46 protein-coding genes, 1 tRNA gene, 1 rRNA gene, 2 pseudogenes and 1 riboswitch (1 of these 51 only partly in view) are annotated in these 57,384 nt (G+C 67.2%); of the genes and pseudogenes, 29 read left to right on the forward strand and 21 right to left on the reverse strand.

All coding sequences use genetic code 11. The features are described from left to right. Positions 1 to 246 precede the first annotated feature (246 nt). The 4 genes from rrf to AC50YM_RS16540 all read left to right on the forward strand — a co-directional run bounded on the left by rrf (position 247) and on the right by AC50YM_RS16540 (position 5,228). A 5S ribosomal RNA gene (gene rrf, locus AC50YM_RS16525) occupies positions 247 to 363 on the forward strand. 342 nt (positions 364 to 705) lie between these two features. Continuing rightward, positions 706 to 993, forward strand: a complete 288-nt coding sequence (locus tag AC50YM_RS16530) for an HU family DNA-binding protein (protein ID WP_024367639.1) — start codon at positions 706 to 708, stop codon at positions 991 to 993. A 111-nt stretch (positions 994 to 1,104) separates the two neighbouring features. After that, positions 1,105 to 3,270, forward strand: a complete 2,166-nt coding sequence (locus AC50YM_RS16535; RefSeq protein WP_494958083.1) for a bifunctional copper resistance protein CopD/cytochrome c oxidase assembly protein — start codon at positions 1,105 to 1,107, stop codon at positions 3,268 to 3,270. Further along, positions 3,267 to 5,228, forward strand: a complete 1,962-nt coding sequence (locus tag AC50YM_RS16540; RefSeq protein WP_494958040.1) for an NHL domain-containing thioredoxin family protein — start codon at positions 3,267 to 3,269, stop codon at positions 5,226 to 5,228. Before AC50YM_RS16535 ends, AC50YM_RS16540 begins: the two co-directional genes overlap by 4 nt. 812 nt (positions 5,229 to 6,040) lie before the next feature. Here the strand turns inward: AC50YM_RS16540 and AC50YM_RS16545 are convergent. The 3 genes from AC50YM_RS16545 to AC50YM_RS16555 all read right to left on the reverse strand — a co-directional run bounded on the left by AC50YM_RS16545 (position 6,041) and on the right by AC50YM_RS16555 (position 9,625). After that, positions 6,041 to 7,033, reverse strand: a complete 993-nt coding sequence (locus AC50YM_RS16545) for a hypothetical protein (protein ID WP_494958041.1) — start codon at positions 7,031 to 7,033, stop codon at positions 6,041 to 6,043. A 138-nt stretch (positions 7,034 to 7,171) separates the two neighbouring features. Further along, positions 7,172 to 8,860: a helicase HerA-like domain-containing protein gene (locus tag AC50YM_RS16550; RefSeq protein ID WP_494958042.1), complete on the reverse strand. Its 1,689-nt coding sequence runs from the start codon at positions 8,858 to 8,860 to the stop codon at positions 7,172 to 7,174. Positions 8,861 to 8,923: 63 nt separating this feature from the next. Next, positions 8,924 to 9,625, reverse strand: a complete 702-nt coding sequence (locus AC50YM_RS16555) for a type 1 glutamine amidotransferase domain-containing protein (protein ID WP_494958043.1) — start codon at positions 9,623 to 9,625, stop codon at positions 8,924 to 8,926. A gap of 197 nt (positions 9,626 to 9,822) precedes the next feature. Between AC50YM_RS16555 and AC50YM_RS16560 the strand changes: the two genes are divergently transcribed. From AC50YM_RS16560 to AC50YM_RS16575, 4 genes are all read left to right on the forward strand, one after another. Beyond that, complete coding sequence (locus AC50YM_RS16560) at positions 9,823 to 10,629, forward strand: glycoside hydrolase family 25 domain-containing protein (RefSeq protein ID WP_494958044.1); 807 nt, start codon at positions 9,823 to 9,825, stop codon at positions 10,627 to 10,629. Between the two features lie 219 nt (positions 10,630 to 10,848). Further along, positions 10,849 to 13,185: a coiled-coil domain-containing protein gene (locus AC50YM_RS16565; protein ID WP_494958045.1), complete on the forward strand. Its 2,337-nt coding sequence runs from the start codon at positions 10,849 to 10,851 to the stop codon at positions 13,183 to 13,185. A gap of 247 nt (positions 13,186 to 13,432) precedes the next feature. Beyond that, a complete protein-coding gene (locus AC50YM_RS16570; protein ID WP_494958046.1) occupies positions 13,433 to 14,422 on the forward strand; it encodes an LLM class flavin-dependent oxidoreductase in 990 nt (329 codons plus the stop codon). A gap of 196 nt (positions 14,423 to 14,618) precedes the next feature. Continuing rightward, positions 14,619 to 17,246, forward strand: coding sequence for a trehalase-like domain-containing protein (locus AC50YM_RS16575; RefSeq protein WP_494958047.1), 2,628 nt, complete (start codon positions 14,619 to 14,621; stop codon positions 17,244 to 17,246). A gap of 84 nt (positions 17,247 to 17,330) precedes the next feature. Here AC50YM_RS16575 and AC50YM_RS16580 read toward each other — a convergent pair whose 3' ends face one another. The 5 genes from AC50YM_RS16580 to AC50YM_RS16600 form a co-directional block, all read right to left on the reverse strand. After that, positions 17,331 to 18,365, reverse strand: a complete 1,035-nt coding sequence (locus tag AC50YM_RS16580) for a GmrSD restriction endonuclease domain-containing protein (protein ID WP_494958048.1) — start codon at positions 18,363 to 18,365, stop codon at positions 17,331 to 17,333. 148 nt (positions 18,366 to 18,513) lie between these two features. Beyond that, positions 18,514 to 19,644, reverse strand: coding sequence for an FAD-dependent oxidoreductase (locus AC50YM_RS16585; RefSeq protein ID WP_494958049.1), 1,131 nt, complete (start codon positions 19,642 to 19,644; stop codon positions 18,514 to 18,516). Positions 19,645 to 19,703: 59 nt separating this feature from the next. Then, positions 19,704 to 20,630 carry an AEC family transporter gene (locus AC50YM_RS16590; RefSeq protein WP_494958050.1) on the reverse strand — a complete coding sequence of 309 codons (927 nt, stop codon included), beginning with the start codon at positions 20,628 to 20,630 and terminating at the stop codon, positions 19,704 to 19,706. 103 nt (positions 20,631 to 20,733) lie between these two features. Next, positions 20,734 to 21,162, reverse strand: a complete 429-nt coding sequence (panD, locus tag AC50YM_RS16595; protein WP_494958051.1) for an aspartate 1-decarboxylase — start codon at positions 21,160 to 21,162, stop codon at positions 20,734 to 20,736. A 117-nt stretch (positions 21,163 to 21,279) separates the two neighbouring features. Further along, complete coding sequence (locus AC50YM_RS16600) at positions 21,280 to 22,188, reverse strand: LysR substrate-binding domain-containing protein (protein WP_494958052.1); 909 nt, start codon at positions 22,186 to 22,188, stop codon at positions 21,280 to 21,282. A 142-nt stretch (positions 22,189 to 22,330) separates the two neighbouring features. Between AC50YM_RS16600 and AC50YM_RS16605 the strand changes: the two genes are divergently transcribed. Beyond that, positions 22,331 to 23,794 carry an amino acid permease gene (locus tag AC50YM_RS16605; RefSeq protein WP_494958053.1) on the forward strand — a complete coding sequence of 488 codons (1,464 nt, stop codon included), beginning with the start codon at positions 22,331 to 22,333 and terminating at the stop codon, positions 23,792 to 23,794. A gap of 207 nt (positions 23,795 to 24,001) precedes the next feature. Beyond that, positions 24,002 to 27,508 carry a bifunctional proline dehydrogenase/L-glutamate gamma-semialdehyde dehydrogenase gene (locus AC50YM_RS16610; RefSeq protein WP_494958054.1) on the forward strand — a complete coding sequence of 1,169 codons (3,507 nt, stop codon included), beginning with the start codon at positions 24,002 to 24,004 and terminating at the stop codon, positions 27,506 to 27,508. A gap of 97 nt (positions 27,509 to 27,605) precedes the next feature. Here the strand turns inward: AC50YM_RS16610 and AC50YM_RS16615 are convergent, their stop codons facing one another. Then, a complete protein-coding gene (locus AC50YM_RS16615) occupies positions 27,606 to 27,902 on the reverse strand; it encodes a hypothetical protein (RefSeq protein ID WP_494888792.1) in 297 nt (98 codons plus the stop codon). Positions 27,903 to 28,172: 270 nt separating this feature from the next. Beyond that, positions 28,173 to 28,833, reverse strand: a pseudogene (locus tag AC50YM_RS16620) (LysR family transcriptional regulator); the annotation flags it as partial. A gap of 206 nt (positions 28,834 to 29,039) precedes the next feature. On the opposite strand from AC50YM_RS16620, the gene AC50YM_RS16625 reads away from it, so the two are divergent. The 3 genes and pseudogenes from AC50YM_RS16625 to AC50YM_RS16635 all read left to right on the forward strand — a co-directional run. Further along, entirely contained in the window at positions 29,040 to 29,777 is a 738-nt protein-coding gene (locus AC50YM_RS16625) for an SDR family NAD(P)-dependent oxidoreductase (protein WP_494958055.1), read from the forward strand. Next, the gene (locus AC50YM_RS16630) at positions 29,770 to 30,585 is read left to right on the forward strand and encodes a hypothetical protein (protein ID WP_494958056.1); all 816 of its coding nucleotides are present in this window, start codon (positions 29,770 to 29,772) and stop codon (positions 30,583 to 30,585) included. The genes AC50YM_RS16625 and AC50YM_RS16630 overlap by 8 nt, the downstream gene beginning before the upstream one ends. Positions 30,586 to 30,639: 54 nt before the next feature. Beyond that, a pseudogene (locus AC50YM_RS16635) lies at positions 30,640 to 31,101 on the forward strand (MFS transporter); the annotation flags it as partial. Positions 31,102 to 31,290: 189 nt separating this feature from the next. On the opposite strand, the gene AC50YM_RS16640 reads toward AC50YM_RS16635, so the two are convergent. From AC50YM_RS16640 to AC50YM_RS16655, 4 genes are all read right to left on the reverse strand, one after another. Further along, on the reverse strand, positions 31,291 to 32,439 hold the full coding sequence (locus tag AC50YM_RS16640) for a N(5)-(carboxyethyl)ornithine synthase (protein WP_494958057.1): 1,149 nt from the start codon (positions 32,437 to 32,439) through the stop codon (positions 31,291 to 31,293). 8 nt (positions 32,440 to 32,447) lie between these two features. Further along, entirely contained in the window at positions 32,448 to 32,597 is a 150-nt protein-coding gene (locus AC50YM_RS16645; RefSeq protein WP_494958058.1) for a hypothetical protein, read from the reverse strand. 99 nt (positions 32,598 to 32,696) lie between these two features. Further along, a tRNA-Gly gene (locus AC50YM_RS16650) sits at positions 32,697 to 32,770 on the reverse strand. A gap of 101 nt (positions 32,771 to 32,871) precedes the next feature. Then, the gene (locus tag AC50YM_RS16655; RefSeq protein ID WP_494958059.1) at positions 32,872 to 34,518 is read right to left on the reverse strand and encodes an FAD-dependent oxidoreductase; all 1,647 of its coding nucleotides are present in this window, start codon (positions 34,516 to 34,518) and stop codon (positions 32,872 to 32,874) included. 115 nt (positions 34,519 to 34,633) lie between these two features. Between AC50YM_RS16655 and AC50YM_RS16660 the strand changes: the two genes are divergently transcribed. The 3 genes from AC50YM_RS16660 to dcd all read left to right on the forward strand — a co-directional run bounded on the left by AC50YM_RS16660 (position 34,634) and on the right by dcd (position 36,582). Continuing rightward, the gene (locus AC50YM_RS16660; RefSeq protein WP_494958060.1) at positions 34,634 to 35,215 is read left to right on the forward strand and encodes a TetR family transcriptional regulator; all 582 of its coding nucleotides are present in this window, start codon (positions 34,634 to 34,636) and stop codon (positions 35,213 to 35,215) included. Between the two features lie 286 nt (positions 35,216 to 35,501). Further along, positions 35,502 to 35,945: an SRPBCC family protein gene (locus AC50YM_RS16665; protein WP_494958061.1), complete on the forward strand. Its 444-nt coding sequence runs from the start codon at positions 35,502 to 35,504 to the stop codon at positions 35,943 to 35,945. A 61-nt stretch (positions 35,946 to 36,006) separates the two neighbouring features. Continuing rightward, complete coding sequence (gene dcd / locus AC50YM_RS16670; RefSeq protein WP_494958062.1) at positions 36,007 to 36,582, forward strand: dCTP deaminase; 576 nt, start codon at positions 36,007 to 36,009, stop codon at positions 36,580 to 36,582. On the opposite strand, the gene AC50YM_RS16675 is transcribed toward dcd, so the two are convergent. Genes AC50YM_RS16675 through AC50YM_RS16685 form a run of 3 tightly spaced genes read right to left on the reverse strand, consistent with a single transcriptional unit; the run spans position 36,579 to position 39,706 of the window. Continuing rightward, complete coding sequence (locus tag AC50YM_RS16675; protein ID WP_494958063.1) at positions 36,579 to 37,775, reverse strand: cation:proton antiporter; 1,197 nt, start codon at positions 37,773 to 37,775, stop codon at positions 36,579 to 36,581. The genes dcd and AC50YM_RS16675 overlap by 4 nt on opposite strands. Before the next feature lie 4 nt (positions 37,776 to 37,779). Further along, a complete protein-coding gene (locus AC50YM_RS16680) occupies positions 37,780 to 38,262 on the reverse strand; it encodes a cation:proton antiporter regulatory subunit (protein ID WP_494958064.1) in 483 nt (160 codons plus the stop codon). A 40-nt stretch (positions 38,263 to 38,302) separates the two neighbouring features. After that, a complete protein-coding gene (locus tag AC50YM_RS16685; RefSeq protein WP_494958065.1) occupies positions 38,303 to 39,706 on the reverse strand; it encodes an MFS transporter in 1,404 nt (467 codons plus the stop codon). 151 nt (positions 39,707 to 39,857) lie between these two features. On the opposite strand from AC50YM_RS16685, the gene AC50YM_RS16690 reads away from it, so the two are divergent. From AC50YM_RS16690 to mnhG, 6 genes are read left to right on the forward strand one after another with little or no spacing between them, the layout of a single operon-like run. After that, entirely contained in the window at positions 39,858 to 42,929 is a 3,072-nt protein-coding gene (locus AC50YM_RS16690; protein WP_494958066.1) for a Na+/H+ antiporter subunit A, read from the forward strand. After that, a complete protein-coding gene (locus AC50YM_RS16695) occupies positions 42,926 to 43,519 on the forward strand; it encodes a Na(+)/H(+) antiporter subunit C (RefSeq protein ID WP_494958067.1) in 594 nt (197 codons plus the stop codon). The genes AC50YM_RS16690 and AC50YM_RS16695 overlap by 4 nt, the downstream gene beginning before the upstream one ends. Further along, positions 43,516 to 45,156: a Na+/H+ antiporter subunit D gene (locus AC50YM_RS16700; RefSeq protein ID WP_494958068.1), complete on the forward strand. Its 1,641-nt coding sequence runs from the start codon at positions 43,516 to 43,518 to the stop codon at positions 45,154 to 45,156. The genes AC50YM_RS16695 and AC50YM_RS16700 overlap by 4 nt, the downstream gene beginning before the upstream one ends. Continuing rightward, positions 45,153 to 45,698, forward strand: a complete 546-nt coding sequence (locus AC50YM_RS16705; RefSeq protein ID WP_494958069.1) for a Na+/H+ antiporter subunit E — start codon at positions 45,153 to 45,155, stop codon at positions 45,696 to 45,698. Before AC50YM_RS16700 ends, AC50YM_RS16705 begins: the two co-directional genes overlap by 4 nt. Further along, entirely contained in the window at positions 45,695 to 45,967 is a 273-nt protein-coding gene (locus tag AC50YM_RS16710) for an MrpF/PhaF family protein (protein WP_494958070.1), read from the forward strand. The genes AC50YM_RS16705 and AC50YM_RS16710 overlap by 4 nt, the downstream gene beginning before the upstream one ends. Further along, positions 45,964 to 46,380 carry a monovalent cation/H(+) antiporter subunit G gene (mnhG, locus tag AC50YM_RS16715; RefSeq protein WP_494958071.1) on the forward strand — a complete coding sequence of 139 codons (417 nt, stop codon included), beginning with the start codon at positions 45,964 to 45,966 and terminating at the stop codon, positions 46,378 to 46,380. The genes AC50YM_RS16710 and mnhG overlap by 4 nt, the downstream gene beginning before the upstream one ends. A gap of 63 nt (positions 46,381 to 46,443) precedes the next feature. Here mnhG and AC50YM_RS16720 read toward each other — a convergent pair whose 3' ends face one another. The 3 genes from AC50YM_RS16720 to AC50YM_RS16730 form a co-directional block, all read right to left on the reverse strand. Further along, entirely contained in the window at positions 46,444 to 46,707 is a 264-nt protein-coding gene (locus AC50YM_RS16720; protein ID WP_069949902.1) for a DUF4235 domain-containing protein, read from the reverse strand. A gap of 73 nt (positions 46,708 to 46,780) precedes the next feature. Then, complete coding sequence (locus tag AC50YM_RS16725) at positions 46,781 to 47,329, reverse strand: heme-degrading domain-containing protein (protein WP_494958072.1); 549 nt, start codon at positions 47,327 to 47,329, stop codon at positions 46,781 to 46,783. A gap of 229 nt (positions 47,330 to 47,558) precedes the next feature. Continuing rightward, on the reverse strand, positions 47,559 to 48,743 hold the full coding sequence (locus AC50YM_RS16730) for an integrase catalytic domain-containing protein (RefSeq protein WP_494958073.1): 1,185 nt from the start codon (positions 48,741 to 48,743) through the stop codon (positions 47,559 to 47,561). 184 nt (positions 48,744 to 48,927) lie between these two features. Further along, positions 48,928 to 49,071: riboswitch (TPP riboswitch) on the forward strand. Positions 49,072 to 49,137: 66 nt separating this feature from the next. On the opposite strand from AC50YM_RS16730, the gene AC50YM_RS16735 reads away from it, so the two are divergent. From AC50YM_RS16735 to AC50YM_RS16755, 5 genes are all read left to right on the forward strand, one after another. Next, positions 49,138 to 49,770 (forward strand): ECF transporter S component, encoded by a 633-nt coding sequence (locus AC50YM_RS16735; RefSeq protein WP_494958074.1) that lies wholly within the window; start codon positions 49,138 to 49,140, stop codon positions 49,768 to 49,770. Continuing rightward, on the forward strand, positions 49,770 to 51,500 hold the full coding sequence (locus tag AC50YM_RS16740; RefSeq protein ID WP_494958075.1) for an ABC transporter ATP-binding protein: 1,731 nt from the start codon (positions 49,770 to 49,772) through the stop codon (positions 51,498 to 51,500). Before AC50YM_RS16735 ends, AC50YM_RS16740 begins: the two co-directional genes overlap by 1 nt. Then, positions 51,497 to 52,300: an energy-coupling factor transporter transmembrane component T family protein gene (locus AC50YM_RS16745; protein WP_494958076.1), complete on the forward strand. Its 804-nt coding sequence runs from the start codon at positions 51,497 to 51,499 to the stop codon at positions 52,298 to 52,300. The genes AC50YM_RS16740 and AC50YM_RS16745 overlap by 4 nt, the downstream gene beginning before the upstream one ends. A 96-nt stretch (positions 52,301 to 52,396) precedes the next feature. Then, positions 52,397 to 53,920: a UDP-N-acetylglucosamine 1-carboxyvinyltransferase gene (locus AC50YM_RS16750; RefSeq protein WP_494958077.1), complete on the forward strand. Its 1,524-nt coding sequence runs from the start codon at positions 52,397 to 52,399 to the stop codon at positions 53,918 to 53,920. 120 nt (positions 53,921 to 54,040) lie between these two features. Further along, positions 54,041 to 55,228 carry a glutamate--cysteine ligase 2 gene (locus AC50YM_RS16755; protein WP_494958078.1) on the forward strand — a complete coding sequence of 396 codons (1,188 nt, stop codon included), beginning with the start codon at positions 54,041 to 54,043 and terminating at the stop codon, positions 55,226 to 55,228. 37 nt (positions 55,229 to 55,265) lie between these two features. Here AC50YM_RS16755 and AC50YM_RS16760 read toward each other — a convergent pair whose 3' ends face one another. Then, positions 55,266 to 56,219 carry a LysR family transcriptional regulator gene (locus AC50YM_RS16760; RefSeq protein ID WP_494958079.1) on the reverse strand — a complete coding sequence of 318 codons (954 nt, stop codon included), beginning with the start codon at positions 56,217 to 56,219 and terminating at the stop codon, positions 55,266 to 55,268. Between the two features lie 229 nt (positions 56,220 to 56,448). Between AC50YM_RS16760 and AC50YM_RS16765 the strand changes: the two genes are divergently transcribed. Both AC50YM_RS16765 and AC50YM_RS16770 read left to right on the forward strand, forming a co-directional pair. Beyond that, positions 56,449 to 56,634 (forward strand): ferredoxin, encoded by a 186-nt coding sequence (locus tag AC50YM_RS16765; RefSeq protein WP_494958080.1) that lies wholly within the window; start codon positions 56,449 to 56,451, stop codon positions 56,632 to 56,634. A 2-nt stretch (positions 56,635 to 56,636) separates the two neighbouring features. Next, positions 56,637 to 57,384 carry the 5' portion of an NAD(P)/FAD-dependent oxidoreductase gene (locus AC50YM_RS16770; RefSeq protein ID WP_494958084.1) on the forward strand. The gene runs 419 nt beyond the window's last position, so only the first 748 of its 1,167 coding nucleotides appear in the window; it begins with the start codon at positions 56,637 to 56,639; its stop codon lies beyond the right edge, outside the window.

Raw genomic sequence — 57,384 nt, forward strand, 5'->3', positions numbered from 1 at the left:
TACACCACACACCACCCCGCGAACCCATTCAAAAGGGGTTCGCACCCCGGGGTGGTAAAAAGAAAACAAGACTGCTTGCGTCCACTATGTGGTTCCCAAACAACAAACCCGCCACTTGCGGCACGTTGTACCAGGGAACAAAACCACAACACAACACAAACAACACCACAGCTGCACTCACCTGCAGCATGTTGTAACCACAAATTTCCCACCCCCGGCCACGGCCAAAGGGTGCGGAGCAAGGGTTACGGCGGTCATAGCGTGGGGGAAACGCCCGGTCCCATTCCGAACCCGGAAGCTAAGACCCACAGCGCCGATGGTACTGCACCCGGGAGGGTGTGGGAGAGTAGGTCACCGCCGGAACATCATTACACGGTCGAGAGCCCCAACCACACAGGTCGGGGCTCTCCCGCATTTAACCCCCAAACACCGAACCCGGGGCCCAGCAAACCGCGGCAGGAGGCTGGCGCCGCCGTCGTGCACCTTGGGCGGCGGTGGGACAGGCCCCGCCGAAACTGAGGGAGCGTCCGCTGACGGCGAAATATGCGTCCTAAAGACGCCGTTTCCCGGGTTTTTCCTTGAAAAACGCCGAAAACACGGGGAATTTCCCATCTCGGCGGCGGCAAGCTGGTAAGTTTTCGAACAGTGGCTTGTGCGCATGCCGTGTGCAGGCTCCAGAGATCATGACCGTCCAGGAGGACATAAATGGCTAAGAACCGAAGTGAACTTGTTGCAGAGGTAGCAGGCAAGGCCGGCACCAGCCAGGCAGCCGTCAACTCCGTGCTGGATGCACTGTTCGAGGTCTTCGAGACCTCCGTCGCCGCGGGCGAAAAGATCACCATCCCGGGCTGGCTCGCAGTTGAGCGCACCGACCGTGCAGCTCGCACCGGCCGCAACCCGCAGACCGGCGAGACCATTCAGATCGCCGCAGGCCACAGCGTGAAGCTGACCGCCGGCTCCAAGCTGAAGGCTGCTGTCTCCAAGAAGAAGTAATCTTCTTGAACGCTTGAAAGGAGCGGGGAACCAACGGGTGGCCGCCCCTTTTTCGTTAGGGTGCGCAGCAGGCTCGATTCGGTGGGCAGGCGGGGCGTAGCGGACAATGGGATTGTGCCTTCCGCAGTAAATCCCCGTGCCACAACAGCCGCCCCCACCCCGTCCGGGGGAGAGCGAGGTTCTGTTGCCGGTTCCGGCGGGATCTCCCGTCCCTGGCTGGTCGCGGGTCTTGCGGTGCTCTTCCTGGCGCTTGTTGCAGCCCTGCTGTTCTCCGGGGCCGCAGCCGCCCGTGGGGTCTCTGACCCGGGCGGTCTGGTCCGCTGGGGACTGCCGGTCAGCAAGGCCGTCCACAACACCTCGCTCGCCACCGTGATCGGCGGGCTGCTTTTCGCCGTCGGAATTTTGCCCCGCTCACTTGCGGGGTCGCGGTCCAAGGCCAAGGATCTCCCGGAACATCCGGCGTTCACCCGGGCGCTGGCGGTCGCGGCCGCCGCGGGCGCTGTCTGGACACTCTCGGCGATTGCCGTGCTGGTGCTGAGCTATTCGGACATCGCCGGCCAGGAGGTCTCCGGGGACCCGGAATACACCCGGTCCCTCGTCTACTTCATGACCGACATCGACTCGGGCCGCGCCTGGCTGGCCGTCGTCATCATCGCCGCCGTGGTCACCACCGCACTCTTTGGCGTCCGCTCCCTGGGCGGCCTGGCGGCAACCCTGGTGCTTTCCCTCATCGGACTTGTACCAGCCGCGCTGATTGGCCACTCCGCCAGCTCAGCCGACCACGAGGGCGCCATCAACTCGCTCGGCCTGCACCTGGTCGGGATCTCGGCCTGGCTGGGCGGCATCATCATGCTCGCGCTGCTCTCCGGCTTGCTGGGCGGCGCGGCGCCCGGCGCCACGGCGGGTAGCCGCCCGGATATCACCGAGCCGACTCTCCGTCGCTTCTCGTCCCTGGCCGGCTTCGCCTTCGTCCTGGTCTTCGCGTCCGGGGTGATCAATTCCAGCATCCGCCTCACCTCCTGGGACGACCTCTTCGGCTCGACCTACGGGCAGCTGATCCTCGCCAAAGCAGCAGCCACCCTCGTTCTCGGCGGCATCGGCCTGATGCACCGCCGGTGGGTCATCCCGCAGCTGGGCAGTCAACGCGGCGGACTGTCCGCCCGCCGCGTGCTCTGGCAGCTCGTCATCGCGGAGCTGCTGGTCATGGGCGCGACGTCGGGGATCGCCGTCGCACTTGGCCGCTCAGCGCCGCCGCGAAGCGAGGCTCCGGTAACGGATGCCTCCCCGGCCTTTATCGTCTCCGGCTACGAGTTGCCGCCGGAACTCACCCCGGAGCGGTGGCTGACCGAATGGCGCCTCGACTGGCTCTGGGTCGCCGTCGCGGTCTTTGGCCTCGTGGCCTACGTCCTCGGCCTGCGGAAGGTGCTCCGGCGCGGGGACTCCTGGTCCTGGTTCCGGACCGTCAACTGGGTCATCGGTCTCGGGGTCCTGACGTATGTGACCTCCGGCCCGCCGGCAGTCTACGGCCGGGTGCTGTTCTCCGCGCACATGGTGGACCACATGGCCCTGACGATGGTGGCCCCGATCTTCCTGGTCCTCGGGGCTCCGGTGACGCTGGCCCTGCGGGCGCTCACGCCGCGGCGGGACAGCTCGCGCGGCCCCCGGGAATGGTTGCTGATCTTCATCCATTCGAAGTTCTCCCAGCTGGTGACGCATCCGCTGTTCGCGGCCGCGAATTTTGCTGGCTCGATCGTGCTGTTCTATTACTCGGAAGCGTTCGGCTACGCGATGCGTGACCACGTGGGCCACGAGCTGATGAACCTGCACTTCGCACTCACCGGCTACATCTTCGTGCTGACCATGCTCGGCACGGACCCGCTGCCCCGCCGCGCGCCGTACCCCATGCGGCTGCTGCTGCTCCTGGCCACGATGGGGTTCCACGCGTTCTTCGGCGTCGCCATCATGGGCGGAACCGGCCTGCTGGCCGCGGACTACTTCGGCAACCTGGGCCGGACCTGGGGCCCCTCAGCCCTGCTTGACCAGCAGATGGGCGGCGCGGTGGCCTGGGGCATCGGCGAGGTGCCCACCCTGCTGGTGGCGATCGGCGTCGCCGTTATGTGGTCCCGCTCCGATGCGCGCGAGTCCAAGCGCACCGACCGGGCGGCGGACAGGAATAACGACGCCGATCTCACTGCTTACAACGATATGTTTGCCAAGCTGGCCGAGCGCGATGCCAGGCTTGCCGAACGCAACTCAAAGCTGGAAGGACGCTCATGACCGAAACCGTACGCACCCACCTCCGGGTCCGGGCCTCCGAGCTGGTTGGCCGCAACTGGCTGAACACCGGCGGCAAGTCCCTGGACCTGGAATCACTGCGCGGCAAAATTGTGCTGCTGGATTTTTGGACCTTCTGCTGCATTAACTGCCTGCACGTGCTGGACGAACTCCGCCCGCTTGAGCAGCAGTACTCCGATGTCCTCGTCACTGTCGGCGTGCACTCGCCCAAGTTCGAGCACGAGGCTGATCCGGTAGCCCTCGCCGCCGCCGTCGAGCGCTACGAAATCCGCCACCCGGTGCTGGACGATCCCGAACTGGACACCTGGAAGGCCTACACGGCCCGCGCCTGGCCCACGCTCGTGGTCATCGACCCCGAGGGTTACATCGTGGCCCACCTCTCCGGCGAAGGCCACGCTGACGGCCTCGCCGTGCTCATCCCGGAGCTGATCGCCGAGCACGAAGCCAAGGGCACCCTGCACCGCGGCGACGGCCCCTATGTGGCGCCGGAGCCGACGTCGGGCACGCTGCGGTTCCCCGGCAAAGCCCTGTTCCTCCCCGACGGCCGCGGCGTCGGAAGCGCCCCGGACACGGGGTCCTGGCTGGTCACCGACACCGGGCACCACCGTCTCGTGGAACTCTCCACTGACTTCCAGACGGTGCTGGCCACCTACGGTTCCGGCGAGAAGGGCCACGCCGACGGCTTTGCCGCGACGGCACGCTTCAACGAACCCCAGGGCCTGGTCCTGCTCCCGGAGGAAGCCGCCGCCGAGGCCGGCTACGACGTCGTGATCGCCGACACCGTGAACCACCGCCTGCGCGGTCTGAATCTCGGAGACGGAACCACCAGAACGCTGGCCGGCAACGGTATCCAGCGGCTCCTGGAAACCGGACCGGCCCGGGTCGACGAGGAGGGCGCCGCCTACGGGGCCCGGCTGGAAGCGGACCCGCTGCAGGTCTCCCTCAGCTCGCCCTGGGACGTTGTCTGGTCGACCAAGCTGGACGCCGTCGTGGTCGCCATGGCCGGCGTGCACCAGATCTTCAGCTTCGACCCGCGAACCGGCGCCGTCTCCATCATCGCCGGCAACGGACTCGAGGGCCTGCTCGACGGACCGGCCGAGGGAGCCTGGTTCGCCCAGTCCTCCGGCCTCGCCGAGGACGCCGACGGCAATATCTGGGTGGCCGACTCCGAGACCTCGGCGCTGCGCAAGCTCGTGATCGGCGACGACGCCGGCATCACCGTGGAGTCCGCAGTCGGCAAGGGCCTGTTCGACTTCGGCTTCCGCGACGGGAAGGCCGCCAACGCCCGGCTGCAGCACCCGTTGGGCGTCACCGTGCTGCCGGACGGCTCCGTGGCGATCGCAGACACCTACAACGGTGCCGTCCGCCGCTACGACCCCGTCTCGGGCACCGTCTCCACCCTGGCGCGCGGGCTGTCCGAGCCGTCCGATGTCATTGTGGACCACACGCAGGTGGCCGGCACCGAACCCCTGCTGGTGGTGGTCGAGGCCAACAAGCACCAGCTGGTCTACGTGCCGATCCCCAAGGAAGCGCAGCAGGTGGACGAGGGCGCGGCCCAGACCCACCGGCCCAAGAGCCCCGTGGCGCCCGGGCTGCTGGAGCTGACCGTACGCTTCACCGCGCCCACCGGCCAGAAACTGGACGACCGCTGGGGCGACCCGACCCAGCTGAAGATTTCCTCGACCCCGCCGGAACTGCTGCTGGCCGGCGGCGGGACGTCGGTGGGCCTGCTCCGCACCCTGGAGCTCTCCGCCGATGTGCCGGAGGGCGTGCTGCACATTACCGCCCGCGCCGCTGCCTGCGACGGCCCGGAGGATGCGGACGGCGAGATCCCGGACCACGCGGCCTGCCACCTGTACCAGCAGGACTGGGGCATTCCGGTGCTGCTGCAGGCAGACGGCGACACGGAACTGGTACTGGACCTGCGCGGCATGGACTGACTTCCGCCGCGATGGCCGAATTGGGCTGCTGTTCGTGACCAGGCGTCACGGACAGCAGCCTTCTGGCTTTAAGGGGAGCCGGGATCCGCGCATTCCTCGGCCCGGCGGCTGAGGCCAGCCGCACCGCGCCGGGTGACGCGAGGATATCCACATAGCTGGTGGCGGGCGGTGCGGGCGGGCGTCCTCCAGCCGGTCCGTTCCACGTCCATCACGGCCGCGGTGAGAGCTTCGAAGGGCAGACCGGGCGCCACGGTCCGCTCCTAGAACCGCATCCCCACCGGCCGGTTGCTGCTCTGGGGGACGTGCTGACCCACGCGCTGAGGTGCCTGCCGTTCCGCGAGTCGCTGGTCATGGGGGACTGCGCGGTCGGCCGGCCCGCCAGGTCCTTGACTGGTGGACCGTGGTGCCGAGTCGATGCTTGAGACTTTCGCGATGACTTATTTCCGCCAGGCCGGCATCAGGGTGGAACCGCAGGTCCACATACGGGGTCGGATACGTGGACCTTCTGCTGGAAGCGTGGCTGATCGTCGAACTGGACGGGCGCCATCACGGAGAGTCGTCCCAGCTCAAAAAAAGACCAGCGCCGCAACAACGTATCCGTTGTCAGGGTCGAATCGTCCGGGGTGGGTGTTCCGGCGGGCAGGCTGTTGTCGGCCCGCAGCGGCAAACTCCGAGGAAAGGCGGCTTCACGATGGCAGATGAAGTCAAAGACTGTAAGGCGTGACGCGAGGCGGGAACCGGGGGCCGCTGACTGCCCGGCAGCTGGCGGGCTCCAGTGGCTCAGGCGCTGGCGGGTTCAGTGGTCCGCGGGCTCAGTAGCTCAGGAGCGGCGTGACCTTGACGGTGTCGGCGTCGACGTCCAGCCGGGTGGTGAAACTGAAATCGTGGACTGCGTTGACTTCCAACACCGCCCCGGTAAACAGGTCAACCTGCTGGGCCTTGATCCGCGCCTTGCCGTCCAGGGGGGCCACCAGCCAGCGTCCGCCGAAGGGCTCGATGCTGACGGTGGGGTATTCGGTGATGCTCCAGTCGATGGTGCCGTCGATGACGCGGTTGTTGGTGGTGTGGTAGAACGGGCAGTCCGGCTGGAGCTTTTGCTCCTTGTCAGCCGTGTCGGCGCAGCTGTCCAGGAACTCCTTGACCTTGCCGCTCACGGCGGCCTTCAGCCCGTCGGTGACCTCGGTCATCAGGTTCAGCGGGGCCACGGGAACGTCCCGGCCGGACAGCGTCGCCTTGGTGGGCGGGGCCGAGAAGTACTCACCGGCCAGGGACGCCTCGTACTCGCCCGGATAAAACACGGCGAAGGTGTTGCGGCCGTTGGGCATGTTCACTGGAACGCCGTTGAGAGTGGCCTCGCTGGAGTTGACCACCGTGACGTCCAAGACCGGAAGGGCAGCCGGGACAAACGCCCACTTGTGGAAGAACAGCCATTCCACACCGGACTTTTCCAGCAGGAACTCCGTCCGCAACTGGCTGCCGTCGATCGTGTAGTCGATCGGGACCATGACCTGGTTTCCGCCGCGGTCCTCGGCCTCGCCGTACTTTACGCCGCTGATCCGCGCGGCCGCTGTCTGCAGCGCCGTGCCGTCCAGCATCGCGGGGTTGCCTTGGGGCACCGAGGCGCGTAACAGGCCCAGGGCCTTCTCGCCCTCGCCCTTCTGCAACGCATCGAGGTATTCGCGCACTGGCTGCTGCGGGCTCGCGATTGAGTCGTTCACGATGTTGACCGCGACGATTGCCCCGGCCACGGCGAGCATCAGGCCCATCAGCCACCCGGCTGCGATCCTGACCAACGCCTGACTCATTTGCACGTACCTTACGTTACCTGCACCCCAGCGGATTCTTCTTGTCACAGGCGGTCCACCCGGGCAGGGCACTCCGGATCACCGCCCCGGCGGGCGGCAGGGGCACGCCCGGAGGGCGCCTATCGCTTCCGGGGGCTCCTAACGGCGGCGGCGCTTGGGGGCCGTGCCGAAGACTCCGCGCAACAGTTCGCGTCCGATCTGGGTTCCCAGCGACCGCGCCATGCTCTTGAGGCCCCCGCCGAGGGCGCCACCCAGGGCTCCGGCGAACCCGCCGCCGTCGGACGGCGGCCGTTCGGACTGCCGTGGCGCTGGGCGCGCAGGTGCCTGGCGCTCGGGATCTGCGCGCTCGGGCGCCGGAGCGGGCCGGCTGCTGGGGCGGCCCAGGATTTCCTCCTCGATCCGCCGCGCGTCGGCGTCGACGTCGGCGGTGCCACCGCCGCCAGCGCCCGGAGCCGCCTCGGCGTCGTCGGACAAAGCGTTCCCGGAGATCTTTTCGTAGGCGGACACGTTGTCGACAGCCGTGCCGTACTTGGGCAGCAGCGCCGATGCTGCCACGGTGCTGGAGATCAGCGCGTCGTCGCTGGGGCCCATCACGGATTCCGGTGCACGCAGGCGTGTGAGTGCCACCGGAGTCGGAGCGCCCTTCTCGTTCATGACGGTGATGACCGCTTCGCCGATTCCGGCGGACGTGAGCGTTTCCTCCAGGTCGTAGTCGCTCATCGGGAAGGTGGAGACCGTGGCCTTGAGCGCCTTGGCGTCCTCCGGGGTGTAGGCACGGAGGGCGTGCTGCACGCGGTTGGCCAGCTGGCCCAGGACCTCAGCGGGGACATCCTTGGGGGTCTGGGTGACGAAGAAGATGCCGACGCCCTTGGACCGGATCAGCCGCACTGTGGTGGTGATGGCGTCCAGGAAGGCCTTCGAGGCGCCGTTGAACAGCAGATGTGCCTCGTCCAGGAAGAACACCAGCTTCGGCTTGGCCAGGTCGCCGGCTTCGGGAAGCTCTTCGAAGAGGTCGGCGAGGAGCCACATCAGGAAGGTGGAGAACAGCATGGGCTTGGTCTGCAGGGTGGGCAGCTCCAGACACGTGATGACGCCGCGCCCGTCCGGGGCGGTGCGCATCAATTCGGCGGTGTCGAACTCGGGTTCGCCGAAGAACTTCTCCATCCCCTGGGCCTCAAGCGTGATCAGTTCACGCAGGATGACACCGGCGGTCGCCTTGGACAGCCCACCGAGTTCCTCGAGGTCGTCCTTGCCTTCCTTGGAAGTGAGGAACTGGATGACGGCGCGCAGGTCCTTGAGATCGATCAGCTCGAGATCGTTCTTGTCCGCGAAATGGAAAACCAGCTGCAGGCTCGACTCCTGCGTGTCGTTGAGCTCCATGACGCGGGAGAGCAGGATGGGGCCGAAGGACGTGACAGTGGCGCGGACCGGGATGCCGTTGCCGTCGCCGCCCAGGGCAAGGAACTCCACCGGGAACGTCTTGCCGGACCAGGCCTGACCGATGCCGTCCGTGCGGGCCAGCAGTTTCTCGCTGCCAGCGGCGGCCGTGGCGAGGCCGGAGAGGTCGCCCTTGATATCGGCGAGGAACACCGCGACCCCAGCGGTGGAGAGCTGTTCGGCCATCATGTGCAGGGTCACTGTCTTGCCCGTGCCGGTTGCGCCGGCCACCAGCCCGTGGCGGTTCATCATGGCGAGCGGCAGCCGGACGGGGGCATCCTTGTGGACCTCGCCGTCGATGATCGCGGCGCCCAGTTCGATCGTGGGTCCCGCCAGGGTGTAACCCTTCTGGATGGTGGCGACTTTGTCTGCAGTGGATTTGATGGCCATGCCGACAGCTTAGCCGGGTCCGGCGCCGCTGGACCCGGCTAAGCAGGTGTTGCCGTGGCAGTGTTATTCGGCGAGGGCCTTCAGGACTTCCTTGGCCACGGCCTCGCTGGACTGCGGGTTCTGGCCGCTGATCAGGTTGGTGTCGCGCACCACGTGGGAGGTCCAGGCGGCGGCGTTCTCGACGATTGCGCCTTTGGCCTTCAGCTCGTCCACCACGAACCACGGCGTGTTGGGGCCGGTACCGCCGCCCAGTTCCTCTTCGTTGGTGAAAACGGTGAGGCGCCGCCCCGCGAACGCGAACGCCCCGGCGTCGTCCGTGGCGCTGAGCAGGCCGGCCGGGCCGTGGCAGAACGGGGCGATGACCTTGCCAGCCGTGTTCGCCGCAACCAGGAGCTTACCGAGGTCGGCGTCCCGGTAGAGGTCGGCCATCGGGCCGTGGCCGCCGGGCAGGACGATGGCGGCGTAATCGGAGAGGTCGACGTCGGCCAGGGCCAGCGGCGCGGACAGCTCGGCGTCGAGCCCGGCGAGGTACTTCCGGAAACCGTCGGCGCGGTCCTGGCCGCCGGCGGACTCGGCGGCGAGGCTGACCTCGTCGACCGTGGGCTTCGCACCGCCGGGGGTCGCCAGCTGGACCGTGTGCCCGGCCTCGAGCAGGAGCCGGTGGGAAACCACCAGCTCCTCGGCCCAGAAACCGGTGGCGTGTTCGCTGCCGTCCCGCATGGTGAGGGAATCGGCGGCCGATACGACCATCAGGATGTTAGCCATCTGAGGCTCCTGTTCTGCCGGCAACGAGGCCGGCGTCGAAAACGTGAGAGGGCTCGGTGCGCGGCTTCGCGTCCCGACCGGGTGGCGTTGCCAAACCCATAGGGGCGGCAACTCCGTAAGTACGCTGGGTATTCCGTTCGCCGACTCGCCCGGCCGCTTTCCCGGACCCGGCCGTGGCCCGGAAGTAAACTGGGGGCATGGCTACCCGGGTACTGACCAAGCTTGCTGCCGCCGCCATCACTCTTGGCCTCATCCTGCTGGGCGGAGGGCCGGCCGCCGCGGGCCCGCCGCCGTCCGGCCCGGTCGGCATCGACGTTTCGTGGCCCCAGTGCGGAAAGACCCTCCCCAAGAAGCCTGCATTCGCCATCGTCGGGGTGAACAACGGCCTCGCCAACACCACCAACCCGTGCCTTGCGGACCAGCTCGCGTGGGCAAACACCGCCCCGGATCCGGCGCTTACGCCCCAACCGCGGGTGGCGCTCTATGTCAACACGGCAAATCCGGGCCGGCAGGGTTCATGGTGGCCAAGCTCGAACCACTACGGCGGCGTTGATGTGCGCAATCCATACGGTGTGTGCGGCAGCGAACCGGACAGTTTCAGAGCCTGCTCCTATATGTACGGCTACGCCAAGGCGTACGACGACGCCAGGATCCGCGGAGTCGCCGATCCTGACGACTACTTGTGGTGGCTGGATGTCGAGACCGGAAACAGCTGGCAGCCGGTTAAGGCCGATAATGTCGCCGACCTGGAGGGAATGGTCGCCTTCTTCAAGAGCATCGGCGCGGACGTAGGCCTCTACTCCACCGGCTACCAGTGGGGACAGATCGCCGGAACGGTCCCGTCCAGCAGCCCGCTTGCAGGTTTGCCGAGCTGGCTTGCGGGTGCGCGGTCGCTGTCGGGGGCCAAGTCCAACTGCTCTTTGCCGGCGCTCACTCCGGGCAGCCGCGTTGCCCTGACACAGTACGTTTCCGGCGGGCTGGACTACAACTATTCCTGCCCCTGACCCTGATTTTTCGCTGGTCCCACCGCTGGATTCCTGAGCTTGAAAACCGGACCAAGTAGTCGCCGCCCAAAAAGCGAGTACACCCCGGCCAAAGACACGTAGAACACCGAAATATTCGAGTGGAGATGGCCCGCCGCACGGCGTATTTCCTCGAATAGCATCGGGACTGTCAAATGCGGCCAGGGGGCCACATTCACCGTGTCTCGCCTAGGGGTCTCAATGCTCAAGCCTTCGCACCACTCTGTCTTCACGCGCCGCCTTGCCGCTGCCGTCGTCGTCCCCGGCGTGCTGACCAGCATGCTGCTGTTCGCGCCGCAGGCGACGGCGGGTACAAACTCCGGCGTCACCGGTATCTGCACCGGGGTGGTGAACCAGCAGGCCCACCGGGGCACCGTCCAGGAAAACCTGCTGAAAGCCGCCGCGAAGAAGAACGCCGACATCATCGCGCGGCTCCAGACCGAACGGTCCGCCTTGCAGGCCACCGAAGCTTCCTTGACCGCGCAGATCGATGCTGCAACTGCGTCCATCGCGAAGCTCGACGCGGCCCAGCTGGCTCTGGACACTGAGATCGCGGGTGTGGAGGCTGACCTCGTGGCTCTTGAGGCCGAACAGTCCAGCACCAAAGCGGCAATGGCCGAACTGCAGGATGCCCTGACTGGTCTTCAAGCAGAAGTGGTAACGGTCTCGAGCCAGCTGGCGCTCCTCCAGGAGGAAGAAGCCTTGGCTGTGGCCGCAGCTGCGCAGCTGAAGAGCCGTGCCGCCGACCTCGCCTCCCAGATCGAGGCGAAAAAGGGCGAGGTCAGCGTGGCACTGGGTGAGAAGGAAACGCTGGAGACGGCGGCCGCTGCCGCTGCGGAAGCCCTTGCTGGCAAGAACGCTGACATTGCCGGCGCCGAATCCGAGCTCAAGGACCTGAATGTCTCGGCGGAGACTGCAGCCGGAGCCGTAGTTGGCGCGGAGAACGCCGTCAGCGATGCCGAATCAGCGCTAAAGGGCCTTGAATCGACGGGGACCGCCGCCCAGTCCGAGCTGGACGCCCAGATGGCCGCGATCGACGCCGCGAAAGTGACGCTCGCCGGTCTCCAGACTGCCGCCACCACGGCGGCCAGCGCGGTCACCGCCCAAAACACCGCGATCGCCTCGGCCCAGAGTGAAATCGCTTCGCTGCAAGAAGCAGCCCAGGCAGCAGCAGACGCGCTCGCCGCGAAGAATTCCGCGATTACGGCGGCCCAGAACGATCTCACGACCCTGCAAGCCGCCGCTCAAAGCGCCGCAGCCACACTCGCCGGTACCGCGAACAAAATCGCGGCGGTGAACGCCGAGATCACCGCCAAGCAGGCCCAGATCACGGCGAAGAACGCGGAGATCACCGCCAAGCAGGCCCAGATCACCACTGCGACGGCTGAGCTTGCCGCCCTGCAGGCCACCAAGGCCTTCTTGGACGACGAGATCGCAGCGCTCACCAAGAAGATGTCCGCCATGCAGGGCAACAGCGCTGAGAAGGACGCGCTGATGGCCTTGCGGAAGGTGAAGATGGATGAGCGGAACGCCGTCAATGGCCAGATCACCGCAAAGAACGCCACCATCGCCGGTTACCAAGGGGACCTGACAACCCTGCAAAATGCCGTCAATACCTTGAACGCCGATCTCCTCGCCAAGCAGAAGGAGAGCAGCGATCTGCAGAAGCAGGCTGCCCCGCTCCAGACCACGCTGACCGCCGCCAACGACGCCGTCGCCCTCAAGGTAGGCCAAATCGCGGCGCTGAAGGAGGAGATCCCGACGCTCCAGGCTGCTGTCACCCAAACCAACGGAGCGGTCGCCGCCAAACAGACCGAACTCGCGGCGCTCCAGAGCGGTCTCCCGGCTCTGGAGACTGCGGCGGCCACTGCAGCCGGCGCGGCCGCAGCGCAGGCCAAGGTCGTGGCCGACCTGGAAGCAACTGTGCCGACGCTGACCGACGACGTCACCAAGAGCCAGGAAGCGATCGCCGCGCAGAAAGTGGTGCTCGACGGCTTGAACATCAAGCTGGCGGACGCCAAATCCGCCCTCGCCGCTGCGAAGGACGCAGTTGCCACCAAGGCCTCCGAGCTGGCCCGACTGCAGGACCAGCTGCCGGCCCTGACTAATGCGCTGCAGGATGCCACGGGGGCGGTGGGCACGAAGCAGGCGGAAATCGTGGCCTTGAACGCCCAGATTGAAACCCTCGTCACGGACCTCACCAGCCTGAACGCGCAGATCTCCACCAAAGAAAGCGACATCCTCGCTGTCCAGGCCAAGGTCGCTCCGCTGCTGGCGCAGCTGGACGCGCTGAACGGCGAGATCAGTGCCACCGAAGCCCAGTTGAAGGACCTTCAGGCGCAGCTGACGGTCCTGGACGTCAAAGTCACTGATGCCACCAAGACGCTTGCGGACCTGCAGGCGAAGAAGGGTGCGAACAAGGACGCCATCGCCGCGCAGAAGAAAGTCGTGGCCGGCCTGCAGGACCAGCTTGGCGCTGTCCAGAACCAGATCCGGTCCATCGACGGACAGATCTTGCTGGGTGGTTGCGTCGCCTGACCTGTGATGACTGAGTACTGACGATCCGGCCCAGCCGGAGCAGGACGGGACCGGCCCCAGCGGCCGGTCCCGTCCTGCGTCCACAACGTCGAGTGGTGGCGGGCCCACGGCAGCGCACCCGGCCGCATGGGATGTGCAACAGCTAGTGCAGAAATATCCGGGAGCCCGGCGTCGTTGTCCACAGTGTGCGTGTGCCGGGATCCGGTGCGGCGCCTGAGACTTCCCGCTACGAAAGGCCGGCTTTTCCGTGACTGTTCCGCTTTCCATCCTTGACCTGGCAACCATCGGGAAGGGCCAGACGGCGGCAGAGAGCCTCGCGGGGAGCGTGGCCATGGCGCAGCTCGCCGAAAAGCTTGGTTACCGCCGCGTCTGGTACGCCGAGCACCACAACATGTCGGCTATCGCCTCCTCGGCCACCAGCGTCCTGATCGCCCACATCGCCGCCCAGACCGAGAGCATCCGGCTCGGTGCCGGCGGCGTGATGCTGCCCAACCACTCGCCGCTGACCATTGCCGAGCAGTTCGGCACCCTGGAAACTTTGCACCCGGGGCGGATCGACCTGGGACTGGGCCGCGCGCCGGGCAGCGACCAGAACACCCTGCGGGCCCTGCGCCGGGACCCGATGTCCGCGGACAGCTTCCCGCAGGACGTGCTGGAACTCCAGGGCTACCTGACCGGCCCCACCCGCATCCAGGGCGTGGAAGCCACCCCCGGCAAGGGCACCAACGTGCCGCTCTATATCCTCGGATCCTCGCTCTTCGGCGCCAAGCTCGCCGCACAACTGGGCCTGCCGTACGCCTTTGCCTCGCACTTCGCGCCGAACGCACTCCAGGACGCCGTCGCCGTCTACCGCCGCGAATTCCGGCCCTCCGCGCAGCTGGACGCCCCGCACGTGATCGCCGGCGTCAACGTGATCGCGGCCGATTCCGCGGCCGAGGCTCAGGAGATGTTCCACGCCACCAAACGTGCCCGCGTCGCGCTGTTCTTCGGCAACGGCCGCGAGTTCAGCGACGACGAGGCGGACATGATCCTGGACTCGCCGCAGGGCCAGCACGTTGCGCAGATGATGAAGTACTCCGCCGTCGGAACACCGGACGCCGTGCTGGAATACCTCGACGGATTCGCCGCCCATGCCGACGCCGACGAGCTCATCGTCGCGCACCAGAGCAACGGCACCGAGGCGCGGTTGCGGTCGGTGCAGCTGCTGGCCGACGTCGCCGGGCTGGTCCGGGTCTAGCTCCGGAGCTGCACCCAGATGGAGTCGCGGCCGTCCGGCAATTGCGGTTGCCCGGCGGCCGCGGGTTCGGCGCGCGGTTGTTACATAGCTGCAACAACCGGGACACCCGCGGGAAATGGGCCGGGAGGATACTGGAAGTACGCCCTTTACGGGCGGTCTCACGCAGGCATTGGGGACTAATCAAAGGACTCCGCGCATGCCCACTCCGCTCAACCAGTCCCTGGCTGACTCTGCCCTCCTGACAAAATCGCTGCCGCTGGGCCTGCTCCGCGCTTTTGTGCAGACCAACGCCGCCGACGACGGCCTGACGCCCCAGCTGCTGGCGGAACTCAAGATCCTGGCCCGCACGCCCGGGCTGCTCGTGGCCTGCAACTACGGCGGGACCCTGTGCACCGCGGAGGGCATTTCCACCGAGACCCTCCCGCTGGGCAGTGCGGCAATTGCGCTCCGGGCGCTGGCAGCCCTTCCGAACACCCACGCCGCCGTCATCTCGGGACGGTCGCTGCGGGATCTGGCCGCCGTCTCGCGGCTCCCGGCCGAGGTCCACCTGGTTGGCTCGCACGGCTCAGAATTCGACATGGGCTACGCCCACGGGCTGTCCCTGGCCACCGAATCGGTGCTGCAGCAGACCAGCCAGGCGCTCGCCGAAACCGTGGGCGCCTACCGCGGCATCACCATCGAGCGGAAGCCCGTCGCCGTGTCGGTGCACACCCGCCCCGCCGCCCCCGACGTCGTCGCGCTGGCCACCCAGCAGGCGGAAGAAATCGCCCGGGTGCACGGGCTGTCCTTCATTGTCGACGGCTCGGTCCTGGACCTGTCCGTAGTCGAGCCGGCCAAGGCTGACGCCCTGGAACACCTGCGCTCCATGCTCGGCGTCTCCGCTGCCCTGTACGCGGGCGACGCGGCCAGCGATGAGCTTGCGATGAAGACCCTGCGCGGACCGGACATGGCGCTGCGGGTAGGGGACGGCCCGACAGTGGCTGGGCATCGGCTCAGGGACCCGGAGTCCTTTTCCAGGGTCCTTGCCATCCTCTTTGAACTCCGCCGGGCCTGGCTGTTCGGGGAGGACGCCGTCGGGCTGGAAAGGCATTCCATGATCGGCAACGGGTCCTCCACGGCCCTCATCACCCCGGACGCCAGGATCTGCTGGATGAGCCACCCGCTGCCCGACTCGGGGTCCCTCTTCGCCCATCTTCTCGGCGGCGACGCGGCCGGTCATTTTTCGGTCGAGCCGGTGAAGGCCTCGCAAGTCCTGGGCCAGCGCTATGTGGACAGCACCATGATCGTGGAAACCCGCTGGGCGGATGTCACCGTCACTGACTACCTGGAACCGGCGCCGGAAGGCGTCACCAGCCTGGTTCGGGTCCTGTCGGGTACCGGAACGGCGCGGATCGTCTTCGCGCCCCGCCCGGACTACGCCAACGCGTCCTTCAACATGGAAGCCCGTGGCGAGGAGCTGCACGTCGTAGGCACCGCGGATCCCATCACCCTGCTGGCGCCCGGGGTGGACTTCTCCATCACCTCGGACGGGCGGCATGCCACCGCCACCGCCGAGGTGGATCTCCGGCACGGCCCGGTGGTGCTGAACCTGCGCTGCGGCGACACAGCACCCCAGCGCACCGAAGTTCCAGAGGAAAACTCGCGCCGCGCCGCCGTCGCGCATCATTCCCGGCGCTGGGTGCAGTCCCTGCAGCTGCCCGCCGTGAAACCCTCGCTGGTCCGCCGCTCCGCCCTGGTGCTCCGCGCCCTGGTCCACGAGCCCACCGGCGCGGTCCTGGCGGCGCCCACCACGTCACTGCCGGAGGGGATCGGCGGCACCCGGAACTGGGACTACCGGTACTGCTGGCTGCGCGACGGCTCCATGACGGTTAATGCTCTCGTGGATCTCGGCTCGACATCCGAGGCGGACGGTTTCCTGGCCTGGCTGGGGCGGATCCTGGCCCACGCCCCCGGGCCGGAATGGCTCCACCCGCTGTATTCGGTGACCGGGTCGCCGCTGTCCACCGAAGCCATCATCGAAAGCCTGCCCGGCTACGCTGGCTCCCGCCCGGTCCGGATCGGCAACGCCGCGGACCACCAGGTGCAGCTGGACGTCTTCGGACCGATCGCCGAACTGATCGATGCCCTGGCCGCCCGGCGCGGAAATCTGGCCGACGCCCACTGGGAGCTCATGGTGCAGATGGCCTCGGCCGTGCTGGCCCGCTGGCACGAGCCGGACCACGGGATCTGGGAGGCCCGACGGGCGCCGCGGCACCACGTCTACTCCAAGGTGATGTGCTGGGTGACGCTGGACCGGGCGCTGCGCACCGCCGCAAGGCACGGCCGGACACCGCTGCCCGCCTGGAAGCCCACCGCAGACGCCATCCGGGACGAAGTCCTGAACGAAGGCTGGGATGAAAGTTCGGAATCCTACACCGTCGCCTACGACAGCCCGGACCTTGATGCCGCGGTGCTGCACATTGGCCTTTCCGGGCTGCTCGACGTCAGCGACCAGCGTTTCCTGGACACCGTCACGGCGGTGGAACGGGAGCTGCGGGTGGGGCCCACGGTGTTCCGCTACCGGTACGACGACGGCCTGCCGGGCCTGGAGGGCGGCTTCCACATCTGTACCACCTGGCTGATCGAGGCCTATGTGGCGGTGGGCCGGATCGAGGAGGCGTGGGACCTGTTCGACCAGCTGGTCAACCTGTTCGGGCCGACCGGGCTGCTGCCGGAGGAGTACGACCCGGGGACCGAAACGCACCTGGGAAACCACCCTCAGGCTTACTCGCATCTCGGGTTTATCCGCTGCGCCAGGCTGCTGGACGCGCTCACCAAGAACTAGAGCCTCTGCCGGAGCCTCCACCCGGTGCCTGCTGTTACCCCTGGTCCGGCTGTTCCCGCTCTTCCGGTTGTTTGCGGTGTCCCGCTATTCGCAGGCGACACCGTCGCGGTCACCGTCCATCTGCACGCGGTAGCCCGGCTGGCCCGCCCGCAGCGGCGCGGCACCGGCGGCGCGGGCCGCGGCGCAATTGGCGTAATACGCCGCGGCCGGGTCCGGGGCAGGTGCAGCGGGTGCCGGTGCGGCCGGAGCCGGCGCTGGAGTGGCGGCCGGCATCGGGGGAGGCGGCGACTCCTGGCTGGTGGGGGTGGCCAGGTCCGGGCAGCCGCCGAGAACCCGGGTCATGGCATCGTGCTCGGCCTGGGTAACCCACAGTCCATAGCTGGACTTGACCGATATCTGGCGGGCCACGTAGTCGCAGCGGTAAGACTTGTTCGCCGGCAGCCAGGTGGCGGCGTCGCCGTCGCTCTTTTGCTGGTTCGCAGGGCCGTCCACCGCAAGCAGGTTCAGCGGGTCGTTGGCGAACGCAAGCCGCCGGGCCGCGGTGAGTTGCTGAGCCCCCTTTTGCCAGGCGTCGCTGAGCGCCACCACGTGGTCGATCTGCACCGCGTCGCTGGTGTTGCTGCCGCGGAGGAAGTTGATCAGCGTCGCCGTGTAGGGGTCGTTGAGGATGCCGGAGAGGACGACGCAGTCCCGCGTGCCGGGTTTCAGGGCCAGATCAGTCAGGTCCCGGCGGAGGATGTCATTGCGCGTGTCGCAGCCGTTGCGGTCGGTGTCTGCCCAGGCCTGGCCGAACTCGTCGCGCGAGTATCCCGTTTTGGGCGCCCGGCCCTTTACCGGGATGGTGGCCAGTACGTCCAGGGCCTTGGTGGCGGAAGCAGGCAATTGGGTCGCGGGAACCGCACCCTCGCTCGCGCCGGGCTTCGGATCCAGCGGGACGCCGGGTGTCGGCGAGGCGGCCACGGAGGTGCTGGCGCTGGGGCCCGCGGCGGGCGGCGCGGCGGCCGGAGCCGTCCCCGTGCTCGCGCAGGCCGTCGCGGAGACCAACAGCAACCCGGCCAGCCCGGCCGCGACCCAGTCGACAGCTCCGGACCTGGCGCCGCGTGTTCTGACCCTGTGCAATTCTCCCCATTTCGTGCTGTTGCGCGGGTATAACCGCGCAACGCCTTAAGACCGGTCCCAGCCTACCGGCGAACACCCCAACGCGGGGTCACCTCGCGCCGGTGCCGGGGCCCCGGATGGGCGCGGTGTGACCCCGCGTTGCTTCGGGTCAGCGGACTCCTGGCCGGGCGGCCGAGAAGATGGCCGGCGCCGGGCCTTCGCCGGTGGCGAGGTCCGCGAGGATGCGCCCGATGACAGGAGTGAACTTGAAGCCGTGGCCGGAGAAACCCGCCCCGATCACGAGCGGTCCGATGCGGTCAAGGATGAAGTTCTCGTCCACGGTGGTGGTGTAGGTGCAGCTGATGTCGGTGAGGGAGTCGGCATCCACTCCGGGCAACCACCTCCGCGCGTAGCGCTGCAGCGCCGCCAGCTGTGCAGGCTCCGGTGTGAAAGACCTCCGGTCCGGGTCCACGACCGGTCCCACACCGTGCCAGCCGGCCTTGATTCCCTCGCCCGGGGTCGGCATGCCGTAGACCGGTGAATACCAGTCGGCATAGTCCGCACCGGAGCCGGGGGCATGGTTGAAGCCGGGCCAGACAGCGACCGGGTCCGCGACAGCGAAGTGCGCCGGCTGTTCCTGGGTGACGGTCAGCCGGGGGAGGGACGCCTGCCTGCCGAGCAACTTCGCGGTCCAGGCACCGGCGGTGACCACGGCCTGCCGGGCGGCCAGCACCTCGGTGCGCCCGCCGGCATCGACCGTGAGCCGGACGCCGTCGTCGTCTACGGAGACGTCCAGCACCTTGACCCGGTGCCGGATGTCGGCCCCGCGGCCGGCGGCCAGACGCTGCAGCACCGGCAGGGCGGCGTCGGGATTCAACTGACCGCCGTCGGGCAGGTGCAGGACCTGCTGGTCGAACCGGATCCCGCGCCAGCGTTCGCCCGCGGCCCGGGCACTGAGGAACTCGGCACGCAGACCGGTCCCGTGCAGGGCGTTCCGCACGTCTTGCAGCCGCGGATCTGGCCCGTGGTTCACGACGCCGGTGCGCGCGAGCAGACGCTCGCCGCCGTCGGCCTCCAGCTCGTCCCACAAGCGGACGGCCTCGGCCAGCATCGCCACATAGTCCGGATCGGCGTAGCCGGGGTTGAAGTTCCGCGTGGCGCCGTGGGACGCGCCGTTGTGGTGACCGGGGCTGAACTGTTCCAGCAGCGTCACAGCCCGTCCTCGGCTGGCGAGGGCCCAGGCCGCTGCCGAGCCCATGGCCCCGGCTCCGATGATGACGGTGTCCAGGCTGGTTCTCATTGGTCCTCCGGGTGGTGTGTGGTGCGGGATGCGCGGGAGCGTCGCTGGAAGCCGGACGTTCAGGCCAGCAGCAGCGCGACGCCGATCATGGCCGGCACCGCGACGACGGTCGTGATCAGGATGGTGTCCTTGGCGACGGTGAGGCCGGTCCGGTAACGGTGGGCGATGACAAAAACATTCTGCGCGGTGGGCAGGGCGGAGGTGACCACCGCCGCGAACAGGGCGTGGTCGTCCAGGTGCAGGACAAAGCGGGCAAAAAGGTACGCGAGCAGGGGATGGACAATGAGCTTGAATCCGCTGGCCAGCAGGGTATCGGCACGGCGCCCGGCCGAGGCCTGCAGCGGGCGGGACCCGTTCAGGCTCATCCCGAAGGCGAGCAGCAGGGCCGGAATCGCTGCCCCGCCGATCAGGTGGATGGGCTCCATCACCAGCGGCGGCACCTGCCAGCCCGTGGCGGCCACCGCCAGGCCAAGGCCGGAACCAACGATCATGGGGTTCCGGAGGATCATCAGCAGGAAGCTCAGCGGGGTGGTCCGGTGCTTGCTGGTAGTGGCGTCCAGGAGCATCAGGAACAGGGGGGTGAAGAACGCCAGCTGGAAGATCAGCAGCGGCGCCACATAACTTGCATCGCCCAGGACGTACACGGCGATGGGGATACCAAGGTTCGCAGAGTTGGCCAGCGAAGCGCTCATCGAGGACAGCAGGGATTCCGGCAGGGAGCGCTTGAGCAGGAAACGGACGATGCAGAAGAAGAGTGCCGCGGTCGTGATGGCGCCGACCGCGGCGACCAGCAGCGGGGCGGCGAAAACGTCGTGGACTTTGGCCTTGCTCAGGGTGTCGAAGAGCAGGGCGGGGCTGGCGACGAAGAAAGTCAGTGCGCTGAGCACGGGGCGGGCGTTCTCGCCCAGGATTCCCCGCCGGCCAACGAACATGCCCACGAGGATGATGCACCAGACCACGAAAAATCCAGCGAGGACGCCTAGCATGCGGCGCTCCGCAGCATGGAAGGCCGGGGAAGGGTGGCAGTCACCCTTCCAGAGTAATCAGCTTTAATCGCACCGGGTGCCTGTTACGGCAGAAGTACGATTGTCAGTTGAGCGCGGCGTTGTTCAGCGCGTAGGGCGGCCGCATAGTCCCGGGGGTATGACCCTCCGCGGGGTCGCTGCCGATCTGGACAATCTTGTTGTCCTTGTCCACATGGACCACCTTGGGGCTGAAGGCCTTGGCTTCATCCGTGGTCATCTGGGCGTAGGTGATCAGAATGACGATGTCGTTTTCGTGCATGAGGTGCGCGGCGGCGCCGTTGATCCCGATGACCCCGGATCCGCGCTCGCCGGCAATCGTGTAGGTTTCCAGCCGGGCGCCGTTGGTGACGTCGACAATGGAGACCAGCTCGCCGGGCAGGATATCGGCAGCTTCCAGCAGGTCCAGGTCCACGGTGACCGAGCCGACATAGTGGAGGTCCGCGTGGGTGACTGTGGCGCGGTGGATTTTGGACTTGAATATTGTGCGATTCATAACGGGACAAGTCTAGCGCCGGGCGGCCGGGAACGCTGTGAGCCATCCAACACCGTCCACGGAGTTGCAGCGTGCTGGGTCACGGACTACGGGGGCACCGGGCCGGCGGTCCCGGGCCTATGCGGCGGCCGGGATCGACGCTGCCGTCTCGGCCAGGACCTCGCGGGTCGCCAGGATGGCCGGGCGTTTCGCGCTGGAGCGCCGGACCGAGGTGAAAATGGTCCGGTGCGGATCGCCCGGCAGGGTGATCAGTTGCGACGTCGTGCCTCTGCCCGTCCAGACGAGGTCCGGCATAAGGGCCACCGCGTTCCCGGACTCGATCAGCCGGATCTGCGCCTGCAGATCGGCCGTTTCGAAGCGGACGTCGGGCTCGAATCCGGCACTGCGGCAAGCCTGCTCGGCCCAGTGCCGCGACGCCGCCCCGCGGGGCTCCATCACCCAGGCCAGCCCGGCCGTATCCGTCAGGGACGTGATGGCCGCACCGCCGGGGGTGCGCGGCGGAACCGCGAGCCGGATCGCATCGCTGGTGAGGCGGAGCCGGTCAAGTTCGGCATAGCGGGGGGCCGCGTGGCCGGGGTAGTGCTCGGCGATCACCAGGTCGAAGTCCCGCGCCCAGGTCTCATGCAGGGCCGTTTCCGGTTCCCGCTGGGTCATTTCAATCCGCACCTCGGGATACCGCGTCGTCATCCGGGTGAGGGCGTCAGGCATCAGGGCCAGCGCCGCGGACTGGAAGACGGCGATGCGGACCGTTCCGGTCACGGTCGTCAGGGAGGCCGCCAGGTCCGCCTCGGCCTGTTCCAGAGTTTCCAGCAGTTGCGCCGTGTGGGCCACCAGGACTTCGGCCTGCGGAGTGAGCTGGACCCGGCGGCCGGTCTTGCGAAGCAACTGGACGCCCGCTTCCTTTTCCAGCAGGGCAAGCTGCTGCGAGACCGACGACGGGCTGTACTGCAGCGCCTCCGCGACTTCGGCCAGGGTGCCCCGGATCTTCAGCTCGCGCAGCAGACGCAACCGCCGGACATCCAGCATTCTAATTCCTTTGTGAATTCTAATGAATATTGATTAGGAGAATTCACTTTATCTAATGCAATTCGGATTGCATACTGTTGTGATCGAGTAACCCCCATCACAGGGCGGATTGATGGGTACCACACCTGAGCGGGAGACCCTGATGACTGCAAAAGATATAGACAGATCGATCATGCGGCGGAAGCCCATCGACGATATCGAGGAAGAAAACCTCCACAGCGGCTTGTTCAAGAGCCTCGGGCTGTGGCAACTGACCGCCATTGGCGTTGGCGGCATTATCGGCGTCGGCATTTTCTCGCTGGCGGGCCTCGTGGCCCACGGCAGCGAGTCCGAGCCCGGCGTCGGCCCGGCCGTGCTGTTCTCCTTTCTGATCGCGGGACTTGCCTCGGCGGCCGCGGCCTTGTCCTACGCGGAATTCGCGGGCATGATCCCGCGGGCCGGCTCGGCATACACCTACGGCTACGTGGCGCTCGGCGAAATCATCGGCTGGTTCATTGGCTGGGACCTGCTGCTGGAGTACATCGCGATTGTTGCGGTGGTGGCGATCGGCATTTCCGGCTACTTCGCGGCCTTCCTTTCCGGCATCGGCATCCAGATGCCTGTCTGGATGACCGCCACCCCGGATGAGGGCACCGGCGGCATCGTCAACATCCCGGCGATCGTTGTCTGCCTTATCGTCACCTGGATCCTGTCCCGAGGCACCAAGACCTTCGGCCGCTTCGAACTCGTGGCCGTCGCCATCAAGGTGGTCCTGATCCTGTTCATCATCGGACTAGGCATCTTCTACATCGACACCGGAAACTACAACCCGTTTATGCCCAGCGGGTTCGGCCCGGTCGTTGCGGGCGCCGCCACGGTCTTCTTCGCCGTGTTTGGCTACGACGCAATGAGCACCGCGGCGGAAGAGGCGACCGACGGCAAGAAGCACATGCCGAAGGCCATCATCATGTCCCTCATCATTGCGATGCTCCTGTACGTCGCCGCAACCCTGGTCCTCACCGGGATGCAGAACTTCAAGGACATCGACCCCAAGGCCGGCTTCGCCTCCGCATTCAACGGTGTGGGCCTGCCGGTGATCGCCACCATCATCTCGGTCTTTGCCGTGCTGTCCATCCTGACCGTGATGCTCACCTTCCTGCTCGGCGTCACCCGCGTCTGGTTCTCGATGAGCCGAGACGGTCTGCTCCCCGGCTGGTTCTCCAAAACTGACCGCCACGGCACCCCGCAGCGTGTCACCTGGATCGCGGGTGTCGCCTCCGCCCTGCTCGCCGGTGTATTCCCGATCAAGGCCGTTGCCGACCTGACCAACATCGGGATCCTGGCCGCATTCGTCGTCGTCTGCACCGCGGTCATCGTGTTCCGGTACAAGAAACCCGAAGCCCCGCGCACCTTCCGGCTGCCGTTCATGCCCCTGGTTCCGGCCTTCGGCGTGCTGGCGTCGGCGTTCCTGATGGTCCAGCTGCACTGGGAGACCTGGCTGCGGTTCGTTGTCTGGCTCATCATCGGCCTGGCCATCTACTTTGGCTACGGCCGCAAGCACTCGCTGATGAATCCGGACAGTCCGCGGCACGAGGAACTCGCGGAGATGCACCGCCACACCGGCTGACCGCCCCTCCTCCCCGGTTGCGCTATCACTTTTGGCTCCCATTTGCACCTCTTGGGGGCCAAAAGTGATGGCGCATCTGTGTGTGCGGGAGGGTGACTGTTCGATTTTTCTAACCAGTATTGCTCGGAAAACATCGCTTTATCTTATGAAAATCCGGTCCCATACTGAATTTAGAACGTCCCTCTTGAGAAAGAACGAGTACCAGCCATGACCAACATTTCAACGCAGCCGGGCGTTCACGCACCTGTCGCGGAAGGCTCTCCGGTCCTCGAGGCCGCAGCCCTCGCCGAGGAGGCCATCAGGCTGGTACGCCACTGGCTCACCGAGGCTGCCAAGGTCCCCGTCGATGCGTCCGCCGAGCAGCTCGCCGGGGTCCTGAAGGACCCCAACGGCCTGGACTTCACGGTCGGGTTCGTCGACGGCGTGGTCCGCCCCGAGGACCTGCAGGTCGCCGCCCGCAACCTCGCCGCGCTGGCCCCCAAGGTCCCGGCGTTCCTGCCCTGGTACATGCGCGGCGCCGTCCGGTTGGGCGGCACGATGGCTCCGGTCCTGCCGCAGGTGGTCATCCCGATTGCCCGCCGCGTGCTGCGGGAGATGGTCGGGCACCTGATCGTCGACGCCACCGACGCGAAGCTGGGTCCTGCCATCGCCAGGATCCGCAAGGACGGCATCAAGCTCAACGTCAACCTGCTGGGCGAGGCCGTGCTCGGCGAACACGAGGCCTCGCGCCGGCTCGAGGGTACGCACAAGCTGCTGGCCCGCCCCGACGTCGACTACGTCTCCATCAAGGTCTCCTCCACGGTGGCCCCGCACTCCGCCTGGGCGTTCGATGAGGCCGTGGAGCACGTCGTCGAAAAGCTCACACCGCTCTTCACCCGCGCCGCCTCCTTTGCCACCGGCGGACAGAAAGCCAAGTTCATCAACCTGGACATGGAGGAGTACAAGGACCTGGACATGACCATTGCGGTCTTCACCCGGATCCTGGACAAGCCTGAATTCAAGGACCTTGAGGCCGGCATCGTGCTCCAGGCCTACCTCCCGGATGCCCTCTCGGCCATGATCCGCCTGCAGGAGTGGGCCGCCGCGCGGCGTGCCGGCGGCGGCGCCGCAGTCAAGGTCCGCGTGGTCAAGGGCGCGAACCTGCCGATGGAACAGGTGGAGGCCTCGCTGCACGGCTGGCCGCTCGCCACCTGGCACACCAAGCAGGACTCGGACACGAACTACAAGCGCGTCATCAACTACGCGCTGCATCCGGACCGGATCCGCAATATCCGGATCGGCGTCGCCGGGCACAACCTCTTCGACATCGCCTTCGCCTGGCTGCTTGCCAAGCAGCGCGGCGTGGAATCCGGCGTAGAGTTCGAAATGCTGCTCGGCATGGCCCAGGGCCAGGCGGAAGCAGTCAAGCAGGACGTCGGCTCGCTGCTGCTCTACACGCCCGTGGTCCACCCGGCCGAGTTCGACGTCGCGATCGCCTACCTGATCCGCCGGCTCGAGGAAGGCGCCAGCCAGGACAACTTCATGTCCGCCGTCTTCGAACTCAGTGAGAACGAAACCCTCTTCGAACGCGAAAAGCAGCGCTTCCTCGCCTCGCTCACCAGGCTCGACGACGAGGTCCCGCCGCCCAACCGCCGGCAGAACCGTGCCCTTCCGGCCGGGCCGATGCCGCACGATTCCTTCGAGAACACCGCCGACACGGATCCCTCGCTGCCGGCCAACCGCGACTGGGGCCGCGCCATCCTGGAGCGGGTGCCGACCTCGGTGCTGGGCAACGCCGCCGTCGAGGCCGCCACGATCAATGACGAGGCCACCCTCAACACGGTCATTGAAACCGCTGTGGACAAGGGCAGGGCCTGGGGTGCGCTGTCCGGGGCCGAGCGCGCGGCGATCCTGCACCGCGCCGGCGACGTCCTCGAATCCCGCCGCGCCGACCTGCTGGAGGTCATGGCCAGCGAGACCGGCAAGACCATAGACCAGGGCGATCCGGAGGTCAGCGAAGCCGTTGACTTCGCGCACTATTACGCCGAATCGGCCCGCAGGCTTGACGACGTTGACGGAGCCACATTTGTCCCGGCGAAGCTCACCGTCGTCACGCCGCCCTGGAACTTCCCGGTGGCCATCCCGGCCGGTTCCACCCTGGCGGCCCTCGCCGCCGGCTCCGCCGTCGTGATCAAGCCCGCCAAGCAGGCCCGGCGCAGCGGCGCCGTGATGATCGAGGCGCTCTGGGAAGCCGGCGTCCCGCGGGACGTGCTGACCATGGTCCAGCTGGGCGAGCGGGAGCTTGGCCGGCAGCTGATCTCGCACCCCGCGGTGGACCGCGTGATCCTCACCGGCGGCTACGAGACCGCCGAACTCTTCCGCTCCTTCCGCAACGACTTGCCGCTGCTGGCCGAGACCAGCGGCAAGAACGCCATCATCGTCACCCCGAGTGCCGACCTGGACCTCGCCGCCAAGGACGTCGCCTACTCCGCATTCGGCCACGCCGGCCAGAAGTGCTCCGCCGCCTCGCTCGTCATCCTGGTCGGATCGGTGGCCAGGTCCAAGCGCTTCCACAACCAGCTGATCGACGCCGTCACCTCGCTGAAGGTCGGCTACCCGGAGGACCCGACGAGCCAGATGGGCCCGATCATCGAACCCGCGGGCGGCAAGCTGCTCAACGCCCTCACCGCGCTGGGCGAAGGCGAAAGCTGGGCCGTCGAGCCCCGGAAACTGGACGGAACGGGCCGGCTTTGGAGCCCGGGCGTCCGCTACGGCGTGCGCCGCGGATCCTACTTCCATCTGACCGAATTCTTCGGTCCGGTGCTGGGCGTGATGACGGCGGAGACCCTTGAGGACGCCATCGCCATCCAGAACCAGATCGACTATGGCCTCACCTCCGGACTGCATTCGCTGAACCCGGCGGAACTGGGGCTCTGGCTCGATACCGTCCAGGCCGGCAACCTCTACGTCAACCGCGGCATCACCGGCGCCATCGTTCAGCGCCAGCCGTTCGGCGGCTGGAAGAAGTCCGCTGTCGGCGCCGGCACTAAAGCCGGCGGTCCGAACTACCTCGTTGGCCTCGGCGAATGGGCCAGCAAGCCCAGCGCCGCGGCGGGGGACGCCGCGGCGCCTGCGCATCCCGGCGTCCGCCGGATCGAGCAGGCGGCTCAGGGCATCCTGTCCGCCGGCGAGCGGGAGGTCCTGCGCCGTGCCCTGGCCTCCGACGCCCTCGCCTGGGCCGAGGAATTCGGAACGGCCAGGGACGTTTCCGGACTCAGCGCCGAGCGGAACATCTTCCGCTACCGCGCGCTGCCGGTCACGGTCCGGCTCTCCGAAGGCGAACCGCTGGCCCGCCTGGTCCGGACGGTGGCAGCCGGCGTTCTGGCCGGTTCCGCGCTCACGGTGTCCACCGCCGTCGAACTTCCCGCCCCGCTGCGCACCGTGCTTACCGGGCTCGGGATCGACCTGACAGTGGAGGACGACGCCGGCTGGCTGGCCTCCGCCGCCCGGCTTGCCGGCGCGGCGAGGCTTGCCACCTCGCGGATCCGGCTCATCGGCGGGAACGCGACGGCGCTGGCCGAGGCCACCGGCGGACGTCCCGACCTGGCCAGCTACCACCATCCGGTCACCGAAGCCGGGCGCGTTGAACTGCTGCCGTTCCTGCACGAGCAGGCCATCAGCATCACGGCGCACCGGTTCGGGACGCCGAACCACCTGTCCGAGGGCCTGATCTAGGGACCGTCGCCTGCGGGCAGACACAAACGAGCCGGGGGGCCACCCTCCAACGGTGGGCCCCCGGCTCGTGGTTCAAAGGGGCCCGAGGCCCGCTGACTCAGCCGAAGTACCAGCCCGGCGGCACCCAGGTTGCCGGCACGGCGTGCGCAGAGAAATCGTCGCAACCGGAGCAGAAGTACGTCACTTCGCCCAGTCGGTTGATGGAGCCGTCCCGGTGGTGCGTGGCCGGAACAAACGTCTCAAGATAGATGAACTCGTCGGTTCCGCACCGTTCGCAGTAGGGGTTACCGACGTATTCGGCCTCAACCAGGGTCGTCTGGTGCGGGTCCAGGCGTCCGCGGCTCGGGTGGTGCGCGGACGCGCCGCGGTGCACTACCTGCGAGAGCGGGGCCACGGGTTTGAGACTCCGGGTTGCCGATGCGGTGGAGGTGTGTGGTCGGTTAATGGCTGGCGTCATTGTCGGCCTATCCCGAACGCCTCCGGCGGGTCGCCGCTCGGCAGACTCACCAGACAACGTCCGTAGTTCGAATCGTTGTCATAGGCCGCTGCTTGACCTTCAACACACTAAGGATAAGCCACGAATACGAGTGGATCAATGGTATGCGTAAGTACGCAACCCGAGTAGGTACATCGGCAGGTACGCAGTCCGGGTACGCAGGCACCTTAGTGAGGACGGCATCACCGCCACGCCGATGCCGGCCCGCACCGCGGCCAGCATTCCGCTGATCTGCGGGGTGCGCGTGATCCGCAAGGTCCGGCCCGCGGATTCAAGCGCGTCGATGGCCAGTTTCCGGCTTAGGCTCGGGGCTGGGTAGGCAATGAGCGGCACGGGCTCGGCCGGGTCCAGCGAGGTCTGCTCCAGTCTCACCCTGGCGAAGGAGTCCTGCTGCACCACCGTGCCGTCCCTGGCTCCGGCCACCGACTTGCCGAACACAAGGTCCAGTTGGCCGGCGTTGAGGCGCTTGTAGAGCTGGTCGCTTTGACCCACTGTGAGTTCCAGATAGACCTGCCGGACTCTCGCAGGATCCTTGGGAGGCCGGTGATCGCAAGGTCGTCCGCCGTGCCGAGGCGCAGCCGGCCGCGCATGGCCGGTCCGGAGAAGTAGAAGTAGCGGGAGGCGGCGTCGTGCGCTAAGAGATGCTGCGGGCGAAACCGGCCATGGCGTCCCCGTTGTCGGTCCGGCGCACGTCCCTGGCGTCGCGTGCCATCAGGACCAGTTGCGCCGCGGTCTCGAGCTTGCGGACGTGCGGGCTGGGGGTCGGCTGCGCGAGGCCCAGCCGTTCAGCGGCCTTGGTGAAGCTGAGTGTTTCGGCCACGGCCAAGATGGAGCGGAGGTGGGCGGGGTCGAACGTGCGGTCTCCCGGTTGGCATGCTGATCGCGCTGCGGCCTTGCAGTGCGTTCCATCATGTTTGGCTTGTTTGGCATATGGAGGATGATTTCCAAAATCGGCGAGTCAGCCTAGGTGGAAGATGGCTGACTCGCGGTTCCGAGAGAGCCGGAGCCGGCGGCTCGTAATGTAAGACTGTCAGCATGCCTTATGAAATCAACGAAGTTGCCCGTACAGCGTTGGTCACGGGGGTTGGCGGCTATATCGGCTCCGAGGTTGCGACCGCACTTCGGAAACGGGGCTTCGATGTATGGGGGATCGATCGAACTCCGCCCGCCAGTGCGGTGTGGCACGGACGATTCATCGAAGCGAACTTGGGCCACGGAGATTCCATCCCGAGTTTCGAATTGCCCATAGCTGCACTCGATTGCGTGATTCATGTCGCTGGCGGCGCCCTGGCACGCGAAGTCCTTCAAGAACACTTCCGTCCGGAGTTGGATCTAATCGACGAAACATTCAGGGACAATTTTCTCTCGGCAGTCGATGTCATTGAGGCAACACGGGGAGTTCTCCGGCAGGGTGGCTCGATACTGCTGACGTCGTCCATCAATGCGCTCGGGAACTATGGGTTGCCAATCTACTCAGCAAGCAAGGCTGCCCTGCACGGATTGACGAAGGGTTTAGCACCGGAACTGGCCGAAGCCGGGATCCGCCTAAACGTGGCAGTCCTTGGAACGGTCGATCATCCGGGGGTCCGTGAATTACATGAGGCGGATCCTGGCCATTTCGAAAGGCTGCAGCGGTCAATTCCCGGAAGTAAGTTGCTCAATGCGCCGGAAGTTGCTGAGCGACTGGTTAAGATGAGCTCCAATGAAGACCTGCAAGGCGAAATAATCGTCATCGACAACGGTCAACTGGCTGGGGGGCCAAGGAATGATTGATGAAATTTTCAGCGGGGTCTCCGGAGATCTATTCTCCGGAGGCCTTGCGTTTGTTTTTGGACTATTGGCTCGCCGGGTTTGGAGCCGGTGGACCAAGACGCGCCCTGCCGGGCGACTGTGGGGCGTCCTGCGCGAGAAGCGAGTGGAGCTGGTCCTTACGACTGCCCCGGAAAGTTCTGTCCGGGAAAATTCTTCACTTGTGTTTCCGAGCGAAGCGATCGCAGGAGGCGAGGTGTCTTCATATCTCACCAACATGCTGAAGGTGGAATGCCGCACAAGGCTGTCGGGTACTTTTCCCTCAACAAGCTGGAACCGAAATCTCATAGTGATTGGCGGTCCGGTCCACAACACCGTGACCCGAACGCTGTTGTCGCGCCTGGACGCGGGAGTTGAGTTTGACGGGCATGCCATCGTACTGGCTGACGGGCGCCGATTTGAGGCCAAAACGACCGTCGACGATGGGGGCGCCACCGCCCCGACCGCAGACTTCGGGCTGGTCATTAGGCTGCCAAACCCATTCTCCAGCGAACAACACGTCACATTGCTCATTGGTTCCAATACGCATGGATGCTTGATTGCGGCCCGGGCGATGCTTCACGAAAACGTGAAACCTAGCTCGCGCGCGATCGGCAGAAAAGAGTCTTTCTGCTTGCTGGCGACGGCGCACGTCGTCTCGGGCGAGGTCCAGCAGGTGCAAATAGTTGATTCCTGGGTTCCGGGTCAGGCTCTCCGAGCAGTGTCCGCTACGGCTGAGGGGCCAGCGGGTCTCCGTGAAGCGATTGGCACGGTCGAGAAGTCCGCGAAATAGCGGGCGCAGTAGCGGGGCGCTTCAACTAACCCTCCAATGCATTTCGTGATGCCGTTCGCTGCAAACGCCGTCGCCTGCTGCTCCACCGTCCCGATGCTGCTCGCGCTGCGGAAGGACCAGCTGTACATCAGCGCCCCGGTGCCCGGGCGGAAGGGGATGCTGCGTGAAGGGCTGAACTACGCGCTGAGCAAACCCACCGTCGACTGGCCGTGGCTCATGGCACCCTTCGTCGCGGTGTTCGCGATGAGCCTGCCGGTGCTGATGGCCGCGCTGGCGCCTTCCCTGGTGTGGTTCGGGGCGGCGAAGGTGCTGGCCGGGTTCTGGCGCCTGATGTTCCTGACCGCCGCCAACCAGCTGGTTCAGATCAGCTCCCACATGGCCATCCGCGGGCGCGTCATGAGCCTGCACATCATGGTGCTGATCGGCGGGCGGGCCGGTGATCGGCTGGCCGGCCGAGCATGCGATCCGCAAACGGCCGTCCTGGTTTCCGGCGGGGTGCCGGCGCTGGCCGCGGCCAGTTGATGCTCAAAGTGGACCTAAGGACCGGCGGCGGCTCGTGACGATTGTCCGCAAGGGTCCCGGCTGGGGGAAGTGCCCGGGCGGGCGGCCCGCAGCCGCCACACCCTAGCGTTCGGACAGCCGCTGCGTGGGTCCCCGCAGCGGCTGTCCGTTTTTCTCCTTTTGCCGCGAAAGCCTGCGGTGGGGCTAGCCTGCCAGCGGTAGGTGCGGGTACTCCGGTTTCCGCTGCTGGAATTGCAGCACCTCCGGGTTGAGGACGACGCCGTCGCGGATTTCGATCGCGCGTCGGATGGTCTCGTTCGACGTCCAGGCCTCGGGGCCGGTGATGACGGTTTCCAGGAACGGCAGCAGCGCTTCGCTGATTTCCCAGCTGGATGAATTCCACAGGTACGACGGGCTGTGGTCCACCGCGTAGTAGTCGATGTGGTCCCCGACCTTGAACATCGGTTCGGCGAAGGTGGTGGTTTTCGCCCAGCTGAAACCCATTCCCTCGTCGCAGGACACGTCCACGATCAGGCTGCCGGGCCGGAACGCGCCGAGGTCCTCGGTGCGCAGGTATGTCAGCGGCGCGTTTGGGTCCTGCAGGGTGCAGTTCACCACGATGTCGCTCCCGGCGAGGAACGGTGCGAGCGGAACCCGGCCACGCTCGGTGATGACCTCGCTGAGGAATGGCGCCTTGTCGTCATGGTCGAACTGGGCGATCCGCACCGAGTGGATGGGCGAGCCCACCGCGGCCACGCCCCGGCTGGTCAGCACCTGGACCTCATGGATGCCGTGGGCGTTGAGCGCCGTGACGGCGCCGCGGGCGGTCGCCCCGAAGCCGATGACGACGGCGCTCAGGCGGCGGCCGTAATCCCCGGTGGACCCGGTCAGGGCCAGGGCGTGCAGCACCGAGCAGTAGCCGGCCAGCTCGTTGTTCTTGTGGAAGACGTGGAGGCCGAAACCGCCGTCGCTGGCCCAGTGGTTCATCGCCTCAAAGGCGATCAGCGTGAGCTTCTTGTCGATGGCCAGCTGCGTGATCGCCTGGTCCTGGACGCAGTGCGGCCAGCCCCAGAGGACCTGCCCGTCCCGGAGTTCGGCCAGGTCTTCGGGCTGCGGCTTGGGCAGCAGAACGACGTCGGCCTCGGCCAGCAGCTGCGCCCGAGGAACGATGCGCCCCACCTGCGGGGCGAGGTGGGCGTCCGAGACGCCGAAACGCTCGCCATAGCCCTCCTCCAGGATGAGCTGCTGCCGGAGCTCCGGGGCAATGCGGCCCACGTGCAGGGGGTGGATCGGGAGGCGGCGCTCGTCCGGTTTCCGCGTGCTGGCAAGGACTCCGAGGGTCAGGGGGCTCACGGTTCCGCTCACTTCTTTTTGGGAGTCGCCGGCTTGGAGCTGGTGGCCTTGTCCAGGGAGCTGGGCGGCGCTGCGGCGGTCCTCTTGTCGGCCCGCTTTTCCTTGATGGATTTGACGGACTTCTTGGATGCTGCTTGACGGGGGGATTTGTCAGCCATGATCGCTCCTGTAGCGGAACCGAAGAGGTTCCTGACTCCGAACGATACAGGCAGCGGCCCGCGGCCGGGACGTCCGCTGAGCGGAGTTTGGCGAGGAATTGGAGCGGCTGACGGGAATCGAACCCGCGTATCAAGCTTGGGAAGCTAGCGCTCTACCATTGAGCTACAGCCGCACGGGGACTGTCCAAGAATCTGGACAACAATCCCGGTGAAAACAACGAGATTCACATTACCCCAGTCGGCAGCCTTCTCAGAACACCCGGCGTCTGTGCCGTCAGCCGCCTTGGCGTGCCATGTGGCGCGCAGCGCGGAGACCGAACACGACGGCGGGTCCGATGGTCGAGCCCGGACCGGGGTAGGTCCGTCCCATCACGGACGCGGAGTTGTTGCCGGCCGAGTAGAGGCCCTCGATGACGGTGCCGTCCTCGCGCAGGGCCCGGGCCTCGGCGTCGGTGACGACGCCGCCCTTGGTGCCGAGGTCCCCGATCACTACCTTGAATGCAGTGAACGGGCCTTTCTCGATCGGGCCGAGGCAGGCGTTGGGGTGGACCGTCGGGTCGCCGTAGTAGCGGTCGTAGGCGGAGTTGCCGCGGCCGAAGTCGCCGTCGACGCCGGTACGCGCGAAGCCGTTGAACCAGGCGACGGTCGCCTTCAGGCGGGCAGGATCCATATCGAGCTTCGCGGCGAGCCCGTCGAGGGTGTCCGCCTTGACCATGATCCCCGCCTCCTTCATCGCCTTGTTGTTTTTCGGGTCGATCGCGAAGGTGCGCAGGTAGCGGCGGGCGTGCCGGACGTCGCCGACCATCCAGTATGGCCCGTCCTTGTCGTGTTCGAGCATGTGGTGGCCGAGGTCGACGTAGGACTCGGACTCGTTCGCGAACCGGTCACCCTTGGCGTCGAGAATGACCGAGTAGGGCAGCGAACGCTCCCCGACGATGAACGCGGGGCCGTGACCCGGCGCCGCGGCGATCGATCCGCCCCACCACGCATCATCCATGAGCTCGAGCGCCGCGCTGTTGTCCTGCGCGATCTCGATCGGGCGCCCGAGGTTGCCCGGAGCGCCCGACGGGTCGCCGTCGATCCCGTGGTACTTCTGGCGGAGGTCCTTGTTGTGGTCGAAGCCGCCGCCGGCGAGCATCACCCCACGCGTCGCGCCAATGGTCACGGGCCTGCCGTTCCGGGTGATCCGCACCCCGACGACGCCGCCGTTTTCGACGACGAGGTCCTGCAGCGGCGCATTGAGCCACAGCTCAGCCCCCTGCTGCTGCACAACGACGTCGAGGAAAGCAGCGGCGAACCCGGCGCCGATGCCGCCGAGCTTCTTGCCGGTGACGACGCCGCCGAGCGCGCGGAAGACGAGCTGCGCCCCGCGGACAAAGCCGGCCGGCGTCGACCAGGCGCGACCCAGAAGCCAGACGTCATCGGTCTTGACCGGCATCGCGGCGGGCGCCTGGCAGGTCTTCCACCAGTCGCCGATTTTCTTGATGTCGAACGGCTTCACCTCAAGGCCGCGGCCGATCTTGCCGCCCGGGAGCTCGGGGTAGTAGTCGGGGTAGTCCGCCGCACGCACGAATGTCACACCGTACTTCTCAGCGGTGGTGACGAAGTCGGCGATGCCGTCGACGAAGGCCTCCTTGCGGGCCCGCGTCGTGGCGCGACCCTCGTCGCCGACCGTCGCCTCGAGGTATGTCAGCGCCTCGTCGCGGGAGTCGCCGGCGCGGTCGCGTTGCATGAGCGGGTTGTTGGGCATCCACATGCCGCCTCCGGACATGGATGTGTTGCCGCCCCACTTGCCGGTGCTTTCCAGGAGGAGGACGCGCAGGCCCTCGTCTGCGGCTCCCATGGCTGTCGCCAGTCCGGCGGCACCGGTGCCGACGACGACGACGTCATAGCTGTGGTCAGCGGGCTTCGACTCTGGCATGCCTTGCTCCTTCGCTTCCCCGGACGCCTGTGTCCGGGCGGGACGCTTCCGGACCGACGTCGGGCTACTTTGCGTCACTCTATGACATAAAGCGGCCGGCGACTAGGGTATTGCCATGACCGACGCCGGGACACCGAAGCCACCCCGCGGTCGCCCGGTCGCCGTCACGGCTGAACAGATCGAGGCGGTCGCCCTGCGACTCTGGGCGGAGCGCGGATTCCACGAGGTCTCCGTCGCGGACGTCGCCGCCGAGTCGGGCGTTACCGCGCGCACGATCTTCCGCCGGTACCCCACGAAGGCGGACATCGTGTGGGGCCCGCTCACCGCCTCGTTCCAGATCCTCACGGACGCGCTCGAGCAGACCTCACCGCAAGCCCCTCTGCTCGAGCGCGCCCGCACCGCCCTCGTCGGCATGATCCGCGACGGTGACGCCGACCCTACCGCCCGCCACCGGATCCACATCGTCGGACGGACCCCCGAGCTCCAGAGCAGCACCTCGGCCCCCTTCCGGCTGTGGCGACAGAGCCTCTACGACTTCGCCGTCGCCCAACCGGGCGTCGACGCCCTCCGTGCCCAGGTGTTCGCATGGTCCGTGCAGAGCACGGCACTGGCCGGGCTCATCTGGTGGGTGACGCAGGAGCCGGGTACGGCTCCCTGGCAGGCCGTGGACGAGGCATTCGCGCACCTCTCCGACTGAGCCGGCTGGCCGGGAAGCTCCTTGGCCAGCGCGGCGGGACCCCCACACCAACCCGGGGTCACATCGCGACCATCCCAGGCCCCCTGATGGGCCGTAGCTGACCCCGCGTTGCTGTTCGGGGCGGTAGTCACAGACCAGTACACAAACCGGGGAGTCCCATAACTCTTCGGTAAAGGCCCGTCCCCGCAGCCGCGCCGGACGGGCCTTGCTGTCTATCCTGAAATGGTTAGCTGCAGTTCGGGGGAAGCGGGCTACGCCATCAGCCGTCCGCCGAGCAAGGATTTCCGTGACCATCGCAGAGTACGACGTCGTCATCGCGCGGGATGCCAGGAGTGTGTACGACTTCCTGATCGACGCCCGCAACCTGCCGAGCTGGCGTGCCGGCGTCCGGAGCATCGAGCTGGAATCCGGCGCTGCCGGGACCAAGGGAGCCGTCTACCGCCAGACCACCGCCGGGCGCGGCGGCCGGACCGTGAGCGGGGATTTCCAGATCACCGAGGCGCGGCCCGGCGCGGAAATCCAGTACCGGGTCCTTGCCGGGCCGGAGCGGACGCGCGGCGGCTACTACCTGAGTACCGAGGGCGGGAGTACCCGCGTCCGCTTCGCCCTGGAATGTGAGCCCCGGGGGTTCCTGGCCCGGCTGAAGTCGCCGTTTGGCCGGCGGATGAAGGCGGAAGTCTGCCAGCTGGAGCAGCTCAAGTCCGTGCTGGAAGAACAGGCAGAGCTGTAACAGCCGGGCTAACAGGGGTCCCGGGCACGGTTGATCCCGGCGAGTACGGTAATTTGAGACTGTGCTGATCTCCGACCGCGACATTCGTTCCGAAATTGACTCCCAACGGATTGTTCTGGAGCCGTACGACCCTGCCATGGTGCAGCCCTCGTCGGTGGACGTCCGGATCGACAGGTTCTTCCGGCTCTTCGACAACCACAAGTACGCCCACATTGACCCGGCCGAGGAACAGCCCGAGCTGACCCGGCTGGTAGAGGTTGAGGCCGGCGAGCCGTTCATCCTGCACCCCGGCGAATTCGTGCTTGGCTCCACCTACGAGACGGTGACGCTCCCCGACGACATCGCCGCCCGGCTCGAAGGCAAGTCCTCGCTGGGCCGGCTGGGGCTGCTCACGCACTCCACCGCGGGATTCATCGATCCGGGCTTCTCCGGTCATGTGACCCTGGAGTTGTCCAACATGGCGACCCTGCCGATCAAGCTGTGGCCGGGCATGAAGATCGGCCAGTTGTGCTTCTTCCGGCTCACCTCGGCCGCCGAACACCCGTACGGCTCCGGCCCGTACGGCAACCGCTACCAGGGCCAGCGCGGCCCGACCGCGAGCCGGAGCCACCAGAACTTCCACCGCACCGACGTCTAGATTCCGTCGGCGGTCCGCACCGTCGGCGGTTTCGCCGGGCGGCGCAGCATCGCCACGACAGGTTCCACGAACCGGGCAGCGAGCGGGCCGGTGACGGCCATGATCAGCACATAGGCGGTGGCCAAGGCGGCAAGCTCCGCGGGCACCACCCCGGAGGCGACCGCCAGGCCGGCGATAACGATCGAGAATTCCCCGCGGGCGATCAGCGCGGCCCCGGCGCGGAAACGCCCCGGCAGGCCGATCCCGGCGCGCTTCGCCGCCCAGATCCCGGTGAGCATCTTGGTGGCCGCCGTGACCAGGGCCAGCAGGAGGGCCCAACCGAGCACCGGCGGGATGCTGGTGGGGTCGGTGTTGAGGCCGAAGACCACGAAAAAGATGGCTGCGAAGAGGTCCCGCAACGGCTCGAGGATCCTGGTGGCGCTGTGGGCAGTGGCACCTGAGATGGCGATCCCGAGCATAAAGGCCCCCACTGCCGCCGATACCTGCATGGCGGCGGCCAGCCCGGCCACCAGCAGGGCGGCGCCCAGCAGGTTGAGCAGGAACACCTCGGAGTTCTCGCTGTGCACGGCCTTGGACACATGGTGTCCGTGGCGCAGCGCGACCATCAGGACCACTGTGACCACGGCGAGTGAGATCCCGACCGTCTGCAGACCCACGACGAAGCTGACGCCGGCCAGCGTGGCCGTGAGGATGGGCAGGTAGACCGCCATGGCGAGGTCCTCGAATACGAGGATGGAGAGGACCACCGGGGTTTCACGGTTACCGATCCGGCCCAGGTCCGTGATCACCTTGGCTGCGATCCCCGACGACGAGATGTAGGTGACGCCGCCCATCACCATGGCTCCGACAGCGCCCCAGCCCAGCAGGATCGCGAGCAGCGCGCCAGGCGCGAAGTTCAGGACGAGGTCCAGGACGCCGGCCTGCCAGGAGCGGCGCAGCCCCGTGACCAGCTCTGCGGCCGTATATTCCAGTCCGAGCATAAGCAGGAGGAGGATGACACCGATCTCGCTCGAGAGATGGGTGAATTCGTGCATACCCTCGAGTTTGACGATGCCCCCGGCGCCGAAAAACAGGCCGCCGATCAGGTAAAGCGGAATGGGGGACATGCCGACCCGCCCGGCCAGCCTCGCCAGCAGGCCGAGGCAGAAGACGACGGCCCCGAGTTCGATCAGGGTCAGTGCGAGCGGATCCATCCGCTCAGCCGTTGCGCAGGATGCCGGCCGCCGTGTCCAGGCCTTCTTGTGTTCCGACTGCCACCAGGAGATCACCGGCGTGCAGGACGACGTCGGGTCCGGGTGAGGGGAGGACCTCACCCTCGCGCATGATGGCGACGATCGAGACGCCGCTCCGGGTCCGGATGGCGGCCTTGCCCATCGGCTGGTTGTGGAACGGGGAATCGCCGGCAATCGAGAACTGCCGGGTGACGATTCCCGGAATCTCGCGGTGGGCCTCCGAAAGCTGCATGGCCAGCCGCTGGCCGCCCAGCAGGTTTCCCAGCGCGGCGGCCTCATCGGCCGTCAGGGGGATGGACGCCTGGCAGGTGTCCGGATCATCCCAGGTGGAGACGATCAGTTCAGTCTGGCCTTCGCGGTATTCCACGACGCCGATCCGCCGCCCGGAGGCGGTCATGAAGTCCTTGCGCCGGCCCAGTCCCGGGAGGTCAGTTTCATCCACGTTCATGCCTCCAGCCTAGTGCGCTGCCCGGAGTTTTAGGGCCGCTTCAGCCAGCCGGGACGGTGGCGATTTCTATCCTGCCCGGCGCCTTGACCGGGAGCAGGAGCAGCAGCCCGGCCAGCAGCACCACCATAATGCCGAGGATGCCCCAGCGCTGCGCCTCACCGGGGGCCACCAGCGGGGCGGCTATCGCGATGCACAGCGTAAACAGGGCGGGGGCGAGGAAGCTGACGGCCCGGCCGGTGGTGGCGTACAGGCCAAACAGTTCGCCGGATTCACCGTGCGGGGCGAGCCGGGCGAGGTAGGCCCGCGAGGAGGACTGCGCCGGCCCGACAAATAGACACAGGAACAAACCGAAGACCCAGAACGTGGTCGTGCCGGCCCAGTCCATGCCGAAAAAGGAATAGTTCCCGTTGCCCAGGACCAGGATCACGGTGCCGGCAATCAGCAGTCCGAGCAGCGAACCGGTGATGACTGCTTTCGGCCCGACCCGGTCGTCGAGGAAGCCGCCCACGATGGCGCCGACCGCGGCGACAACGTTCCCGAAGATCGCGAAAAGGATGACGTCCTTGAGTTCGAAGCCGAACGTACCCGCGGCGATGATGCCGCCGAAGGTGAACACCGCGGCCAGCCCGTCCCTGAAAACGGCACTGGCCAGCAGGAAGTAAATCGTGTGCGGGCTGGTCCGGTGGATCGCCTTGACCCGACGCACCAGCAGCCCGTAGGAAGCCAGGAATCCCGGGCCCGCGCCCTGCCTGGTCTTGGGAAGCTCAGGGACGGCAAACAGCACCGGCAGCGCAAAGATAAAGAACCACAGCGCCGAGAACACCGCGACCAGCCGGATGTTCAGGCCGTCCATCGTAGAGGCACCGAACCACTCGAAGCTGGGCTGGACGAACACCTGGAGCACCAGCAGCAGGGCCACGATGCCGCCGAGGTACCCCATGCCCCAGCCGAAGCCGCTGATCTTGCCGATGTTCTGCGGCGTGGAGATCTGGGCAAGCATGGCGTTGTAGTTCACGCCGGCAAACTCGAAGAACACATTCGCCAGCGCGATCAGGGTCACCCCGAGCAGCAGGAACTCCGGGCGCGGGAAGACAAAGAAACACAGTGCGGTCAGGAGCGCGACGGCGGCAGTGTTCACCCCGAGCCAGAACTTCCGGCGCCCGCCGGCATCGGAACGCTGCCCGGTCACCGGGGCAAGCAGGGCGATGGCGGCACCGGCGATGGCGAGTGCGCCGCCCAGGACAGCTGAGGCCTGGTCCTCCCCGCCGAAGGCGTTGGAAGTCAGGTACACGGTAAAGACAAACGTGGTCATGACCGCGTTGAACGCGGCCGAGCCCCAGTCCCAGGCAGCCCACGCGAGGACGCGTCCCTTCTGCGGGACCTGGTTTCCGGATTCCAGTTCCGAAGCGGGGCGCATGGCCTCTGGTGGAGCAGCGGAGTTCATAGCTCGAATATTATCCGCAGCGGGGACGGGGCTTGACGCATGCTGCCAAAAGAATTTGTCGACGCTTGGTAAACTGTCCGGACTGAACCTAACGATTGCCCCGCCTGCTCCAACTTTTGACCATCGAATTCCTGACGTTGCGGAGATACCAGTGATCACAGTCCTTGCCGTGCACTTCGCGGTGGCTGCTGTGGCGCCGTTTCTGTTCCGGAAGTTCGGCCGGAATTCGTTTTACGCCCTCGCTGCGGTGCCGGCGGGCTCGTTTGTCTGGCTGGTCCTGCAGCACGGTGCCGTGTATTCGGGCACGGGTTCGGCCCGCACCGGCGGCGCAGCCCCCGCCGGAGTGGCCGAAGTCCTGCCCTGGATCCCCGAGCTGAGGATTGAGCTTGCCTTCCGGATGGACGCGCTGGCCTGGGTGATGTCCCTGCTGGTGCTCGGCGTCGGGGCGCTGGTCCTCGTTTACTGCGCCCGGTATTTCAAGGACAAGGACGACTACCTCGGCGGATTCGGCGCCCAGCTGCTGGCCTTCGCCGGCGTCATGTTCGGCCTCGTCACCGCCGATGACCTGCTCCTGATGTTCATCTTCTGGGAACTGACCACCGTCCTGTCCTACCTGCTGATCGGCTACGCCCGGACCAGGCTGTCGGCACGCCGGTCCGCGTTGCAGGCCCTCATTGTGACCACCGCCGGCGGCCTGGCCATGCTGGTGGGCCTGATCATCCTGGGCTTCAATGCCGGGACGTACCGGATCTCAGCCATCCTCGATCAGGCACCAGCCCTCGTCGCCGGGCCCGCCGCCGGAGCAGTCGCCGCCGCCGTCGTCCTCATCCTGGTTGGTGCGATCACCAAATCCGCGCTGGTCCCTTTCCACTTCTGGCTGCCCGGCGCGATGGCGGCCCCCACCCCGGTGAGCGCCTACCTGCACGCCGCGGCCATGGTCAAGGCCGGCATCTACCTGGTGGCGCGGCTGGCGCCCGGATTCGCCGACACCCCGCCCTGGCTGCCGCTGGTGCTCGGCCTTGGCCTGGCCACGATGCTGGTCGGCGGCTACCGCGCGCTGCGCCAGACGGACATCAAGCTCATCCTGGCGTACGGCACGGTCAGCCAGCTCGGCTTCCTGACGATGGTCGTGGGGCTCGGCAAACCCGACGCTGCGCTCGCCGGTCTCGCCCTGCTGCTGGCACACGGACTGTTCAAGGCCACGCTCTTCCTGGTGGTGGGCATCATCGACCACCAGTCGGGGACCCGCGACATCCGCAAGCTTTCCGGCGTCTACCGCTCCTCCCGCGCCCTCGCGATCGTCGCCGCGATTGGTACCGCCTCGATGGCCGGCATCCCGCCGATGGCCGGCTTCGTCGCGAAGGAGTCGGTGTTTGAAGCGTTTGTTCACTACTGCACCGACACCGCCGCCGGCGGGTGGGGGCTCGTGGTCCTGATCGGCGTCGTGCTGGGATCCATCCTGACCTTCGCCTACAGTGCACGGTTCATGTGGGGCGCCTTCGCCGTCAAGCCCGGCGTCGAGGCCACGCCATTCAAACCGATCCAGCCGGCCTTCCTGGCCGCCCCGGCCGTCCTGGCGCTGCTGACCATTGTCTACGGGCTGTGGCCGGCGCCGGTGGACGGCTGGATCCAGCCGTACGCGGCGCTGTTCGTGCCCGACGGCGGGGACCCCGTCGCCGCGGCCGGGCACCTGGCGCTGTGGCACGGTGTGACCACGGCCCTGGGGCTGACCGCCATCACCTTCGCCCTGGGCCTGGCCATGTTTTACGGCCGCAACGCCGTCTCCCGGCTCCAGGGGCGGGTCCCCGGCTGGATCGACGGCGACCGCAGCTACCAGTTGACAATCGGCGCCCTCGACGACGCCGCCGTCTGGATCACCGGACGGACCCAGCGGGGTTCGCTGTACTTCTACCTGTCCGTCATCCTGACCGTGGCGTTCGTCCTGCCGCTGACCGCGCTGGTGCTGGCGGGCAGGCCGCTGCCCACGGACCTCTACTTCATCGACCCCAACGCCCCGCTGCAGATCGTCGTCGGCGCCGGGATCGTGATCGGCGCGCTGGCCGCCGTGCGCGCCAACAAGCGCTTCCTGGCCGTGCTGATGGTGTCCGTTACCGGCTACGGCATCGCCCTGATGTTTGCGCTGCAGGGCGCCCCGGACCTCGCGCTGACCCAGATGCTGGTGGAAACCATCATCCTGGTGGCGTTCGTCCTCGCCATGCGCAGCCTCCCCGCGGAACTTCGCGACCGCACCGGCGGGCGATACCGGGTGATCCGCGTAATCATCGGCGCGGCGTTCGGCCTCACCATGGTCTTCGTCGCCATCTACGCCCTGGGCGCCCGGGTGGCGACGCCCATCTCGCTCCAATTCCCGAAGCTGGCCTATGAAGGCGGCGGCGGCCTCAACATCGTCAACGTCACCCTGGTCGATATCCGCGCGTGGGACACCTTCGGGGAAATCTCGGTGCTGGCGCTGGCGGCCACCGGGGTCGCGAGCCTGATTTTTGTCCGGGGCCGCGGGGACCGGATCCAGACGTCCGCCACGGTGGCAGCGGGCTCCGTGGGGCGCCGGCAGCCAAGCCGAAGCGCAGGCCGGGGCAACACCCGCGACGCCGCCGCGCTTGCCATGAGCCGACGCTTTGCCGCCTCCAGCCGCGATGCGTGGCTGGTGGCCGGGCGGACCCTGGCGCCGGAACGCCGGTCGATCATCTTCGAGGTGGTCACCCGGCTGATCTTCCACTCGATGATTGTCTTCTCGATCTACCTCCTGCTGGCCGGCCACAACCTCCCCGGCGGAGGCTTCGCCGGCGGTCTCACCGCCGGACTGGCCCTCACCATCCGGTACCTGGCCGGCGGCCGTTTCGAGCTGCGCGAGGCAACCCCGGTCAGCGCCGGCGCCCTGCTGGGCATCGGGCTCGCCACCGCCGCGGCCTCGGGTGTGGCGCCGCTGCTGCTGGGCGGCCAGGTCTTCCAGACCGCCATCCTTGAGTTCTGGCTGCCGGTCTTTGGCGACGTCAAGTTCGTCACCTCCACGATTTTCGACGTCGGCGTCTACATCGTCGTCGTCGGCCTGGTGCTGGATGTGTTGCGCAGCCTGGGGGCCGAGATTGACGAGCACTTCGACGAGCACTTCGACGAGCACCCCGAGGGGCCCCCCGTAGAACCGTCCGAGGAGCAGGAAGCCGGCGGAATCGCTGCCGAAACCACAGCCAAGGGAAAAGCATGAGCGTCAATCTGACCCTGCTGACGGTCATGGGCGCCCTGTACGCCTGCGGCATCTACCTGCTCCTGGAACGCAGCCTCACCCGGGTCCTGCTCGGCCTGATGCTGCTGACCAATGCCACCAACCTGCTGATCCTCACCACCGGCGGCTATGCCGGCCTGGCACCGCTGTTCAACAAGGACACCGATCCCGGGGACTACAGCGATCCGCTGCCGCAGGCCCTGATCCTCACCTCGATTGTGATCTCCTTCGCCGTCACCGCGTTTATGCTCGGCATTATCTACCGCACGTGGGTGCTGGGCCGACAGGACGAAATCCAGGACGACGCCGAAGACCGCCGCGTCGCCAAAACCCCCAGCTTCGACGCCGAGGACGACTCGGTGATCCCGGCGGAAACATCCGAATTCCCCTTGACCATGCTCGGCTCGGACGGCCAGTCGGTCTCCGACGTTCCCGCCGGGGCTGACGCCATCGTCAAGGTCGCCGACCGCGTACTCGACGCCAAGGCAGCCGCGTCCGAGGAACAGCCCGGATCCCTGAACGTCACGCCGCCCGGCAAGCCGCCACCCAGCAAGGAAGGAGGCGGACAGTGAACATTGCCAGCTTCGCCCCGCTCGCCGTCATCCTTCCCCTCCTCGGAGCTGCCCTGACGTTCCTGCTGATCCGCTATTCCCGGGCACAGCGGACCGTCAGCATCGTGGTCCTGTCGCTGACCCTGCTGCTCGAGTGCTGGCTGCTGGCCTCTGTTTGGGAGGGCGGCACGGCGGCGGTGAACATCGGCGGTTGGCTGCCGCCGTGGGGCATCGTCATGGTGGTGGACCAGTTTTCCTCGCTGATGCTCGTGGTGTCGTCCGCCGTGAGCCTGGCCGTGCTGGTTTACGCCACCGGGCAGGGCATGGCCGACGGGGACGAGGACGCGCCGGTCTCGATCTTCCACCCCACGTACCTGATCCTGGTGGCCGGGGTCTCCAACGCCTTCCTCGCCGGGGACCTGTTCAACCTCTACGTGGGCTTCGAGATCCTGCTGACCGCCAGCTATGTCCTGATGACCCTCGGCGGGACGGGTCCGCGGATCCGGGCCGGGGTGACCTACCTGGTGGTCTCGGTTGTATCCTCAGTGCTCTTCCTGATCGCGATCGCCATGATCTACGGGGCCACCGGAACCATTAACATGGCCGATCTCGCCGTCAAGCTCGCGGACCTGGACCAGGGCACGCAGAACCTGCTGCACGTGATGCTGCTCGTGGCTTTCGGGATCAAGGCCGCGGTGTTCCCGCTCTCCTTCTGGCTTCCCGACTCCTACCCGACGGCGCCGGCGCCGGTCACGGCGGTGTTCGCCGGACTGCTCACCAAAGTGGGCGTCTACGCCATGGTCCGGACCGAAACGCTCCTGTTTCCGGGGGACACGTTCAACGGCCCCCTGATGGTGGCCGCCTTGCTGACCATGCTGGTGGGGATCCTTGGTGCGCTGGCCCAGAGCGATATTAAACGTCTGCTGTCCTTTACCCTGGTCAGCCATATCGGCTACATGGTGTTCGGCCTGGCGATGTCCTCGGTGGCCGGGCTCGGCGCCGCCGTCTTCTACGTCGCCCACCACATCACGATCCAGACCAGCCTGTTCCTGGTGACCGGCCTGATTGAACGCCGGGGCGGCAGCTCCTCGGTGGACCGCCTCGCCGGCCTGGCCAAACTGTCCCCGCTGCTGGCGGTGCTGTTCTTCGTCCCGGCCATGAACCTGGCCGGCATCCCGCCGTTCTCCGGCTTCCTGGGCAAAATCGGCCTGCTGCAGGCCGGTATCCAGCTCGGAACCCCGCTGGCCTACGCCCTGGTGATCGGCGGGGTAGTGACGAGCCTGCTGACCCTGCTGGCCATTGCCAGGGTCTGGAACCGCGCCTTCTGGCGCAAGCCCGAGGACGCAGAACACCCCGACCCGGTGCTGCTGGCGGACCCTACGGATTCGGCCACCGGGGACCGGGCCGGAAAGTCCAATGTCACGCTGCTGCCACGCACCATGGTCGGCTCCACGCTGGGCCTGGTCGTCCTGGGCGTCGGCCTGACGGTATTCGCCGGGCCGCTGTTCAAGGTGGCGGAGCAGTCCGCCGTCGAAATGCTGGACCGGACCTCGTATATTCACGCGGTTCTCGGCGACGCGGCGCCGGTCCCGGCCATCGCCCAGCCCGAGCCGGAAACCGGCGGCGGTCCGCCGGCCAGCGGGCAGGAGCGTAAATGAACCGGAAACGCATCTCGCTGCGCCAGGAACTGCCACTGCTGGTCTGGCTCGTGATTGTCTGGGGCGCGCTGTGGCAGAACTTCAGCCCGGGGAACCTGCTTTTTGGGGCGCTCATCGCCATTGTTGTGGCCCGGCTGTTCTACCTGCCGCCGGTGGAACTCGGCGGTCGCTTCAACGTCCTCCGGGCCGCCGCGTTCGCCCTTGGCTTCCTGGCCAAGGTCGTGACAGCGAGCTTCCAGGTGCTGTACCTGGCCGTGGCCAAGGGCCCCAAGGTGATCAGCGCCGTCGTCGCCGTCCCGCTGCGGAGCCACTCCGATCTGCTGGTCACGGCGACGGGGCACGTGACCGCGCTGATCCCGGGGTCACTGGTGGTGGAGGTGGACCGGTCCACGTCCACGCTCTATATCCACGGCATCAATGTCCGCACGGCGGACGATGCCGCGCAGCTGCGCAGGAACGTCCGCGACACGGAGGCGGGGCTGATCCGGATCATGGGCACCCCGGCCGAATTGTCCGCTCTGAACCAGGAGGTGGGGTCATGATGCAACTTGTCCTGACGGTGACTGCGGTGGTGCTGTCCCTGGCTGCCGGGGGAGCGATCATCCGGATCGCCCGGGGCCCGTCGCTGCTGGACCGGGTGCTCGCCGCGGACGTCCTGCTGGCGATCCTGGGCGCAGCACTGTGCATCGACATGGCCGTGAACCGGCACCTGAACAACCTCATGCTGCTGGTGGCGGTGTCCCTCATCGGGTTCGTCGGCTCCGTCACGGTGGCCCGCTTCGTTGCCGACCGGCGGGAGAAAAAGGCGTGAATCCTGAAGCATTCTCCGGCGACGCCGTGATCGACGCGGTCTCGGCGGTCTTCCTGGTGGTCGGCGCCCTGATGTCCCTCGCCGCGGCGGTGGGGCTGCTCCGCTTTCCGGACCTGATGACCCGGATGCACGCAGCCACCAAGCCGCAGGTGCTGGGGCTGTTCCTGCTGCTCTTCGCGCTGGGCCTGCAGCTGCGCACCTGGTGGGTCTGGCCGGTTCTGGTGGTGGCCTGGATCTTCCAGCTGCTCACCGTGCCGGTGTCGGCCCACATGGTGGGCCGGGCCGGCTACCGCACCAAGCACCTGCACCCGGAGCTGCTCAGCACCGATGACCTGGAGGCTGTGGTGCAGCAGGCCGCGGGTACCCGCGGTTTCACCGACGACGACGGCGACGAGCTCACCGACCGGCGCTGACGGCGAGATGCTGAAGGCCAGATGCTGAAAGGTGGCTAGCAGCAGGTGGCTACACGATGCGCCTTAAACCAGGTCCTGGGACTTGGCGAAACGCGTGATCGCACGCTGGGTGCCGCGGTTGGCAAGGACCTGGATGATGGCGCTGACGGATGCCGAGATCAGCGCGAACGTCAGGGCCGAGCGCAGCGTGGTGGGCACATCGTCGTCGTGGCCTTTGGGCGGCTTGTTGCCCGTGGATTTCTCCCAGACCGTGTCAACAAGCTTGGTGCCGACAAAGCCGGCGAGCAGGCTGATGCCGGTGCCGAGCAGTTTGATGAAGATGTTCATATTTCGGACTCCTAGCGGGAGGAAACAGGGCTTCCCCTAGCCTAACGGTCCTTGACCGGCGGTCCAGCCTCGTTTAGTCTCCCGGGGTTCCGGCGCGGCCAAGGATTTCCGAGAGGGCTTCCACCACCAGCTCATGGTCGGCTTTCTGCGGCAACCCCGAAACCGTGACGGTGGCGACCATCCCGGTCCCGCGCACGTAGATGGGGAAGGCGCCGCCGTGGGCGGCGAACTCCGACTGGTCGAACCAGGCGTTGTCTTCGATCCGCCGGCCGTCTGCCCGGGCCCGCAGGCCCACCAGCAGCGACGGGACTTCATAGCGGACGGCGGTGCGCTGTTTGGCCCGGATCCAGCGGTCGTTGTCCGGCGTGGCGCCCTCCAGGGCCGCATGGAAGAGCACCTGTTCACCCTTGGAGATGTCCACGGCAATCGGGTGCGAACGCTGCCGGCCGAGTTCCACCAGGCGGAGTCCGAGGTCCAGGGCGTCGTCCTTGCTGAACGAATGGAACTGCAATTCGTCCATTTCGGACAGGATGCGGCCGATTAGCGCCCCGAGGGATCCGGGCGGCTGCTCGTCGGGCGAGTCCGGGTCGAAGGCGGGGGAAGACGCTGCTGAGTCGGTCACGTGTTTTGGCTCCCGGGGTTAGCCGCCGGCAGGGCGGCATCGGTGGTCCCATTGCTTTGCCGACTCTACCAAGACCGGAGTGCCCGGTCACCCGGATACGCGGGCGCCAGATTGTGACGGCGACCCCCTGTTGCCTCATTGCAATACCTCCGGGAAGAGTGATTCGTTGCCTCATCTGAAAACCTCCGGTTGAGTGCTTCGTTGCCTCATTGAAGAACCTCCGGAATTTTCAGTTGTTCCAGGCCCTGTTAACGGGTTTGACTGTGGCCGGTTGTTTGGCTCGGGCCAGTGTTTCCAGCTGGGCCGTGGGCGCCATGATTTGGCGTGAGAGAGCGCCTGGTTTGATCTGTTTGAAGGCGGCGTTCATCCGGATAGTCGGGCGCTTGCGCATCCTCTCGTGCCGGACCGCGCGCTGGTGGGGTGTGGCCGGTGCGTCGTGCTTCTTGGTCACTTTCGCGCCGTGCCGCTGTTTCCCGATGAGTTTTTGCTGGGGAAGCAGGTAGTTGGTGAAGATCCGGTCCAGCTCCCAGATCTCGTTGAGTTTCTCCAGCTCCGCGGCGGTGTCGTAGCGCAGGTAGCCGACGAGTTCACGGACCCTGGCCCAGTTCTTCTGCTCCACGTGGGCGCCGTCATTTTTGTTCCCGGGCCGGGACCGGGTGAAGGTGATCTGGTGCGCATGGCAGTAGGCCAGCAGATGGTCGTTGATGAACTCCGAGCCGTTGTCCGAATCGATTCCGATGATCGGGAACGGGAACACCGCAGTGACGTGCTCGAGGGCCTCGAAGACCCATTTGGCCGCTTTGTTCCGCACGGACCGGTTCACCGTCCATCCGGTGGAAATATCGGTCACCGTCAGGGTGAAGCAGAACTCACCGAAGCTGTTGCCTCCCTCGTGGCCGACCAGATCGATCTCCACGAATCGCGGCACGGCGTCATCCCATTCGGCCCAGGTCCGGACCGGGATCTGGGACTTCAGCAGGGTACCGGGCTTGGTATGTGAGCGTCCCCGCGGGAAGAGCTTCGCCCGTTCGCCGGCGAGCCTGCGGTCGATGGTCGCGGCGCTCATGCGCATCAGCAGGGCGGCCTGGCCATCGGTGACCGTAAGCTCCTTGTCCCGGCGCAGCAGCGGCACCAGGACCGGCAGCATCGGTGCCAGCAGCCTGCCGGCAGGGGCGCGCAGTACCGCCCAGCACTTGATCAGCGGCGGCAGCAGATCCGGACCGTAGACCGGCGTCCGCCCAGGTCTGGGCTTCACGATCTTCAGGACCAAGGCTTCCCGCAGGGCCGTCCGGGCGTAGTCGCGGTGCCAACCGGTCAACTCGACCAGCTCGTTCAGGATCCGGGATTTCCCTGAACGATCGGCGCTCTTGTAGGCGAGGGCTTTCTTCTTCGTCACAGCCTGGCGCTGGGCCATTGTTAGCTCCATGAAAACGGGCATAACCCGCATCCGCTGCCACCACTGTGAACCACGCCGCCACGCGGAGGTTTTCAACTGAGGCAACGTATCCGGCTACGCGGAGGTTTTCTATGAGTCAACGCGGACCCAAGAGAACAGTGCCCGGCGGGTGTAAACTGGGCCACGCCCATAAGGGCGATATTAAATACGACAGGGGAGCGCCGCCGTCGGGCATCACCGGAGGAATCCGGGGAAACCACAGGTGGGCGCTGAGAGTGCGGACAGCCGCAGACCCTCGAACCTGATCCGGTTAGTACCGGCGCAAGGGAGTCGAGATCTCAGAGTGCCCGGGAGCGGCGGCGGAAGCTGCGGACCCGGGGTACTCTCCCCTCCTGTTCCTCAGGAGGACGAAATGACTGATACATCTGCCCAGCAGACGCTCACCCGACGCAGCTACAACTGGCGTGTGGTGGACATTGTGGTGGCCGCGTTGATCGCGGTGGCCGGCGGCGTGATTTTCTGGGCCTGGTCCCAGGGCGCCAACCTCATCTCCGCCCCCGTGAACGCGTTCTACCCGCCGCTGACCGGGCTCTACGCCGGCGGCTGGATGATCCCGGCGGTGCTGGGCATGCTCATCATCCGCAAGCCGGGCGCCGCCCTGTTCTGCGAAACCGTGGCCGCCACCGGCGAGCTGATCATGGGCTCGCAGTACGGCACCACGGTGCTGCTTTCCGGCATTCTGCAGGGCCTCGGCGCCGAACTGGTCTTCGCCGCGTTTATGTACAAGAAGTTCAACCTGCCGGTGTCGCTGCTGGCCGGGGCCGGTGCCGGACTGTTCTGCGGGCTCAACGACGCGTTCCTGCCCTGGGGCTGGAACATCGCCTACGCCGGAGGCGACAAGCTGGCTTACATCATCTTCACGGCCATCTCGGGCGCCGTGATCGCCGGCGGGCTGTCCTGGCTCGCCACCCGGGGCCTGGCCGGGACCGGCGTGCTGGGTTCCTTCGCCTCCCGCAAGGCGGCCAAGGAGGCCGTTTTCTCCTGATGCCCGCGGACAACGCAGTACGCCCGGCCGCGGTCACCGCGCGCGGCTGGGGCTGGCGGCACGCCGGCAGGTCCAGGCCCGCCGTCAGTTCCCTGGACCTCGACATCCGGCCCGGCGAGCGGGTCCTGCTGCTGGGCCCCTCCGGCGCCGGCAAGTCCACGCTGCTCCATGCCCTGGCCGGGGTGCTGGGCGACAGCTCCGCCGGTGACACTCACCATGCCGGTGGCAGTGCCGGTGGCAGTGCCGGTGGCCGCGCCGGTGGCCGCGCGTCGGCGGACGCCGAGGACGCGGACGAGACCGGGAGCCTGCTGATCGACGGCGCACCGCCCCGGGCCCAGCGCGGCCGGGCCGGACTGATGCAGCAGGACCCGGAGACCCAGGTGGTGCTCTCCCGCCTGGGCGACGACGTGGCTTTTGGCGCCGAAAACCTGGCCGTGCCCCCGGCCGACATCTGGCGGCGGGTGGCCGAGGCTTTGGACGACGTCGGGCTGGGCCGGCTGCCGCTGGACCATCCGACGTCGGCGCTCTCCGGGGGCCAGAAGCAGCGGCTGGCGCTCGCCGGGATTCTGGCGATGCGCCCCGGGTTGATCCTGCTCGACGAGCCCACGGCCAACCTGGACCCGGCCGGAGTCCTGGAAGTCCGCGACGCCGTCGGCCGCTGCGTGGCCAAGACCGGGGCCACCCTGGTGGTGGTGGAGCACAGAGTCTCGATCTGGAAGGACCTGGTGGACCGGATCGTGGTGCTGCAGCCCGGATCGGCAACTGACTCCGCCGTGCTGATCGACGGGCCACCGGACCAGGTCCTGGCGCAGGCACGGGACATGCTCACCGCGGCCGGCGTCTGGGTGCCCGGCTACGTGCCGCCCACCCGGGCGCGGGGCACCGAGGGTGCCGGTGTTGCCGGCGCCGGCGGCGCCACCGGGGCGGGGCGGCTGCTGCTGGCGGCCGAGGACCTGGCCGTGTCACGCGAACGGCCGCGGCGGGGAGGCCTGCGCGGAGGATTCCGCCCGATTCCGCCGGCGCCCGTGCAGTCCGGCATCACCGCCCAGGTCCGCGCCGGGGAGGCGCTGACCATCACCGGACCCAACGGCTCGGGAAAGTCCACCTTCGCACTGACGCTCGCCGGCCTGCTCGCGCCGGTGTCCGGCAGGGTGTCCGCAACGCTGGAGCTCAGTGCCGGCGCCGGAATCGACCCGTACAAGTGGAAGGCCCAGCAGCTGATCGCCAGGATCGGCACGGTGTTCCAGGAGCCCGAGCACCAGTTCGTCACCGGACGTGTGCTGGATGAACTGATGTTCGGGCCCCGGCACCTGGGCCGCGGCGGGGACCGGGTCGACGAACTCCTTGAGCGGCTCCGGCTGACGGACCTGGTCGACGCCAATCCCTACACCCTCTCCGGCGGTGAGAAACGGCGCCTGTCTGTGGCCACCGTGCTCGCCGCCCATCCCCGGATGCTCGTCCTGGACGAACCGACTTTCGGCCAGGACGCCAATACCTGGGCCGAACTCGCCTCCTTCCTCTCCGAACTCCTCGACGGCGGCACCGCCGTCGTGTCTGTCACACACGATGCCGAGTTCAGCGAAGTCCTCGGCGGCACCGAGCTGAGCCTGCTCGCCGCTGAACCACGGGACCCGGGCTCCCACGAGCCGTGGCCCCGGGAATCGGGACCGGGCGAACCGTGGCCCCGTCAACCGGAACCGCGCAAACCGGGCAGGGCCGCGGCGCCATGAGGCAGGAGCTGACCCTGCGCGGCAACCATGCCCTGCTGACACGGGCCAACCCGCTGGCCAAATTTTCCGCCGTCATGCTCATCACAATGGTCCTGGCGCTGTCCATCGACTGGGTCTCCGCCTCGGTGGCGCTCGGCTTCGAACTGGCCCTGCTTCCGCTGGCCGGGCTGACCGTCGGGTTGCTCTGGCAGCGCGGCTGGCCACTGATCCTGGCCGCGGCGCTGGGCGGCTGGAGCACCACCATCCTGGCACCGGACAGCGGCAGCATCCTGCTCGATGCCCGGATCTGGTCCATCAGCGAGGGATCCCTCGAACTCGGGCTGGGCTTTATGCTCCGCGGCCTGGCCATCGCGCTGCCGGCCGTGCTGCTGATGAGCTGCACCGACCCCACGGACCTGGCCGACGCCCTCGCGCAGAAGGCGAAACTGCCGCACCGTTTCGTCCTCGGGACGCTGGCCGCGATGCGGCTCGTCGGACTGATGGCCGAAGAATGGCAGACCATCGGCATGGCACGGCGCGCCCGCGGCGTGGGCTCACACGGGAATCCGATGGAGCGGCTCCGCGCTACCCTGGGGCAAAGCTTTGGGCTGCTGGTCCAGGCCGTCCGGCGCGCCTCCAGGCTCGCCGTCACCATGGAGGCCCGGGGCTTCGGCGGCGCACAACGGACCTGGGCCCGGAAATCGGCCTTCAGCGGACTGGACGCCTGGGTGTTCACGGGCGGGCTCCTGATTGCCGTCGCCGCCGTCGCCGCCGCCGTCGCGGCGGGGACCTGGAATATGGTCTTCCTCGCGCAGCGATAGCGCCGGGTATCGCACAGGGCGGGTAATTCTGTGAGATTCCCGGCATCGCGTCCGGAATGCAGGCTGAACATAGCTCATGTGTGATATTTTCTTGGTATGACTCAAGAGACTGCTGAACACGTTGGCGCCCTGCTGCGCGCCGCCCGCGGCGAGAAGGGCTGGACCCAGGAGCAGCTCGCTGCCGAGCTGGGCACCAGCCAGAGCGCCATTGCCCGGATGGAACAGGGCAAGCAGAACCTGAGCCTGAAAATGATCCAGCGGCTGGAGGCCATTCTCGGCCGGAGCATCCTGAAAGTGGGCCGGCCGGCCATGACACACCTCCGGGTGGAGGGCGGCCGCACCCTGTCCGGCTCGGTCGACGTGAACACCAGCAAGAACGCCGGCGTCGCCCTGCTCTGCGCCAGCCTGATCAACCGCGGCACCACGACCCTGCGCCGGCTGGCCCGGATCGAAGAGGTCAACCGGATCGTCGAGGTGCTGACCAGCATCGGCGTCGAATGCACCTGGCTTAACGCCAACGATCTGCAGATCCGCCGTCCCGCCACCCTGGACCTCGGCTCGATGGACGTCGATGCGGCCCGCCGGACCCGCAGCGTCATTATGCTGCTGGGCCCGCTCCTGGACGAGGCCGCCGAATACCGGTTGCCGTATGCGGGCGGCTGCGACCTCGGCACCCGCACCGTGCAGCCGCACATGCAGGCGCTGCGCCAGTTCGGGCTCAGCGTCGACGCCACGACCGGCTTCTATACGGTGCAGGCGCCGCCGCCGGACGGCCGCGACCGCTCCTTCGTGCTCAGCGAACGCGGCGACACCGTCACCGAAAACGCCATCATGGCCGCCTCCCACCGCAGCGGCACCACCATTATCCGCAACGCCAGCCCGAACTACATGGTGCAGGACCTGTGCTTCTACCTTCAGATGCTCGGCGTCGAGATCCAGGGTGTGGGCACCACCACGCTCAAGATCACCGGCCGCCCCGACGTCGACGTCGACATCGAGTACTTCCCCTCCGAAGACCCGATTGAGGCGATGAGCCTGATCACCGCCGGCATCGTCACCAACTCGGAAGTCACCATCCGCCGCGTTCCGATCGAATTCATGGAAATCGAGCTCGCGACGCTGGAACAGATGGGCCAGCGGCTCGAAGTGTCCGGGGAGTACCTGGCCCGCAACGGGCGCACCCGGCTGGTGGACGTGACCACCAGGCCGTCGGAACTGCGCGCCCCGGAGGACAAAATCCACCCGATGCCCTTCCCCGGGCTGAACATCGACAACCTGCCGTTCTTCGCGGTCATCGCCGCGAATGCGCACGGCCAGACCCTGATCCACGACTGGGTCTACGACAACCGCGCGATCTACCTCACCGAGCTGAACAAACTCGGCGCCCAGGTGCAGCTGCTTGACCCGCACCGGATCTACGTCAACGGGCCCACTCGGTGGCGCGCGGCCGAGGTTGGCTGCCCGCCGGCCCTCCGCCCCGCTGCCTGCCTGCTGCTGGCGATGCTCGCCGCCCGCGGCGTCTCCGAACTGCGCAACATCTACGTGATCGAGCGCGGCTACGAGGACCTCGCGGAGCGGCTCAACACCATTGGCGCCAAGATCGAGTACTTCCAGGACTGATTCCGCCCCGCCCCAGCCAGCAACGCGGGGTCAGATCGGGCCCGTCCCGGGGGTTCCCACCGGCGCAAAGTGACTCCGCGTTGGGGGGCGTTTCGGCGGATCCTGTCGCACAATAGAAGCATGCGGACCTTCGGTGTGGAGGAAGAACTGCTCATAGTGGATCCCGAGACGGGGATGCTGCTTGCCCTCGCGGATGTCATGCTGCCCACCCTTGTGCCGCCGACGCCGGATGCCGGCGGGGCCGACGACACCGCAGGGCCGCCGGTCCACGAGGACGCCGACTTCAGCTACGAGCTCAAGCTCGAGCAGATTGAAACCCAGACGCGGCCGTCCCGGGACTACGCCGGACTGCTCCGGCAGCTCAAACAGGGCCGGGCCCTCGCCGACCAGGCAGCCCGGCTGCACGGCGGCCGCGTCGCTGCCCTCGCCACGTCGCCCCAGGGCTCCGCCACGCACCTGACGCCGAAGCAGCGCTATGTGACCATGCAGCGGCGCTTCGGGCTCACGGTCCGGAACCAGCTCACCTGCGGCCTCCACGTCCACACGTTTGTGGAGTCCCCGGAGGAGGGCGTGGCGGTGATGGACCGCATCCGCGACAAGCTCGCCGTGCTGATCGCCCTCAGCGCGAACTCCCCGTACTGGAACGGCGCGGAAACCGGGTTCGAAAGCTACCGGACGCAGGCGTGGAACCGCTGGCCCGGCTCCGGTCCCACGATGATCTTCGGCAGTCTGCCGGTGTACCGGCGCGTGGTCACCCGGCTGGTGGAAAGCGGCGTCCTGATGGACGAGGGCATGGTCTATTTCGACGCGCGGCTGTGCCGGCATCACCCCACCGTGGAGGTCCGGGTCGCCGATGTCTGCCTGCGGGCCGAGGACGCGGCGCTCGTCGCCGTGCTGGTGCGTGCGCTCGTGGAGTCGGCGTCCCGGGAATGGAACGACGGCGTCGATCCCGCCCCGGTGCCGACGCTGCTGCTGCGGATGGCCGCCTGGCAGGCCAGCAACTGCGGCCTCCGCGGCCAGCTGCTGGACTTCGGAACCTTCACCCCTGCCCCGGCTGCGGACGTTGTCCACGCCCTGGTGGACTTCGTGGCCCCTGTCCTGGAGGAGCAGGGTGAACTGGAACTCGTGCAGGACGGTGTCGCCCGGATCCTGGCGGAAGGCACCGGTTCGCAGCTGCAGCGGCGGCCGTTCCGCTCCGGCGGACTGGCCGCCGTCGTCGAACAGGCCGTCGAAGTAACCATGCGGGAAGCGGCCGTCGGGGACCCGGCCGGCGGGGGTTCGTCGCTGGGCCGGGTCCGCCGCGGCTGAACCTCAGGCTGGCTCGACCGAGAGCAGCGTGAATGCCTTACCCGGGCGTGCCGTATCGGGCCCGCAACGGAGCGGCGGCCTCCACGAGGATCCCGCGCAACCAGTCCTTGAACGGGTCCTCCGCGAGCCAGGGATTCCAGACCATGTCGATGCCCAGGGTCTGGATGGGGAAGGGGAACTCCTCCATGCGCAGGTCGAAGCGGCCCTCGAATTCCAGGCCGACCTGGTACCGGTGGACCGCCACGCCGCCGGCGCGGGCGATCAGGTGCGGAATGAAGAGGTAGTCGGACACGCGCTGGCGGACCGTGTACGGCACCTTGTGTTCGTCGAGGATTTCATACGGCCGGAGGCGTTCCGGGGACGCGTCCAACACCACGTGGGGCACTACCTCGAGGAGCTTGAGCGCATCGGCATCCCGCGGTGAGTCCCACGAAGTGACGACAACCCAGCGGTCGTCGTACAGGCGCTCGCGGGGGTACGGAGTGGCGAATGTTTCGGGCAGCAGGATGACGTCGGCCGCGTCTTCCGCAAAGACCGCGATGGTGGCGGAGGACGTGGTGCGCAGCCGCAGGACCGTGTTCGGCGCTCGTTCCGCCAGCAGCCGGGTGATCGTGCTGCCGATAACGAACGCGGTGCTGTTCGTCATCGCCACGGTGATCAGGCGGCCGTCGGTTGCAGGGTCAAACGGCGCGGCGTTAACCAGCCGGGCCGTCTGCGTGAGCGTCTGCCGCAAGGCCGGCAGGAGTTCCGCGGCCCGCGGCGTCAGAACCATTCCGCGCCCCTGCCGCACGAGCAGTTCGTCATTGAACATCCGCCGCATACGCGTCAGTCCATGGCTCATGGCCGGCTGGGACAGCCCGATTCTGTTCGCCGCGTTGGTCACCGACCGCTCGTCAAGCAGCGCCAGAAGCGGCACCAGCAGGTTGAGGTCCACCGATGCCAGCCGGGCCAGTTCCCCGTCCGATCCGGATTTTTCCAGGTTGCTAGGCATGACGCTCCCTGCGGACGACGCGGGCTGGACTCAGCGTCAGGCCCGGCAGAACTTCCATCGCGTACCTCACTTCAGCGCGCGGTCCATCCGGCGCGAGTCCCCTCAGTTTACTGAGTCATTTACGCCCTGCATATGAATGATGAGAATTATTCATTTGTCGACATGTCATTCAGCTGGGAAGCTCGAAAGGAGCATGTGAGCCACACCACGATATTCAAAGGAGAAAGCCATGATGATTGTCCTTGATCGACCGCGCTGCGAAGGCCACGGCCTGTGCGAGGAGGTCGCTCCCCAGCTGATGCACCTCGACGATGAGGGCGAACTGGTGCTCGACGTCGAGACGGTCGACGGTGATCTTGAACCGGCGAAGGCAGCGGTTCGCGTCTGCCCTGTTGCTGCGCTGCGGCTGGCGTGAGCATGGAACGCATCGTCGTCGTCGGAAACGGCATAGCCGGCCTTACCGCCGGCGACTCCCTACGGGCAGAAGGTTTCGCCGGAGAACTGACCATCGTCGGCGATGAGCACCATGCGCCATACAGTCGTCCCGCGCTGTCCAAAGCTGCCCTCCTGGACTCCGCCGACATGACCTCCCATCAGCTGCCTGCGTCGACGCACGAGGCGCAGGAGATCCTGGGCAGGACCGCGACGCGGCTCGATCCCCACCGGCAGCTGGTGCACCTCGACGACGGCAGCGAGCTGCCGTTCGACGGCCTGGTCATCGCTACCGGCTCCCGGGCTCGGCGTCTCGGCACCGTTGGACATCCGGGCGCCGGCGGGGGCGAACTGACCCTGCGCAATCTTGACGATGCGCTGGAGCTGCGCCGCCGGCTGGCAAACCGTCCGTCTGTTGTCGTCATTGGTGGCGGTGCGCTGGGGATGGAGATCGCCTCCGGCTGCCTCTCCGCGGGGTGCGAGGTGACCCTCGCGGCGCAGGGCCTTCCCCTGACCCGGCAGCTGGGTCCGTACCTGTCCGACGTTTTCGTGGCAGCTGCCCTCAGCCGCGGTTTGAAGCTCGCGCCGTCCGCGGCGGTGGAACTGCGTGTGGACGGCGACCGCACGCTGGTTGGGCTCGCTGACGGTTCAATTCTTGAGGCCGGGGTCGTGGTCAGCGCCGTGGGTGACGCACCCAACGTCGAGTGGCTGGCCTCGAGCGGGCTGCTCACCA

The organism is Pseudarthrobacter sp. RHLT1-30-1 (assembly GCF_059383415.1).

Bases quoted from the DNA above. Each gene is read 5' to 3' on its own strand.
- panD (WP_494958051.1), bottom strand. From the start codon at position 21,162: ATGAATCGCACAATATTCAAGTCCAAAATCCACCGCGCCACAGTCACC.
- AC50YM_RS16735 (WP_494958074.1), top strand. From the start codon at position 49,138: ATGACTGATACATCTGCCCAGCAGACGCTCACCCGACGCAGCTACAAC.
- AC50YM_RS16645 (WP_494958058.1), bottom strand. From the start codon at position 32,597: ATGGCTGACAAATCCCCCCGTCAAGCAGCATCCAAGAAGTCCGTCAAA.
- AC50YM_RS16660 (WP_494958060.1), top strand. From the start codon at position 34,634: ATGACCGACGCCGGGACACCGAAGCCACCCCGCGGTCGCCCGGTCGCC.
- AC50YM_RS16590 (WP_494958050.1), bottom strand. From the start codon at position 20,630: ATGCTAGGCGTCCTCGCTGGATTTTTCGTGGTCTGGTGCATCATCCTC.
- AC50YM_RS16720 (WP_069949902.1), bottom strand. From the start codon at position 46,707: ATGAACATCTTCATCAAACTGCTCGGCACCGGCATCAGCCTGCTCGCC.
- AC50YM_RS16730 (WP_494958073.1), bottom strand. From the start codon at position 48,743: ATGGCCCAGCGCCAGGCTGTGACGAAGAAGAAAGCCCTCGCCTACAAG.
- AC50YM_RS16685 (WP_494958065.1), bottom strand. From the start codon at position 39,706: ATGAACTCCGCTGCTCCACCAGAGGCCATGCGCCCCGCTTCGGAACTG.
- AC50YM_RS16755 (WP_494958078.1), top strand. From the start codon at position 54,041: ATGCGGACCTTCGGTGTGGAGGAAGAACTGCTCATAGTGGATCCCGAG.
- AC50YM_RS16575 (WP_494958047.1), top strand. From the start codon at position 14,619: ATGCCCACTCCGCTCAACCAGTCCCTGGCTGACTCTGCCCTCCTGACA.
- AC50YM_RS16625 (WP_494958055.1), top strand. From the start codon at position 29,040: ATGCCTTATGAAATCAACGAAGTTGCCCGTACAGCGTTGGTCACGGGG.
- AC50YM_RS16605 (WP_494958053.1), top strand. From the start codon at position 22,331: ATGACTGCAAAAGATATAGACAGATCGATCATGCGGCGGAAGCCCATC.
- AC50YM_RS16565 (WP_494958045.1), top strand. From the start codon at position 10,849: ATGCTCAAGCCTTCGCACCACTCTGTCTTCACGCGCCGCCTTGCCGCT.
- AC50YM_RS16610 (WP_494958054.1), top strand. From the start codon at position 24,002: ATGACCAACATTTCAACGCAGCCGGGCGTTCACGCACCTGTCGCGGAA.
- AC50YM_RS16765 (WP_494958080.1), top strand. From the start codon at position 56,449: ATGATGATTGTCCTTGATCGACCGCGCTGCGAAGGCCACGGCCTGTGC.
- AC50YM_RS16710 (WP_494958070.1), top strand. From the start codon at position 45,695: ATGATGCAACTTGTCCTGACGGTGACTGCGGTGGTGCTGTCCCTGGCT.
- AC50YM_RS16555 (WP_494958043.1), bottom strand. From the start codon at position 9,625: ATGGCTAACATCCTGATGGTCGTATCGGCCGCCGATTCCCTCACCATG.
- AC50YM_RS16655 (WP_494958059.1), bottom strand. From the start codon at position 34,518: ATGCCAGAGTCGAAGCCCGCTGACCACAGCTATGACGTCGTCGTCGTC.
- AC50YM_RS16675 (WP_494958063.1), bottom strand. From the start codon at position 37,775: ATGGATCCGCTCGCACTGACCCTGATCGAACTCGGGGCCGTCGTCTTC.
- AC50YM_RS16540 (WP_494958040.1), top strand. From the start codon at position 3,267: ATGACCGAAACCGTACGCACCCACCTCCGGGTCCGGGCCTCCGAGCTG.
- AC50YM_RS16560 (WP_494958044.1), top strand. From the start codon at position 9,823: ATGGCTACCCGGGTACTGACCAAGCTTGCTGCCGCCGCCATCACTCTT.
- AC50YM_RS16695 (WP_494958067.1), top strand. From the start codon at position 42,926: ATGAGCGTCAATCTGACCCTGCTGACGGTCATGGGCGCCCTGTACGCC.
- AC50YM_RS16740 (WP_494958075.1), top strand. From the start codon at position 49,770: ATGCCCGCGGACAACGCAGTACGCCCGGCCGCGGTCACCGCGCGCGGC.
- AC50YM_RS16545 (WP_494958041.1), bottom strand. From the start codon at position 7,033: ATGAGTCAGGCGTTGGTCAGGATCGCAGCCGGGTGGCTGATGGGCCTG.
- AC50YM_RS16600 (WP_494958052.1), bottom strand. From the start codon at position 22,188: ATGCTGGATGTCCGGCGGTTGCGTCTGCTGCGCGAGCTGAAGATCCGG.
- AC50YM_RS16680 (WP_494958064.1), bottom strand. From the start codon at position 38,262: ATGAACGTGGATGAAACTGACCTCCCGGGACTGGGCCGGCGCAAGGAC.
- AC50YM_RS16750 (WP_494958077.1), top strand. From the start codon at position 52,397: ATGACTCAAGAGACTGCTGAACACGTTGGCGCCCTGCTGCGCGCCGCC.
- AC50YM_RS16760 (WP_494958079.1), bottom strand. From the start codon at position 56,219: ATGCCTAGCAACCTGGAAAAATCCGGATCGGACGGGGAACTGGCCCGG.
- AC50YM_RS16550 (WP_494958042.1), bottom strand. From the start codon at position 8,860: ATGGCCATCAAATCCACTGCAGACAAAGTCGCCACCATCCAGAAGGGT.
- AC50YM_RS16530 (WP_024367639.1), top strand. From the start codon at position 706: ATGGCTAAGAACCGAAGTGAACTTGTTGCAGAGGTAGCAGGCAAGGCC.
- AC50YM_RS16745 (WP_494958076.1), top strand. From the start codon at position 51,497: ATGAGGCAGGAGCTGACCCTGCGCGGCAACCATGCCCTGCTGACACGG.
- AC50YM_RS16630 (WP_494958056.1), top strand. From the start codon at position 29,770: ATGATTGATGAAATTTTCAGCGGGGTCTCCGGAGATCTATTCTCCGGA.
- AC50YM_RS16705 (WP_494958069.1), top strand. From the start codon at position 45,153: ATGAACCGGAAACGCATCTCGCTGCGCCAGGAACTGCCACTGCTGGTC.
- AC50YM_RS16585 (WP_494958049.1), bottom strand. From the start codon at position 19,644: ATGAGAACCAGCCTGGACACCGTCATCATCGGAGCCGGGGCCATGGGC.